Source organism: Secundilactobacillus silagincola (assembly GCF_002583405.1).
In the GTDB taxonomy this organism is placed as follows: Bacteria; Bacillota; Bacilli; order Lactobacillales; family Lactobacillaceae; genus Secundilactobacillus; species Secundilactobacillus silagincola.
Genome location: NZ_BCMJ01000002.1, coordinates 1 through 57,671 on the forward strand (window position 1 = coordinate 1; position 57,671 = coordinate 57,671).

General features: G+C 42.0%; 45 protein-coding genes and 1 pseudogene (1 of these 46 running past the window's edge). 31 read left to right on the top strand and 15 right to left on the bottom strand.

Going from position 1 to position 57,671, the window contains the following annotated elements; genetic code table 11:
* The 3 genes from CES82_RS01855 to CES82_RS01865 form a co-directional block, all read left to right on the top strand.
* Positions 1–4,991, top strand: a 4,991-nt coding sequence (locus CES82_RS01855) for an MBG domain-containing protein (protein ID WP_143466279.1), incomplete at its 5' end; no start/stop codon positions are given.
* Between the two features lie 180 nt (positions 4,992–5,171).
* A complete protein-coding gene (locus CES82_RS01860) occupies positions 5,172–5,996 on the top strand; it encodes a sugar phosphate isomerase/epimerase family protein (protein ID WP_098823636.1) in 825 nt (274 codons plus the stop codon).
* A 9-nt stretch (positions 5,997–6,005) separates the two neighbouring features.
* On the top strand, positions 6,006–6,569 hold the full coding sequence (locus CES82_RS01865; RefSeq protein ID WP_098823637.1) for a DNA-3-methyladenine glycosylase I: 564 nt from the start codon (positions 6,006–6,008) through the stop codon (positions 6,567–6,569).
* Between the two features lie 199 nt (positions 6,570–6,768).
* Here CES82_RS01865 and CES82_RS01870 read toward each other — a convergent pair whose 3' ends face one another.
* Positions 6,769–8,124: a sensor histidine kinase gene (locus CES82_RS01870; protein ID WP_098823638.1), complete on the bottom strand. Its 1,356-nt coding sequence runs from the start codon at positions 8,122–8,124 to the stop codon at positions 6,769–6,771.
* Position 8,125: 1 nt separating this feature from the next.
* Positions 8,126–8,815 (bottom strand): response regulator transcription factor, encoded by a 690-nt coding sequence (locus CES82_RS01875; RefSeq protein WP_098823639.1) that lies wholly within the window; start codon positions 8,813–8,815, stop codon positions 8,126–8,128.
* Between the two features lie 247 nt (positions 8,816–9,062).
* Here CES82_RS01875 and CES82_RS01880 point away from each other — a divergent pair, with 247 nt between their 5' ends.
* Positions 9,063–9,749: a M57 family metalloprotease gene (locus CES82_RS01880; protein ID WP_225364815.1), complete on the top strand. Its 687-nt coding sequence runs from the start codon at positions 9,063–9,065 to the stop codon at positions 9,747–9,749.
* 2 nt (positions 9,750–9,751) lie between these two features.
* The gene (locus CES82_RS01885) at positions 9,752–10,498 is read left to right on the top strand and encodes an ion channel (RefSeq protein WP_098823640.1); all 747 of its coding nucleotides are present in this window, start codon (positions 9,752–9,754) and stop codon (positions 10,496–10,498) included.
* A gap of 80 nt (positions 10,499–10,578) precedes the next feature.
* On the opposite strand, the gene CES82_RS01890 is transcribed toward CES82_RS01885, so the two are convergent.
* From CES82_RS01890 to CES82_RS01900, 3 genes are all read right to left on the bottom strand, one after another.
* Positions 10,579–10,923: an aggregation-promoting factor C-terminal-like domain-containing protein gene (locus tag CES82_RS01890; RefSeq protein ID WP_439959038.1), complete on the bottom strand. Its 345-nt coding sequence runs from the start codon at positions 10,921–10,923 to the stop codon at positions 10,579–10,581.
* Between the two features lie 287 nt (positions 10,924–11,210).
* The gene (locus CES82_RS01895) at positions 11,211–12,677 is read right to left on the bottom strand and encodes a sugar porter family MFS transporter (RefSeq protein WP_098823642.1); all 1,467 of its coding nucleotides are present in this window, start codon (positions 12,675–12,677) and stop codon (positions 11,211–11,213) included.
* 391 nt (positions 12,678–13,068) lie between these two features.
* Complete coding sequence (locus tag CES82_RS01900) at positions 13,069–13,476, bottom strand: Ohr family peroxiredoxin (protein ID WP_098823643.1); 408 nt, start codon at positions 13,474–13,476, stop codon at positions 13,069–13,071.
* A 243-nt stretch (positions 13,477–13,719) separates the two neighbouring features.
* Between CES82_RS01900 and CES82_RS01905 the strand changes: the two genes are divergently transcribed.
* Genes CES82_RS01905 through CES82_RS01920 form a run of 4 tightly spaced genes read left to right on the top strand, consistent with a single transcriptional unit; the run spans position 13,720 to position 17,133 of the window.
* Entirely contained in the window at positions 13,720–14,913 is a 1,194-nt protein-coding gene (locus CES82_RS01905) for a betaine/proline/choline family ABC transporter ATP-binding protein (protein ID WP_098823644.1), read from the top strand.
* Positions 14,910–15,539 (top strand): ABC transporter permease, encoded by a 630-nt coding sequence (locus CES82_RS01910; RefSeq protein WP_098823645.1) that lies wholly within the window; start codon positions 14,910–14,912, stop codon positions 15,537–15,539. The genes CES82_RS01905 and CES82_RS01910 overlap by 4 nt, the downstream gene beginning before the upstream one ends.
* Positions 15,540–15,577: 38 nt before the next feature.
* On the top strand, positions 15,578–16,483 hold the full coding sequence (locus CES82_RS01915) for an osmoprotectant ABC transporter substrate-binding protein (RefSeq protein ID WP_098823999.1): 906 nt from the start codon (positions 15,578–15,580) through the stop codon (positions 16,481–16,483).
* Complete coding sequence (locus tag CES82_RS01920) at positions 16,483–17,133, top strand: ABC transporter permease (RefSeq protein WP_098823646.1); 651 nt, start codon at positions 16,483–16,485, stop codon at positions 17,131–17,133. Before CES82_RS01915 ends, CES82_RS01920 begins: the two co-directional genes overlap by 1 nt.
* Positions 17,134–17,522: 389 nt before the next feature.
* Here the strand turns inward: CES82_RS01920 and greA are convergent, their stop codons facing one another.
* Genes greA through CES82_RS01935 form a run of 3 tightly spaced genes read right to left on the bottom strand, consistent with a single transcriptional unit; the run spans position 17,523 to position 19,698 of the window.
* Positions 17,523–17,993, bottom strand: a complete 471-nt coding sequence (gene greA / locus CES82_RS01925) for a transcription elongation factor GreA (protein WP_098823647.1) — start codon at positions 17,991–17,993, stop codon at positions 17,523–17,525.
* A gap of 14 nt (positions 17,994–18,007) precedes the next feature.
* On the bottom strand, positions 18,008–18,562 hold the full coding sequence (locus CES82_RS01930; protein ID WP_098823648.1) for a cysteine hydrolase family protein: 555 nt from the start codon (positions 18,560–18,562) through the stop codon (positions 18,008–18,010).
* 17 nt (positions 18,563–18,579) lie between these two features.
* The gene (locus CES82_RS01935) at positions 18,580–19,698 is read right to left on the bottom strand and encodes an aminotransferase (RefSeq protein WP_098823649.1); all 1,119 of its coding nucleotides are present in this window, start codon (positions 19,696–19,698) and stop codon (positions 18,580–18,582) included.
* Positions 19,699–19,847: 149 nt separating this feature from the next.
* Here CES82_RS01935 and CES82_RS01940 point away from each other — a divergent pair, with 149 nt between their 5' ends.
* The 3 genes from CES82_RS01940 to xylB all read left to right on the top strand — a co-directional run bounded on the left by CES82_RS01940 (position 19,848) and on the right by xylB (position 24,179).
* Complete coding sequence (locus CES82_RS01940; RefSeq protein WP_225364816.1) at positions 19,848–21,032, top strand: ROK family transcriptional regulator; 1,185 nt, start codon at positions 19,848–19,850, stop codon at positions 21,030–21,032.
* A gap of 209 nt (positions 21,033–21,241) precedes the next feature.
* Positions 21,242–22,588, top strand: a complete 1,347-nt coding sequence (gene xylA / locus CES82_RS01945; RefSeq protein ID WP_098823650.1) for a xylose isomerase — start codon at positions 21,242–21,244, stop codon at positions 22,586–22,588.
* Positions 22,589–22,670: 82 nt separating this feature from the next.
* A complete protein-coding gene (gene xylB / locus CES82_RS01950; RefSeq protein WP_098823651.1) occupies positions 22,671–24,179 on the top strand; it encodes a xylulokinase in 1,509 nt (502 codons plus the stop codon).
* Positions 24,180–24,600: 421 nt separating this feature from the next.
* Here xylB and yicI read toward each other — a convergent pair whose 3' ends face one another.
* A complete protein-coding gene (yicI, locus tag CES82_RS01955; protein WP_098823652.1) occupies positions 24,601–26,880 on the bottom strand; it encodes an alpha-xylosidase in 2,280 nt (759 codons plus the stop codon).
* A gap of 270 nt (positions 26,881–27,150) precedes the next feature.
* Here yicI and CES82_RS01960 point away from each other — a divergent pair, with 270 nt between their 5' ends.
* From CES82_RS01960 to CES82_RS01985, 6 genes are all read left to right on the top strand, one after another.
* A complete protein-coding gene (locus CES82_RS01960; protein WP_098823653.1) occupies positions 27,151–28,545 on the top strand; it encodes an MFS transporter in 1,395 nt (464 codons plus the stop codon).
* 25 nt (positions 28,546–28,570) lie between these two features.
* A complete protein-coding gene (locus CES82_RS01965) occupies positions 28,571–29,731 on the top strand; it encodes an ROK family transcriptional regulator (protein ID WP_098823654.1) in 1,161 nt (386 codons plus the stop codon).
* A 99-nt stretch (positions 29,732–29,830) separates the two neighbouring features.
* Positions 29,831–31,288: a 6-phospho-beta-glucosidase gene (locus CES82_RS01970; protein WP_098823655.1), complete on the top strand. Its 1,458-nt coding sequence runs from the start codon at positions 29,831–29,833 to the stop codon at positions 31,286–31,288.
* On the top strand, positions 31,272–32,171 hold the full coding sequence (locus tag CES82_RS01975; protein WP_098823656.1) for an ROK family protein: 900 nt from the start codon (positions 31,272–31,274) through the stop codon (positions 32,169–32,171). Before CES82_RS01970 ends, CES82_RS01975 begins: the two co-directional genes overlap by 17 nt.
* Before the next feature lie 333 nt (positions 32,172–32,504).
* Positions 32,505–32,807, top strand: a complete 303-nt coding sequence (locus CES82_RS01980; RefSeq protein ID WP_098823657.1) for a hypothetical protein — start codon at positions 32,505–32,507, stop codon at positions 32,805–32,807.
* 71 nt (positions 32,808–32,878) lie between these two features.
* Positions 32,879–33,259, top strand: coding sequence for a hypothetical protein (locus CES82_RS01985; RefSeq protein WP_098823658.1), 381 nt, complete (start codon positions 32,879–32,881; stop codon positions 33,257–33,259).
* A 54-nt stretch (positions 33,260–33,313) separates the two neighbouring features.
* Here CES82_RS01985 and CES82_RS01990 read toward each other — a convergent pair whose 3' ends face one another.
* Positions 33,314–33,799, bottom strand: a complete 486-nt coding sequence (locus CES82_RS01990; protein WP_098823659.1) for a C39 family peptidase — start codon at positions 33,797–33,799, stop codon at positions 33,314–33,316.
* Between the two features lie 214 nt (positions 33,800–34,013).
* Here CES82_RS01990 and CES82_RS01995 point away from each other — a divergent pair, with 214 nt between their 5' ends.
* Positions 34,014–35,639 carry a peptide ABC transporter substrate-binding protein gene (locus CES82_RS01995; protein ID WP_098823660.1) on the top strand — a complete coding sequence of 542 codons (1,626 nt, stop codon included), beginning with the start codon at positions 34,014–34,016 and terminating at the stop codon, positions 35,637–35,639.
* Positions 35,640–35,990: 351 nt separating this feature from the next.
* Entirely contained in the window at positions 35,991–37,616 is a 1,626-nt protein-coding gene (locus CES82_RS02000) for a peptide ABC transporter substrate-binding protein (RefSeq protein ID WP_098823661.1), read from the top strand.
* An 81-nt stretch (positions 37,617–37,697) separates the two neighbouring features.
* On the opposite strand, the gene scrK is transcribed toward CES82_RS02000, so the two are convergent.
* Together scrK and CES82_RS02010 are read right to left on the bottom strand one after the other, a co-directional pair.
* Positions 37,698–38,582 carry a fructokinase ScrK gene (gene scrK / locus CES82_RS02005; protein WP_098823662.1) on the bottom strand — a complete coding sequence of 295 codons (885 nt, stop codon included), beginning with the start codon at positions 38,580–38,582 and terminating at the stop codon, positions 37,698–37,700.
* Between the two features lie 103 nt (positions 38,583–38,685).
* Positions 38,686–39,567 carry an AraC family transcriptional regulator gene (locus CES82_RS02010; protein WP_225364817.1) on the bottom strand — a complete coding sequence of 294 codons (882 nt, stop codon included), beginning with the start codon at positions 39,565–39,567 and terminating at the stop codon, positions 38,686–38,688.
* 288 nt (positions 39,568–39,855) lie between these two features.
* On the opposite strand from CES82_RS02010, the gene CES82_RS02015 reads away from it, so the two are divergent.
* From CES82_RS02015 to CES82_RS02025, 3 genes are all read left to right on the top strand, one after another.
* A complete protein-coding gene (locus tag CES82_RS02015) occupies positions 39,856–40,056 on the top strand; it encodes a hypothetical protein (RefSeq protein WP_098823664.1) in 201 nt (66 codons plus the stop codon).
* A 67-nt stretch (positions 40,057–40,123) separates the two neighbouring features.
* Positions 40,124–41,536: an MFS transporter gene (locus CES82_RS02020; RefSeq protein ID WP_225364818.1), complete on the top strand. Its 1,413-nt coding sequence runs from the start codon at positions 40,124–40,126 to the stop codon at positions 41,534–41,536.
* Positions 41,537–41,573: 37 nt separating this feature from the next.
* Positions 41,574–43,550, top strand: coding sequence for a glycoside hydrolase family 127 protein (locus CES82_RS02025; protein ID WP_098823665.1), 1,977 nt, complete (start codon positions 41,574–41,576; stop codon positions 43,548–43,550).
* 217 nt (positions 43,551–43,767) lie between these two features.
* On the opposite strand, the gene CES82_RS02030 is transcribed toward CES82_RS02025, so the two are convergent.
* The gene (locus CES82_RS02030; RefSeq protein ID WP_098823666.1) at positions 43,768–44,649 is read right to left on the bottom strand and encodes an AraC family transcriptional regulator; all 882 of its coding nucleotides are present in this window, start codon (positions 44,647–44,649) and stop codon (positions 43,768–43,770) included.
* Between the two features lie 160 nt (positions 44,650–44,809).
* Here CES82_RS02030 and CES82_RS02035 point away from each other — a divergent pair.
* The 3 genes and pseudogenes from CES82_RS02035 (at position 44,810) to CES82_RS02045 (ending at position 48,643) form a co-directional block, all read left to right on the top strand.
* Positions 44,810–46,848: pseudogene (locus CES82_RS02035) on the top strand (glycoside hydrolase family 31 protein).
* A 245-nt stretch (positions 46,849–47,093) separates the two neighbouring features.
* Positions 47,094–47,303 carry a hypothetical protein gene (locus CES82_RS02040; protein WP_098823667.1) on the top strand — a complete coding sequence of 70 codons (210 nt, stop codon included), beginning with the start codon at positions 47,094–47,096 and terminating at the stop codon, positions 47,301–47,303.
* Positions 47,304–47,557: 254 nt separating this feature from the next.
* Positions 47,558–48,643, top strand: a complete 1,086-nt coding sequence (locus tag CES82_RS02045; RefSeq protein ID WP_098823668.1) for a GntR family transcriptional regulator — start codon at positions 47,558–47,560, stop codon at positions 48,641–48,643.
* A 199-nt stretch (positions 48,644–48,842) separates the two neighbouring features.
* Here CES82_RS02045 and CES82_RS02050 read toward each other — a convergent pair whose 3' ends face one another.
* Positions 48,843–49,874: an aldose epimerase family protein gene (locus tag CES82_RS02050; protein ID WP_225364819.1), complete on the bottom strand. Its 1,032-nt coding sequence runs from the start codon at positions 49,872–49,874 to the stop codon at positions 48,843–48,845.
* 402 nt (positions 49,875–50,276) lie between these two features.
* Here CES82_RS02050 and CES82_RS02055 point away from each other — a divergent pair, with 402 nt between their 5' ends.
* From CES82_RS02055 to CES82_RS02070, 4 genes are all read left to right on the top strand, one after another.
* The gene (locus tag CES82_RS02055; protein ID WP_098823669.1) at positions 50,277–51,890 is read left to right on the top strand and encodes a xylulokinase; all 1,614 of its coding nucleotides are present in this window, start codon (positions 50,277–50,279) and stop codon (positions 51,888–51,890) included.
* A gap of 16 nt (positions 51,891–51,906) precedes the next feature.
* Entirely contained in the window at positions 51,907–52,635 is a 729-nt protein-coding gene (locus tag CES82_RS02060; protein WP_098823670.1) for an L-ribulose-5-phosphate 4-epimerase, read from the top strand.
* Positions 52,636–52,672: 37 nt separating this feature from the next.
* Positions 52,673–54,094 carry an L-arabinose isomerase gene (araA, locus tag CES82_RS02065; protein ID WP_098823671.1) on the top strand — a complete coding sequence of 474 codons (1,422 nt, stop codon included), beginning with the start codon at positions 52,673–52,675 and terminating at the stop codon, positions 54,092–54,094.
* 127 nt (positions 54,095–54,221) lie between these two features.
* The gene (locus CES82_RS02070) at positions 54,222–55,190 is read left to right on the top strand and encodes an aldo/keto reductase family protein (protein ID WP_098823672.1); all 969 of its coding nucleotides are present in this window, start codon (positions 54,222–54,224) and stop codon (positions 55,188–55,190) included.
* 91 nt (positions 55,191–55,281) lie between these two features.
* Here the strand turns inward: CES82_RS02070 and CES82_RS02075 are convergent, their stop codons facing one another.
* Positions 55,282–56,172 (bottom strand): ArsR/SmtB family transcription factor, encoded by an 891-nt coding sequence (locus tag CES82_RS02075; protein ID WP_098823673.1) that lies wholly within the window; start codon positions 56,170–56,172, stop codon positions 55,282–55,284.
* 559 nt (positions 56,173–56,731) lie between these two features.
* Here CES82_RS02075 and CES82_RS02080 point away from each other — a divergent pair.
* On the top strand, positions 56,732–57,671 hold the 5' portion of the coding sequence (locus tag CES82_RS02080) for a glycoside hydrolase family 43 protein (RefSeq protein WP_098823674.1). The gene runs 35 nt beyond the window's last position; only the first 940 of its 975 coding nucleotides appear in the window; its start codon is at positions 56,732–56,734; its stop codon lies off the right edge, out of view.

Sequence of the window (57,671 nt, forward strand, 5' to 3'; positions counted from 1 at the left end):
AGAAGCTACAGCAAGCTAACCCGAATTACACGCTTGAAAGTGCCAACGTGACCGGTGGTCAGTTCCACATTACAGCGGCACCAGTAACGATCATCGCGCCAACTTTGACGAAGAGCTATGACGGCCAGAGTTATACTGGTAGCGATAATGAAGCAAAAATTGTCGGTCTGCCAGCCAATCCGCAAGCAACTAAATTGAATTACAGTCTGACTGATCTGAGTCAGGATACGAATGTGCAAGCTAATGGCTATGGCATCGAAATACAGCTTGGTGAGAATCCAAACTATGATGTTAAAACTGTTTCTGGACATTTAACGATCAACTCTAAGCAATTGGCTGCCAACGCAATTGTGATTAGCCAAGCATCTAAAGTTTACGATAATAACGCCAACACTGTGCCAGTATTTACGTTAAGCGCACCAGATACTGCAACTTATCCCAACTTCGTAATGCCTACAAATTTGACGGCAACTGATTTTGATACTTCAAAGGCTGCTAGTCAAAAGGTTGGTCATTATCCGGTTACTTTGACCGCTGATGGCGTTCAGAAACTGCAAGATGTTAACCCGAACTATGTTGTTTCAGCCAATAGTATTAGTAGTGGTTTACTCAATATCACAACAAAGACGATTACCATTATTGGTCCGCAATTAACTAAGACCTATGATGGCAAAGCCTACGCAGGTCAGTATCAGGTTTCAGTTGATGGTTTACCGGTAAATGGCGTTAAACCTAGCTTTGACTTAACGGATATTAGCGGTGACATCAATGCTGGTACTTACACACTGACTGCTTCTGGTGAAGACATTGGAAATTATGCCGTCACTTATAAGGCTGGTTCGCTGATAATCAACAAGGCTGACTTAACAGCCACAATCAACGATCAGACAAAAGTTTATGATAATAATGCTGCCAATGATCCAGAAAATTACACGGTACAATTATCAACTGGCGACCAGTTAACGTTACCTAGTTCAGACTTTAATCTCGCTGCTAATAATGGTGGTAGTTTTAGTCAAAACGTTGGTAATTACACTGTTAGTTTGAACAGTGATGGCATCAATGCGGTTAACCAGCAAATGCAAAACTACATCTTAGCAGCTTCAAACGTACCAACAGGTCATTTCAACATCACTCCTGAACAGGTCGCTACTGGAGCCATTTCAATTGACTCAGCCAGCAAAGTTTACGATGGCGATGCCAATACGGATCCTAAGACTTATGGATTGACTGTTTCAAATCAATATCCAGAAGTCGTTATTCCCGACAATTTGACAGCTGCGGACTTTGATACTACTGGTATCGATAGTCAAAATGTTGGTAACTATAACGTAAAATTAACTCAATCTGGTATTGATAAGCTTAATCAAGCCAACACCAATTACCGAATCGATGCTGATAGTATCAGTAGCGGTCAACTTCACATTACCAAACGGCCTGTAACCATTACCGCAGATGATGTGCAAAAGGTTTATGATGGCAGTTCTTATGATGAACCAGGTACAGCTAAAGTTGCCAGTAACATACAATCCGGTACGCCGTTAATTTATACTGTAAATGTGCCTAAGAATGTCAATACAGTTACTAGTGCACCAATTACGATTACTGCCGATACGACTGTTAACTCGAACTACGCGCTGACAACGGTTGATGGGAAATTAACTATTTCACCTAAGGTATTAGCAGATAACGCAATCACCATCAGTCATGCTACTAAGACTTATGATGATGATGCCAATAACGTTCCAACATTTACTTTAAGTGCACCAGATGCAACGGACGATCCAAACTTCGTGATGCCAACGAACCTTACTACCGCTGATTTTAATACGACTTTAGCGGCTAGTCAGAACGTTGGCGACTATGATGTCAGCTTGACAGATAGCGGTATCCAGAAGCTCAAGGACGTTAATCCGAACTACGTCATTTCCACGAAGAGTGTTGGCAATGGTTCGTTGAACATTACACGAAAGACCATTTCAATCAGCGCACCAACACTATCAAAGATTTACGATGGTTATGCTTATTCTGGTAATGATTTGTCGGGAACAGTGACTGATCAGATTGGCAATCAACAACCCGTTTATCGTCTGACTGATTTAAGTCAAGATGTGAATGCTGATGGTTACGAGATTGATGTCATCGTTGATCCTACTGCTGCAGTAAATCAAAACTATGACATTCAAACTGCTACGGGTAAATTAACTATCAATAAGGCTCCCGTTACCATTACAGCGCCACAAGGTTTAACCAAAGTCTATGACGGTAGTGGTTATGTTTTGAATGACGACAGTGCTACAGTGACAGGCAAGCCTGATAACGGTGCGACTGTTAACTATCATTTGTCATCACTTGAGACAGCTGTTAATGCAGGTACGTACTCAGTGAATGTTACTGATACGACTGACAATCCAAACTACGACATTACAGTGGTTCCAAGTACGTTTAGCGTAACTAAGAATACTGAGGCGTCTGTTCAAATCGGATCGGCAAGCAAGACTTACGATAACGATGAGAATACGAATCCTAAACAATATGTAGTGACGTTACCAGCTGGTGTCAACGCACCTTCAAACTGGTCGGCTGATGATTTTGAAGTTTCTGGTAACAGTCAAAACGTTGGTTCGTATGCTGTTACATTAAGTGATAGTGGGATTCAAAAATTAAATGCTGCTAACACTAACTACAGCTTTGCGATTGACAACGTGAAGGCTGGACGGTTGACGATTACATCGGCACCAATCACCGTGACAGCACCTACCATGAGTAAGACCTATGATGGTTCAACTTATGCAGGTGAGTATCAAGCTGCAGTGGCTGGTACACCAGTAAAAGCAACTGCGCCAAGCTTTGTTTTGACTGATATTAGCCAAGATATCAATGCTGGTACGTACGGTATCCAAGCAACCGCTAAGGATAATACTGCCAATTACGCCATTACCTATGTTGGTGGTACATTGACGATTACACCGCAAGCATTGGGTCAGGCAACTGGTAATTCAGTCGATTCACCAGCCAATACCAACGCTCCGGCTGATAACTCCCAGAGTGACAAGTTTGTAGTCGTTAAGGGTGCTACTAAGGTCTATGATGGCGATGCCAGCACGGATCCCATTACGTACCAGGTGTTTGCACCAAGTGATTATGCCGACTTTAATGTGCCGACGTTCACTGCTGATGACTTTACAACGGTCAATGATGGTCAAAATGTTGGTAATCACGCAGTTTCCTTGAATGCTGCTGGTCTTGCAAAATTGCAGGCAGCCAACAAGAACTACACCTTTAACGCACAGTCGATTCAAAATGGGTTATTAGTGATCACACCAGCACCAATTTCGATTGCTGCACCCAACCTGACTAAACAATATGATGGTTATCCTTATGCGGGGGCATTGACGCCAGTGATCACCGGCGTACCTGCACAGGGTGTTGCTCCGGTTTATACGCTGCCATCATTGAATGATGATGTTGATGCAGGAAATTATCCAATTTTGGTTGATATTTCGGCTAATGATAATCCAAACTACACGATTTCAACGACTCCAGGACAGTTAACCATCAACCCGATGACGCCACAATTCCGCTTCATGATTGACGCAACATATCAACTGTATACTGGCGCGTCAGCGGATGATCAGCACGTTTATAAAGTCACAATAACGGGCGCTGATTTGGTTCAACCACAGTGGACCCCAGAGGACTTTGTGGTTTCAGGCACTCCCGATGCGGTTGGAGCCTATCCAGTGACATTGAGCAGTACCGGCTGGAAGAAGCTACAGCAAGCTAATCCAAATGATGTCATCAATGTAGATCCAGCAAAGGTAACACCAGGTGAGCTAGTCATTGAGCCAATCGATGTGGAAAAAGCTGATTTAGGTCAAATTCAAGTCGGCAGCCAGACGAAGGTTTACGATGGCGAAACGGATGATCCAACTAACTACACGGTGACGTTACCAGATAAGCTGATAGCGCCAGTTTGGACAGCCAGTGATTTTGAACGTCAAGATGCCAGTGAAACTGCCGGTAACTACGCTGTAACGTTGAGTGATTCTGGTTTGACGGCGCTTCAAGCTGCTAATCCAAACTATGTCATTAGCGCGGAAGATATTACTCCTGGTCAATTGACGATTACTAAGGCACCGGTCACGATTACTGCACCTAGTGGTATTTCAAAGACTGACGATGGTCAGCCATATTCAGGTTCGGCTACTGGTAAAGTAACCGGACAACCAGCAAATGGCACGTCGGTTGTTTATCAGCTGGATTATGGCAATAACGGCAGCGTTGGTACGCATTTGATCAACGTTATCGCGAGTCCCAAGCTGAATCCTAATTATGACATTACAGCTGTTTCGAACAGCTATCAGATTTTGCCGCAACCGGTCGTTGTGACGCCATCTGTTCCAGTTGAGACGAAACAGCCACAATCAGTTGTAGTGACACCGTTTGTACCAGCTAAGATGAGGCAACCACAAACTGTGGTTGAGAAATCAACATTGCCAGTGAAGCAGTTAATCGTCAACTATTTAGTTGATAAAAATGACCCAAGTACGCATCAGGCGGCTGAAATCGTTCCACCTGCTCACGAACTTGATGAGGCAAAGCACATTGTTGAATCTGCTCCTGAACAGGGAGAGTTAGTTGTATCAAACCAGACTGGTTCGAATTCTAACCGACGTACCAATAAACACAATAAGCGCACCGTTAGTCCGGCATCCGAACAGACTACGCAGAACGACACGCAGCAAGTCAATTACGCAGGTAATTCGCCTTACAGAATGTCGGCGATTACTGCTGGTAAACAGAGTGCTCAGTCCTTGACACAACTGTCGTCTAGCCAATCGCCAAAGACTGGTACGGACAAGGCGGCTGTGGCGAACCAATTACCGCAAACTAATGAAACACAGTCATCATGGTTTGCTATATTGGGTGCGATGTTGATGAGTTTATTGGGATTATTAGGCTTTAAGAAACGCAGATCAGATCGATAATTCATTGAGAAGACTGTAAAATTAAAAAGCACGTTTGCCGATTTTTCTGGCAAATGTGCTTTTTGAATTGACCAATTATTTTAACGGTTAACATTTGTTTACGATTAGCGAAGTGAAGTGCGAAATAGTCGTTATCTTCAGTTAATGGTGCTATAAATAAGAACGAGATGGGGTGATTAAATGATGCCAAGTTTAGGCTTAAAAGCAAGTACATCGCTGGAACAAATCGATGAGCGGTTACAATATCAACCGTCAGTGTTTGAATTTTACACGGATGCTCACGACATGACTAAGAACGGACTGGCACATTTGGAAGAAATGGTCAAGTACGTTCAGTCGGCAGGTGTGCGCCAGATTGTGATCCATCACCCGATGGCGTATGATCACCATCATAATGAAGTTGCTGTTTCGGCACTTAAAGATCCGGCTGGCTATCAGTTTATGATGAGTAGCGCGGATGCCTTGATCGAATTGGCTATTAAATTAAACGTTCAGGTGCTTATTCACGGCGGTTACTCAGACAAAGAAGCAGTAGTTAATTCCTTCGGTGATTTTAAAACCGCGCGAAAAGTGATTTTTGCCCGATTGGATTATTTCCAGAAGATGGGTGGCGACCACGTGATGTTTGAAAATTCAATTTCGCCAGCTTTTGATTATGGTGATGAGGAGATTGAAGAAACTGTCATGGCGCACCATTACCGGTTGTGCTACGATATTAGTCACGGTTTTATTGTGCTGCACGGCGATAACGATAAATTAGTTAACAGTATTGCTCGGTTGGCGCCGCAAACGGTTCACTATCATCTGGTGGACTCTATGGGACAACATCACGACAGTCTACAATTGGGCAAAGGTAAGATTGACTGGCAGCGGGTCATGAAAGTGGTTAATCCTAAAGCGACTAATATTTACGAAATTGACTTAGCTGATCAAAACGATAGTCGAGAGATGCGCGCTAGCCATGAGTACTTGACTAACCTGCTGTCAACTCAGCAGATTCACTAGGAGGAAACTATGACACGATGCGATTGGGCAGAGAATGCCGATGACCTCATGACGCATTACCACGACTACGAATGGGGCGTACCCACTAAAGATGAGCGCGAAACCTTTGAGCTGATGACGTTGGAAATGATGCAGGCGGGGTTGAGCTGGCAAACCGTTTTAAGCAAGCGGGAGAACTTTCGAGCGGCGTTCGCTAATTTTGACGTGGACAGGGTTGCCCAATTTAACGATGATGATATGGTTAGACTCGTCAACGATGCTGGAATTATTCGTAATAAGTTGAAGATCAAGGATACTATTCATAACGCAAGACAGTTGGTTGAATGGCATCACGCAGGTAGGACCATGAACGCTTATTTATGGTCGTTTGTTGGTGATCAGCCAGTTATAAACCGATATCCAACAATGGCGGACGTGCCAGCACAAACGCCATTGTCACAGCAAGTCAGTAAAGCGCTGAAACAAGCTGGGTTCAAGTTTGTGGGGCCGACGATCGTTCAATCTTGGCTGGAAGCACTGGGCATTTTAGATGATCATTTGGCTAAGTGTACGGTGAATCATTTAGGTGAATAGCGAAAAGCGGCATTAGGGCTACATTGGGCGGTATTTCATCCGATTTCTTAACTGAAATACACTTAAGAGTTTACTTTTTATTCAATACTTCAATGTAGCCAAAAATGGCTCAAACAAGCAAAGAGTTGCAAATAAGGGCTCAAAACAGAAATCCCCAAAGTTCAGAGGATTTCCGTTTTGAGCCCTTATTCTCCACTCTTTAAACGCTTGTTTTCGCACTCTTCAGTGGAATCGTCACATTAAAAACCGACCCACAAGGTTCATTATCCTTAACGTTAATCTTACCGTGATGCCGGGTGACAATCCACTTAGCGATTGCTAAGCCAAGACCGTTACCCCCGGTTTTAGAATTACGGGATTTATCAGTGCGGTAAAAACGTTCAAAAATCTTCGTTTTCTCCGAATCCGCGATACCGGGGCCAGTATCTGCAACTTGTAGGTGCAGGGCTTCATGCTGAAGCGGATCGTGAATCCGTTTGGCGTTCACGGTGACAGTGCCATTGGTTGGGGTGTATTTAATAGCATTGTCTAGCAGGATGGTGAGTACCTGACGGATGAGATCAGGATCAAACGAACCGTGACCAGAGACTTTAATATTGGCTTTAAGCTCTTTTTGCTGACTGGTGGCAATGTCACTGTATAGCTTGACGGATTTTTCCAACCATGGCTGGAGATCGACATCGGTTTGGTTAAGTTGAATCACGTTAGAATCTGATCTTGCCAGCATTAGTAGCTGGTTGGTTAATGTCTGCATGTGTCGCACTTCATCCAGAGCAGTTGAAACTTCCTCAGCTTCATCCATGATTCGTGATTTAGGCTTAGTCAGCAAATATTCCAGCTGATTTTGAATCACTGTTAGTGGCGTCCGCAGTTCGTGGGCAGCGTTACCAGAGAAGTCACGCTGTTTGCGCCAGGCGAGAATGATGGGTTTCATACTTGAACGAGATAGGAAGTAGGCAATCGCAATTGCTAATATCCAGAAAATAATCAGGGTAGTTACCAAGGCAGTTCTGAAGTTGGTTAATGCTTGCAGATCAGCGTCAATGTTTTTCATGATTAACACGTAGCGCCCTGCGTAAACGGGATTAGGATTTGATTTGGGCACCTTGATCAATAACGTTTTAAAGTGGCCGGTGATGCCATCGGCCGTTAGCGACAAGTTACTAATGCGATTTAAATGCCGTTTAATTAACTGCGTGTTTTTCAGCAGATCATAGTCACGTTCACCCAGCATAGGATCATTGATAACCCTGCCGTTCTTATTGAAAACCACTAGGTTAGCACGAAAAGAGCCATCTTTAGGTGGCACTTGATTCTTGGCTTTCTGAGCTTTTTGCGCTTCGCTACCCATTAGATGGTTGACTCTAGGAACAGGGGAATTTTGCATGATTTGATTTTTTTGCCATTGCAGGCCATGGTTCATTTCGTGATAAATTGATTGATAGAAGAGAAAATAAACGACTAGGCCTAAAGCAGCAAAAAGGAGGGCGAAGGTGACCAGTTCTTTAATGAAGAGCTGCCATTGCTGGTGCTTCTCGGCAGTTTTACCTTTCATTTTAAGCCTCCGTTTCCAGCATGTAACCTACGTTCCTCAGTGTCCGGATCGGTTGACTATTAGTCACATTTTTAATTTTTTTGCGCAGGTTACTCATGTAGACTTCCACGACTGACAGCGCGGTTTCTGAGTCAAAGCCCCAAAGCCGGTCGAAGATTTGCTCCTTCGTAATAATGGTATCGGGATTCTGCAGAAAGTAGATTAGTAAATCATATTCTTTACCATTCAGTGACAGGTTCTCACCCTTTAGAGAAACTGTGCGACTATTTAGATTGGCGTTGAAGTCCGCCACGGTGAGCTGGTTATCAGTACCCATACTACCGGTTCGCCGTAACAGGGCTCTCACTCGCATGATGAGTTCCTCACGGTGGAAAGGTTTTGTGAGATAGTCGTCGGCGCCTAGTTGGAAACCACGAACTTTGTCATCTAGGGTATCCTTTGCGGTTAAGATGAGGACTGGCATTTCGAGCTGGCATTCATGACGCCAATACTTCAAGATGTCGTAACCACTGACTTGGGGCAGCATGAGGTCCAACACTGCAAGGTCGTAGATACCGTCTTGTCCCAGCATTTGCCCCTCAAGGCCATCATTGCTCACCGTAATTTCAGCGATATCTGATAAAAAACGTTCTAAATTTTTGGCTAATGCGTCATCGTCTTCAACGATTAAGATTTTCAAACTTTTAGTCATAGTGACCCTCCCTGTCCGCTTAAACTATAATAGTTCATACTATGTATTCTAAAGGGCCTAGGTCAATCGTTTTGGCTAAATTGTAATGATATTGTGAGAAAGGCATCTCGTTGCCACGTTAAATACAGGCTGAAAAGGGGATTTCGTACGAAACGTTTAAAATTTAGTGTCATTCAGTGAGATTAATTGACCTTTTCATCCAGAATCAGTAATCTATGTTTAACTAATAAAGTAAGGAGTGGCTGCTGTGCGCTATCAAGGTTGGTTAACATGGGTCACACTGGGACTTGCCGTGGCGTTCGTGCCAATGGCAGTGGATTCCAAACCGGCACCCATTAATTTTGGCAGTCAGATGACAAGACTGATTGAACGGGTTGACCCCAATTTTAAAACAACGACTCAGCAGACACAAAAGCAGGAAGTGTCGGCGGGAGATACGCCAATTGAATCGATTGTTCAGAATCGTAAGTTATCTCGGACTTACTACTATCATTTTGACGCTAACGTTTCTGCCAGTGCTAAAACGGTTTTCGAGAATGCAGTTGCCGTTTATAATCAAACGGGTATCGTGAAACTCGTACCAGGTGACGGTACCGATCGGCAAAACTCAGTGACTTTTTTCGAGTACTCTAAGCAAATGCCAGATAGTGGCAACACGACTATGATTGAATCGGGACATGGTGGTCCGCAGATTATTCAGCAGACCGGTTGGAATGCCTATACCGCCAACCACGCCCGTGCTGGTCTGAACGCTTATTATCCAGCGGCTTCGCTGAGAAAATCGGTGGCAATTCACGAACTAGGACACGCGTTAGGGCTAGATCATAGTCGTTATCGTAATTCAGTGATGTATCCAGTGGATCAAGGCAATACTAGTCTTTCAACCGGTGATATTAGTGCGCTAAAGACGATTTACGGTACGGAGGGTAATTAGTCATGCGTTACACAACAAAGCAACAACAAGCAAGATGGCTTGTCATTTATCATATTTTTGTTGCTATTTTGGCGGTTATATCTAGTATCTTAGCCGTTTCGATGATGTTGAATGTTAAGGTCGGCTTGGCTGGGCGTGTCGTATATCAAGGATTGTTGGCCTTCTTCGTTGTTGATTACGTGGTCAGGTTAATTTTTACCAAAAACCGCAAGTGGTTCTTGATCAATAACGCCTTTGATTTGTTAGGTATTCTGCCCATGCATCCTGCGTTTTCACTTTTTCGGCTAGCAAGAATCTTTCGGATGATTCGCACCCACCACGTCTTTTGGCGATTAGGTATTTCCGGTAAATGGACTCGCGAGTTTCATAGGTTTACATATGATACCGGGTTTATTTACCTCTTTACGATTAGTGTGGTAATTATTTGCCTGAGTGCGCTGCTTTTTTCCATCGTCGAACACCAGACACTTTCGGAGTCACTATGGTGGGCGATTACCACAGCGACGACTGTTGGCTATGGAGATGATTCGCCGCATACGGCCTGGGGAAAATTAATTGCCACAGTCTTAATGCTTGGCGGGGTTGGGTTTATTGGTTTGCTGACCAGTACGATTACCGATTTCTTCACGGATCGAACGGGGCAGGCTGATGCGCAACAGCAGCAAAACGAAGAATTGACGAAACAAATCCAGCAGCTGACTCGAGAAGTATCACGGTTGTCTAAGAAAGTTGATCAGTTAAAAAAATAAGTTTGCGTAAAAAAAGACTCAGAGCACCTCTCGCGTGAGAATGAAGTGCCTGAGTCTTTTATATGTAATCTGGTAGTGAATTAGTACCAGTGATGCGCTTGCCAGAATTTCTTGGCTTTTGTCCATGAACCGTAACGGCTGCTAGCATACTGGTTAGCAACTTTTTCTTGGTTGACTGGGCTATAGTTACCATGAAGGTAAGATTTCAGTAATTGATAACGACCATAACAGTTTCCGTTGCGAGCAGAGTAGTTATAACGAGATTCGCGATAGGCAATCCAGTTCTTGGCCTTTTTTTGAGTTTTAGATAAGTTAGCGTTGATTTTAGCAATTTGCTTTGCTTGGCTAGCAGTAACCTTAGTTGAGGCTTGTGCTGTCGTGGTTTGTGGTTGTGCAGTGATACTTGATGTAACGTCGGTGCCCATTCCAAAGGCGAATCCGAAAATCAAGAAGAATGCTGCTAATTTTATTTTTATATTCGCTTTTGACATATATTTAAAAATCCCCTTATTTGTTGATTACTAATGAACAGCATACACGGGGAATGTTTCATTTATGTTAACTAACAATTACCAGTAGATTAAGTTATATGACAAGATTTGACCATTGGCTGCTTTTGAAGCCGGCGTTTGCCCTTCTTTTATCATAAAAAAGGTTCCAGACTGATCAATGATAACAGTCTGGAACCTCTTATATTAGAATTTAAAATTAATTATTTGGGCTGGCCAGTTTCTGGATCAAACCCCTTTTCTGCAGCACGTTCACGAAGACTTGTTTCAATATCTTCAAGTGAACGGTTACGAGTTTCAATGGCCTTCTTGTGTACGAACCAGATGGCGAATACACAGAAGAGGGCGTAAATCAGGAACAGACGAGCGATACCTTGACCTTCTGGGTTTGCAACACCCTTGGGTTCGAAGGCAACCAGCAAAACAGTAAAGGTTTCGGAAACACAGAAGTTAGCGAACCAGTTTACCGCGGCACCGAATGAGTTACCTAACCCACGGATGTTCAATGGGAAGGCTTCACCAATCATTAACCACATTACAGGGCCCCAAGTTGCTGAGAAGAAGGCGATGTAAAGAGTTAAGGCAATAACACAGATCCATGAACCTAAGTTACCATCGCCGGCATGTAAGGCTAACATGGCGATTGACATTGCGAACAGTGAAGCCGCCATACCAATGGCCCCACCGGTCAGCATCTTTTTACGGTCGATCTTATCCATGATACTTACGGCAACGGCAGTCACGATCACGTTAAAGATACCGATAACAATATGTGATTGAAGGGCAAAGTGGGTACTGAACCCGGCTGAAATGAAGATGGTTGGTGCATAGTAGAGAACAGTGTTACAACCCATGACTTGTTGTAAAATAGCTAACCCAACGGCCATAACTAGAACTGGACGAGCAACTGGTCCGAAGAGTTCTTTCCACCCACCAGAAGGAATAGCAGCTTGCACTTTAATAGCGCTAAGTTCTTTTTGAGCCACTTTTTCGTCTGGGTTAAATTGACGGAGAACTGAAAGGGCTTGTGTTTCATCATTTTTCCGAACAAGGAAACGTGGTGATTCTGGTAGGAAGATAGCACCAATCCAGAGAATGGCAGCAGGGATCGCGGCTAACCCTAACATCCAACGCCAACTGATGCTTTCAGAAAGGTTTAAACCACCCTGTGGTGAGAACCATTCGTTAAAGACGTAGGCGAAGAAGATACCGGTCATAACCATTAATTGGAACAGCGACCCGACAGTCCCACGTTGTTCTGCGGGAGCCAGTTCAGCTAAGTACGTTGGAATTAATGATGAAGCGGCACCAACGGCGATACCTAAACAGAATCGGAAGGAAACCAAAGCGATGTATTCTGGTGAAAAGGCTGAACCTAAGGCTGCAAAGAAGAAGATGATTGCGGCGGTGATCAGCAAGTGACGACGACCAAATCTATCGGACAACGGCCCGATAAAGGCGGCACCAAACACGGCACCGATTGAAGTAGATGCGGTTAAGAAACCGTATTGGAATGAACCATTAGCAATGTTTAACTCGTGACCAATAAATAACATGGCACCGGAAATAACACCGGTATCATACCCGAACAGCAAGCCACCTAGGGCACCAAAGAAATAAATGACCCAGACAGGCATGTGGTGAAGGGTTTTAGTACCTCCATTTGACATAGACAGATCCTCCTATCAAATCAATGATGGTTACGTTGTGTAACTAATAATTGCAGTAACCGCTTACAAAACGACAATGATAAAAATAATATAGCACCAATGTGAGTTGGTATTTGATAAGTTGGTTTACAGAAGCAACTAACCAAAAGATAGTATAACTACCTTAACTATAAAATGCAAGCCCTTTCATTATGTGATAGTCATACTTACTCGTCATGTGAAAACCAGTTATCTTTGTTAAGTAGCTAAAAACGTGATACTTTCAAGTATTAAATAACTTAATTAATTTTATCAATGTAATTTTGCACAATCAAAAAAATTTGATGCAGTAAAAAAAGCCAACCAGCAGTCAAATAACGACTACCAGGTGGCTCTTCGGTAAATTTCAAAACTATTCAGCGTTAACCGTCACTTCAATATTGCCGCGAGTTGCTTTTGCGTACGGGCAGATGGTTTCTGCAATTTCCATATACTTCTTAGTGTCAGCTTCATCTAAGCCTTCGATGTGACCGAATAATTCGACACCAATATGGAAGTCGGGTTCATCGCCTTCTTGATATAGGGAGACTTTTGCGCGAACGGTGGGTTCACCGGTAACACCAGCCTGCTGTAAGGCGATGTCTAAGGCACCGTTAAAACAGGAGGCAAACCCCGCCGCAAAAAGCTGTTCAGGGTTGGTCGTGTCTTTATCTACGCCAGGAGTACCAATTTTAAAATCCCATTTACGATCGTTTGACCATACTTCACCGGAACGGCCGCCTTTGTTCGTCATCGTTGTGGTATAGAGTTTTTTTGTCATTAAAATTACCTCATTTCGGGGAATTGAGTTGTGTACAATTTAATTATAACTGATTCATTCAAAAAGGCAATAAAAGCGCTTACTTTAATTTAACAATTGGCCCCAAATCGGCTATTTACCGCGATAATGATTAAGTAGAGGGGGTACTGGAAAATGTATGTCAGAATACGTAAGTGTTACAATTGACCTAGATGTTTTAAGACAGTTGTTCAAAATTGCGACAGAGAGGATGGGATAAAACCGATGTATTTATCAATGGAACATCTCAACAAGACATACAGTGGCGGTAAAGTTGCCGTGGAGGATTTTAACTTAGAAGTTGAAAAGGGCGAATTCGTATGCTTCATTGGGACGTCAGGATCTGGTAAAACGACAACGATGCGGATGATCAACCGGATGTTGCAGCAGACATCTGGTACGATCAAAATCGATGGTCAAGATATTAGTCAAATGGATCCGGTGAAATTACGCCGAAAGATTGGCTACGTGATTCAAAATATTGGCTTAATGCCGCACATGACCATTCGTCAAAATATTACCTTAGTACCACGTTTATTGAAGTGGCCACAAGCTAAGATGGATGAACGCGCTAAGGAAATGATTAAGCTGGTTGATTTGCCAGAGGAGTTTTTGGATCGTTATCCCTCTGAACTTTCTGGTGGTCAGCAGCAACGGATCGGCGTTGTCCGGGCGTTAGCGGCTGATCAAGATATTATTTTAATGGATGAACCTTACGGGGCTTTGGATCCGATTACCCGTGAATCACTACAAGACTTGATTAAAGATCTGCAGACTCGGCTGGGCAAGACGGTTATTTTTGTGACCCATGATATGGATGAAGCTTTAACGTTAGCCACCAAGATTGTGGTGATGGATAGCGGTAAAATTATGCAGGTGGCCTCACCAGACGAGATTTTACGTCATCCTGCAAACGAATTTGTTGAAAACCTGATTGGGAAGGACCGTCTGATTCAGGCACGTCCAAGCATTACCACTGTTGGTCAAGTCATGCTGACTAACGTGGCATCGATTACACCCGATCGCCTGCTAAAAGAAGCTTTAAAGTTAATGCATGACCGGCGAGTTGATTCGCTGCTGGTGACGGACGATGGCGGTACCCTAAAAGGTTATCTCGATATTGAAGATATTGACTATAATTTTAAAACGGCCACTAGCGTTGGTGACGTTATGCACAGCGATGTGTTCTACGTTAAATCAGATTCCCTAGTTCGAGATACGGTTGAACGGATTTTGAAACGTGGTTTTAAGAACGTGCCCGTTGTTGATAATCATAATCATTTAGTCGGCATCGTTACCCGTGCGGCGTTGGTTGATATTGTTTACGACGCGCTTTGGGGTGATGAAGATAAAAAGGACGATAGCGAGGACGCCAAGACTGATGCAGCAGCTGCAGATCAAGGTGGTGACGCCAAATGATGCACTTTTTAGCCGTCTATGGCTTGTCTTTGCTGGGTAAAACCTGGCAGCATATTTACATTTCGGGTATTTCGTTAGGTTTAGGTATCATTGTAGCGGTGCCAGTTGGGATTGCTTTGACTCGAACCAAACGTACGGCAAACATCGTGGTTTCCATTGCTAGTATGCTTCAAACCATACCTGCACTGGCACTATTAGCCTTTATGATTCCCATTTTTGGGATTGGGGCTAAACCGGCGATCGTTGCGCTGTTCATTTACTCGTTACTACCAATCTTACGGAACACCTATATTGGTATGAATGATGTGGACCCAACTTTGAAGGATGCCGCGAAGGGTATGGGAATGACCAGTTGGCAATCCATCATCAAGGTGGAAGTGCCATTAGCCGCGCCGGTGATTATGTCGGGTATTAGATTATCAGCCACTTACGTCATTGCCTGGGCAGCGCTAGCTTCCTATATTGGTGCTGGCGGACTTGGTGATTTTATCTTTAACGGCTTGAACCTGTACCGTAGTGATTTGATTCTTGGTGGTTCAATTCCGGTAATTATTTTGGCGCTGGTGGTTGACTGGCTGTTAGGCAAAGTCGAAACAGCGTTAACACCAAGAACATCAGAAGGATAGGAGGGGAAAACGTGAAAAACATCAAAAGATGGCTGATCATGTTGGGCTTCTCCTTACTTTGCGCTATTGGATTAGCCGGCTGCGGGTTTCCTGGATTAGCTGGGAGCGGTAACGACACGGTTCGGATTGCTTCGCAAAATACAACTGAACAGCAAATCATGTCCTATATGTTACAAGACATGATTCAGCATGATACCAAATTACACACGACAATTATTAATAATCTTGGTTCAGGAAGTGTTTCCTTTAATGCTTTAAAAAATAATCAGGCTGATATTTCGGCCATTCGATATGTCGGTACTGATTTAACCACCATTATGAAAAGAAAAGTTGATCGTAACCCAGAACGGGCTACGAAAACGGTTGAAACCTACTTTAACAATAAATACCATATGACTTACTTCAAATCATACGGCTTTGCGGATACCTACGTTTGGATGGTGACCCAAAAGACCGCCAAGCGTTATCACTTAAATAACGTTAGCGACCTTAAACCAGTTGCCGGTAAGATGAACGTTGGTATTGACCAAATCTGGCTTAACCGAAAAGGCGATGGCTATGATGGTTTCCAGAAGACGTACGGCTATAAGTTTGGTGCAGTTCACCCGATGCAAATTGGGTTGGTTTATGATGCGGTTGCCAACGATAAAATGGATGCGATTTTAGGATATTCAACTGATGGTCGTGTTGGTAGCTATAACTTGAAGATGCTCAAAGATGATAAGCACTTCTTCCCACCGTATACGGCTAGTGCCGTGGCAACCAACAAAGTCCTGAAAGAACACCCAGAACTGAAGCCAGTCATTAATAAACTTAGCGGTAAAATTGATTTGAAGACCATGCAACAGCTCAACTATAAAGTTGATAATGACTTGATGGAGCCTGAAGTGGTTGCTAAGCAATATCTTGAACAACATCATTACTTTGAAGGGAGTGGCAACTAATGGCGAAGATGAATTTGTGGGAACAGCTAGTCTACTATTACAGTCATAATGGCGCTTACGTACTTTCCCAGTTTAGCCGTCACTTCTTGATTTCGATTTATGGTGTACTGCTGGCGGCTATTGTTGGCATACCCATTGGGATTTTCATCGCTCATCATACAAAACTGAATGGGATTGTAATTGGAATTGCTAACGTGATTCAAACGATTCCATCACTGGCGATGCTGTCAATCATCATGATTGGTTTAGGCTTAGGGGTTAATACCGTTATTGTGACGGTGTTCCTGTATTCACTGCTGCCAATCATCAAGAATACGGATGCGGGTATGAGAAACGTTGATCCGGCGCTACTAGACGCAGGGACTGGTATGGGGATGACCCGGATGCAGTTGCTGCGGTTGGTGGAAATTCCGCTGTCCATGTCGGTGATCATGGCTGGTTTGAGAAACGCACTGGTGCTAGCTATTGGAATTACCGCTATCGGGACCTTCGTGGGCGCCGGTGGTTTAGGGGACATCATCATTCGGGGAACAAATGCCACGAATGGGACGGCCATTATCCTAGCGGGGGCGCTACCAACGGCCTTAATGGCGATTATTCTTGACCTAGTTTTAGGCTGGGTGGAGAAAAAAGTGGATCCAACGGCATAAAAGCAAGGTGCGGAAGCGGGCGCTTAGAGAGCGGAGTGTAAGGGACTTCAGCCAAAAATCCCGAACTTGGATTTATGGCTGAAGTCCCTTACATGCAGCTCTCTGCCCGCTGGAGCCCGATTAGGCTATGATGCAAAAAAGCTGAACTTGGAAGCTGATTTACAAGCGGTTCTCTGCTCGGAGAAGCCCGATTAAAGCAAGGTGCGGAGCCGAGCGTTAAGAGAGCGAAGTGTAAGGCGGGTCTGGCAAAAATTCCGGGTTTGAATTTGTGCCAGAGCTGACTTACATGTAGCTCTCTGCTCGGAGTAGCCCAGTTAAACAATATAAAATAAATAAGGTATTTGAACTAACAATTTCTGGTTAGTCCAAATACCTTATTTTTATCGCCATTAACTTTTCTTAACATTCAAAATCTTCACCTGATAACTTCCATTAGGCGAGCTAATCGTCACAATGTCATTAACAGTATGATTCAGCAGCGCCTGCCCAATCGGTGATGATAGTGAGATCTTGTTGTGCTCAATGTCGGCTTCAGGATTGCCCACTAATTCAAAGGTTTCCTCTGATTGGTCATCTTCGAACTGCAGCGTGACGCTTTTGCCAATTTCAATCACGGCGTTATCAGCAGGTTCGTACACCTGCGCGTAACGTAGTTGTTTCTCCAAATAGCGTAGCCGACTTTCCAAGTGTCGTAAATCACGTTTAGCTGCACTATATTCAGCGTTTTCAGATAAATCACCCAGCGCGCGGGCAGCCGAAAGTGCTTTGATTCGGCCAGGACGTTCTTTCTTTACTGCCTCGATTTCAGCGGCAATTTTGTCATACCCAGCTTGAGTGACTTTGTTAAAGTACGGTTGCATACCCAAACTCTTTTCTACTCAATTTTTGCGCCAAGGACGTGTTCGAAGTGGCCTAATGCCCAGTCTTGACCGGCTGGTGTTAAGGCTGCTACGCCGTCCTTATGAACAATGATGTTATAGCCTAGATTATAGGCGTCTACTGCAGTGTGAAGCACGCAGATATCGGTGCAGACACCCACTAGATGAACCGTATCAACGTGGCGCTCACGCAAACGGATATCTAAGTCAGTTCCCGCAAAGGCACTATAACGGGTCTTGTCATACATATAGACTTTTTCATCGTTTTGATGTTCTTCAAACCACGGCTTGAGTTGACCATAAAATTCACGGCCCCAAGTGCCACGAACATTGTGTGGTGGAAATAACTTGGTTTCAGGATGATACGGGTCGTTGGGTTTGTGAACGTCCGTAGGTAGGATCACCCAGCTGCCGTTCGCTTCAAACTGATCGGCTAATTTGATAATTGCTGGTTCCAAGACCTGTCCTGGTTTACCACAGGTCAGGGCGCCATCGTCATGTACAAAATCGTTCGTATAATCAATAATGAGTAACGCTTCGTTTGCTGCCATATTACGCCTCCGAATGTTTAGTCAAATTGACGCAGAAATTCTGATAACTTGCTAAGCCCTTTTTTCAAAGTAGCTTCATCAGTACAATACCCTAATCGGACGTGCCCTGGCAAGTCAAAACGCTCTCCTGGCACTAATAAAACACCGGTTTCTTTCAATAATCGTAAACAGAAGCTCTCGGTAGATTCCGGAATGTCAATTTTGATGCAGGAAGTAGAAACGGCTTGAGGCAACACAGCGCTGACATGGGGCTCAGACGCCACCCAGTTTTTTAAAACTTCCAGGTTGTGTAGAACCAACTTGCGGTTACGTGCCAGTATCTGGTCTCGATGCTGCAAAATATAAACGGCTAAAATATCGTTCCAGACGCCACCACAGATCATGGTGTAGTCACGGTATTTTCTAAATAAATCAGTGACTTCATCGCTAGCGACAGTCCAGCCAATGCGGACACCGGGGAATGAGTAAGTTTTTGATAGGGAGTTAGTGGCGATACCGCGATCGTAAAGGTCTACGATAGAAGTAAAGTTTTCGAGATCGTTCAATGGCTGATAAACTTCATCAATTAAGATATATGCGCCAACCGTCTTTGCTAATTCGACAACTTGCTGTAAGAAGGCCTTATTCAGTAAGGTACCCGTTGGATTATTAGCGTTGTTCAAACAAATCATTTTAGTGTTGGGCCGAATGAGCTTTTTTAGTTCATTGATATCTGGATACCAGTCATCGGCTTCATGAATATGCCAAAAGTCCACCTCAGCTCCCAGCGAGCGGGGAATATCGTATAGCTGTTGATAGGAAGAGTATTCACTGATAACGTGATCACCTGGTTCAATCAGGGAATAGAGCGCTAAGTAGTTCGCACCGGTTGCACCGTTAGTTTGGAGCACCTGACTTGGCTGGACGTGATCGTAAAGACTGCTAATTAAGGTTTTAAACTCTGGAGAGCCTTCAATCCAACCATAGTTCATTTTGGTATGCGATAATTGGTCGTAAAGAACACTTTCATCATCACCGGTCATTTTAAGTAGTTCTGCGATAGTCATTGAATCGATGGTGCTTTGAGAGATATCGTACTTGGCGCTTTTTTCCCACTGGTTAAGCCAGTTTTCAACGCCGAATTCTGCAATTTTCATGGTGAACTTCCTTTTCCTGTATTAAAATTATTTTGATTGTTGAAGTACTCATTTTCAGGTATTTTGGAAAAATGTAATAACGAATGTTGTTGACCTATTTAACAATAGTGTACAATAGAATGGACTTATAGCCAAAGGAGGGGAACACATTGTCGGGTGCAATCCGTAACAGAATGCAGTTACATCAACAAAATATTCAGTCGGTGCTTGCCGAAGTTTTCAATCATCAGCCAATCTCGAGAATTGAAATTTCCCGGAATTTAGCACTCAACAAGTCCACAGTTTCCTCTCTTTACAGGGATTTAAAAGAGCAGGGCTACGTTGAAGAACTTGGTGAAGGTGACGCGTCAAACGTTGGTGGCCGTAAACCCGTTTTACTTGCAATTAACAGGCGGTATGGGTATACCATGAACTTTGATTTTGGTTACCGTCACTTACATGTGATGCAGAACAATTTATCTGGGGATGTTCTGTCATATAAGCAAGTTAATGTTAAAGGACTGACATTAAAACAAATTTTACCGTTGATTAACCATGAATTAGAAAGTGTGGCAAGTCAGGATAATACTAGTCACGGCTTGCTGGGAATCAGTTTCGCGATTCACGGGACCGTTGATCAAAATGCGGTGACTTACTCGCCATTCTTGGATATGGAACACATTGATTTAGCTGATTATTATACGAAGAAGTTTCAGGTGCCGGTTTTACTGGAAAACGAAGCGAACGTATCAGCGGTGTATGAACGTGATTTTAATAAGGCTAATGAACAGTTGCAAAACATGGTAACCATCAGTATTCACCGTGGGATTGGTGCTGGGTTGATCATCGATCAAAAGCTGCATCGTGGTACGCACGGTGAAGCAGGTGAAATTGGGCGTTCAGTCCTAATTAATGGCAACTGGTCTGACGAGCCCGGAAAAGTGGAAGATTTTTGTTCCGAAGATGCCATTATTACGCAGATTCAGGCTGCGAAGAATGCTGAGAATATGTCCCGTGAGGATGTTGTACAGCTATTTAAGCAGGGTGATGAGGCAACTAAGGTGGCTTTAAGGGGCTTCGTGACAAGCGTTGCTCAGATTATTTACAACACTGCCAATAGTTTTGATCCAGACGTTGTTTTCTTGAACTCGCCATTATTAGAAGCGTTACCGGAACTGGAACCGCAAATTGAGTCGGTATATGCGAAAATGGCGCCAACCATATTAATACCAGTAAAACTAACGCACAATTCCCATTACGCGACATTACTAGGTGGCTGTGCCTTAGTCACACGTGAAGCGTTGGGAATGGAAGATGCAAATTTGAATTTTGAAGCGCAAACAACCGTTTTATAATGGATAATTCAGGACCTCTTAAAGAGTTCCTGAATTTTTTTTATTGCTTTAAGCCCGACACTATCGCTTTTTGATGAATTTAAGCACATTTAAAAAATGAAAGGGCTTGTATTTTTGTATGTAAGCGCTATACTATATCTTGTGAGTTGGTTGTTTGAACAAACTAATTAATTGATGATTTGATTTTAAAAAATTTAGGAGGCTTCTTCATGGCTGAACAACTATGGGACATGGATAAGATTAAGTATGTTGGTAACTCAAATTTAAGTTCTGGTGCTGAATTTCACTATTACAACCCAGACGAAGTTATCGGCGGTAAGAAAATGCGCGACTGGTTACGGTTCGCCGTTGCATACTGGCACACATTTGATCAACGTTTGGTAGACCCATTCGGTGATGGAACTGCAATGCGTCCATACGACAAGTACACTGATCCAATGGACAACGCATTGGCAAAAGTTGATTACGCATTTGAATTTTACGACAAATTAGGTAACGACTTCCTTTGCTTCCATGATCGTGACTTAGCTCCTGAAGGCGACACTTTACGTGAAACCAACAAGAACTTGGACAAAGTTGTTGACCGTATCGTTGAATACCAAAAGACCACTGGTATGAAGGTATTATGGAACACTTCAAACCTGTTCACTAACCCTCGTTTCGTTGCTGGTGCTGGTACTTCACCATACGCTGACATCTTTGCTTACTCTGCTGCTCAATTGAAGCACAGTTTGGAAATTGGTAAGCGTGTCGGTTCTGAAAACTATGTCTTCTGGGGCGGCCGTGAAGGTTACGAATCACTCTGGAACACTAACATGAAGCTTGAACAAGAACATGCTGCTAAGATGTTCCACATGGCTAAGGATTACGCTAACGAAATTGGCTTCGATGCACAAATGCTGCTCGAACCAAAGCCAAAGGAACCAACGACTCACCAATACGACTTTGATGCCGCAACCACTATCGCATTCATGAAGGAATACGACTTGGATAAAGACTTCAAGCTGAACTTGGAAGGTAACCATGCTAACTTGGCTGGCCATACTTACCAACACGAAATCCGTGTTGCCCGTGAAGCTGGCTTACTTGGTTCATTGGATGCCAACCAAGGTGATAAGTTGATTGGCTGGGATATTGATGAATATCCTTCAAACCTTTACGAGACTACTGCTGCAATGTACGAAGTTGTTGAAAACGGCGGTATCGGCCCTCGCGGTGGTTTGAACTTCGATGCTAAGCCTCGTCGTTCATCATTCGAAGCAAATGACTTATTTTATGGTCACATTGTAGGTATGGATAGCTTTGCTGCCGGCTTACGTGTTGCTATGAAGATGAAGGAAGACGGCGTTCTTGACAACATCGTTAAGGAACGTTACAGCTCATACGATTCAGGTATTGGTGCCGACATCGAAAGTGGCAAAGCAACCTTCAAGACCCTTGAAGATTACTCACTTGACAAGACCCAAGCTGAATTACGTGCCGCAACTTCTTCAGATCACTTGGAACAAATCAAAGATACCATCAACCATTACATTGTTAACGTTTTAGGCAAATAATGTGATTTAAAAGAAGCAGCCAGTGGACCGATTGTCTGCTGACTGCTTTTTTGTTGGTATAACAGCTATAAAGGAGAAAATTATGAACGAATACGTATTAGGGGTCGATTTGGGCACTAGTGCCGTTAAGGTTTCAGCAATGAACCGTGACGGTGAAATTGTTGCTCAGCAAAGTTTCGACTATCCATTAATTCAATCACGGCCAGGATACAGTGAACAGAACCCAGAAGACTGGGTATCAGGGACCACGGTAGCCATTGTGAGATTGATCTTAGACGATCACATTAAGCCCGAAGAAATCTCAGGAATCAGTTTTTCAGGACAAATGCACGGCTTAGTTTTACTGGATGCAAATAACCAAGTTTTGCGGCCTGCTATTCTCTGGAACGATACCCGGACAACTAAACAGTGTCGCGAAATTGAGGCCAAACTGGGCTCAGAATTCACTGATATTACTAAGAATAAACCACTTGAAGGCTTTACTTTACCTAAGATGCTGTGGGTTAAGGAAAATGAACCAGATATCTGGTCACAAGCTAAGACCTTCTTATTGCCAAAGGATTACGTTCGGTATCGGATGACCGGTAAGCTTGGTATGGACTACTCAGACGCTACAGGGACTGTTCTCTTAGACGTTAAGGACGGCAAGTGGAGCCAAACAATCTGTGACGCCTTCGATATTCCAATGTCCATGTGCCCACCTTTGATGAAGTCGATTGATTCAGCAGGTACGATTTCAAGCAGTTATGCCATCTTCTCTGGACTAGATACCCACACGCAAGTCTTCGGTGGTGCTGCTGACAACGCTGCTGGCGCTGTTGGTGCCGGTATCCTGTCTCCTAACATGGTACTTTCAAGCATTGGGACTTCTGGCGTTGTGCTGAAGTATGAGGAAGATCCAACTGTTGATTATCACGGTGTGCTTCAATTTGAAGATCATGCCATTCCGGATTCTTATTACTCAATGGGTGTTACCTTGGCTGCCGGCTATTCATTGAACTGGTTCAAGCGGACCTTTGCTAGTGATGAATCCTTCGACGACATGGTGGCTAGTGCTGCTGATTCAACTGTTGGGGCCAACGGACTCCTGTATACACCTTACATTGTCGGTGAACGGGCACCACACGCGGATGCTGACATTCGTGGTAGCTTTACCGGTGTTGATGGTACCCACAAGAAGAATGACTTCGTTCGGGCTGTTCTGGAAGGTATCATCTTCTCGTTCAAGGACATCATGGATATCTACGATGAGAACGATAAGCAATTTGATACGGTTGTTGCTATCGGCGGTGGTGCCAAGAGTCCACTGTGGCTGCAAATTCAAGCTGATATCTTCAACAAGAAAGTTGTCAGCTTAACCAACGAGCAGGGACCTGGTATGGGTGCCGCAATGATTGCCGCTGTTGGTCTTGGCTGGTTCAAGGACTTCCACGAATGTGCTGAGAAGTTCGTTCACTTTGGTAAGACTTACCTGCCAAATCCTGATAATGCTAAGAAGTATGATCAGCTGCACAAGATTTACGCACAGGTTTATGAGCAGACTAAGGGCATTAGCCAACAGTTGCTTGCATACCGGCGTGAGAATAACTAAAGGATCCATTTAATTCAAAACTAATGGCACCAGCATAGTCGTCTGTGAGCGACTGTGCTGGTGCTTTGTTGTTTTACGGTTAATGGGGGGTGGAGGTTATTCTTTATCAGAGTGGCATCAGCAGGCTCAGATACAGATTAAAAATCAGTTCTAAAACAGATATATGGTCCACAAAAGGCGATGTTGTACTATAAAGTCTATATTGGTAAGTATTTCAATCCATACTTTTGCTATGATTAGTCATAGTGAATATGTTAATATAGCCGAATCGCGCGTCCAAACTCAGATTCCGGCCATTTAACGCAAATAAAGCCTATTCCGAAAAGTGCATCGGAATAGGCTTTATTCACGTTAAATTCTGGAATCTACCGAGTTTTGCCTCAGCTTGATTTTGTGTGAGTTGAATTGCTAGGGTTTCAAATTAAAGGGTGAAGTTACCTGAACCACCGTTTAACTTGAAGCTCTTAACTTCGCCATCAGCATGGAAGTTTACCGTTGAGGTACCCTTCAAACCATCTGAGGTGACCGTTAAGGTGTTGCCTTGGCGCTGTGCCTTAACGCTACCGACAGCCTTACCCTTTTGATCAACAACGCGAGTAGTAGCGGTCTTACCGTCAGCTAATTCGTAGATGTTGATGTCAGGAGCATCTGTGTAGTCGTATTGCGCATGCTTTGCACCAGGGTGACGAAGGATAATGCTGTTATCTCTAGCTAATAATGGGAGATTGAGCATATCGTAGTTTTCTGAGAACCACTTACCACTTTCAACGTGATAGCTCTTTTCGGTCAAGATGTTAGTCCAGTTACCAGCTGGCAAGTAGTACTTAACATCGCCTTCAGCGTTGAAGATAGGTGCAACGATTAATTTGCTACCTAACATGTATTGTTGTTCAAGATGGTAGGTGTTGCGATCGTTTGTGTATTCGAGGAAGAGTGGTCGCATCAATGGTGTACCAGTTTCATGAGTGTTAACAGATTCGTCGTAAATGTAAGGCATGAGTGAAAGCTTCAAGTTAACGAATTTACGAGTGTTTTCCACAGCTTCGTCATCGAAGATCCACGGAACCTTGTACTGACCTGAACCATGATAACGTGAATGAGAACTCAAGAGGCCAAATTGCGTCCAACGCTTGTAAAGGTCTGGAGTAGCTTGTTCTTCAAATCCACTAATATCATGAGCCCAGAAGCCAAATCCTGAAAGTAAGAAGGAAAGTCCGCCACGCAGAGAGTCAGACATTGACTTGTAACGGCTTAAGCAATCGCCGCCCCAGTGAACTGGGTACTTTTGAGAACCCACTGTTGCTGAACGTGCAAAGACAACGGCTTCGTCTTTACCCTTTTCTTGTGCAACGATGTTGTAAACAGTTTGGTTATACTGATAAGTGTAGTAGTTATGTTCGCGCTTAGGATCTGAACCATCGAAGAAGACAGCATCTTCAACTGGGATTCGTTCACCAAAGTCGGTCTTGAAGCAATCAACACCCATATCCAATAGGTCTTTTAGCTTGCTTTGGTACCACTTAACAGCATCTGGGTTAGTGAAGTCAACGAAGCCGTTACCAGCTTGCCAGAGATCCCATTGCCAGACATTGCCATCTTGACGTTTGATCAAGTAGCCATGATCTCTGCCTTCTTTAAACAGAGGGGACTTTTGAGCAATGTAAGGGTTAAGCCATACACAGACTTTGACGCCACGATCGTGAACTTTCTTGATCAAACCTTCTGGATCTGGGAATTGATCGCGGTCCCACAGAAGTGTTGACCATTCAAAGCCTTTTTGCCAGAAGCAATCAAAGTGAAAGACATCCAACGGAATCTTCCGTTCAGCCATGCCATCGATAAACTTAAGGACAGTCTTTTCACTGTAATCGGTCGTAAATGAAGTTGATAACCAAAGACCGAATGTCCATGCTGGTGGGAGTGAAATCTTACCAGTTAGGCGAGTGTACTTGTCCAAAACGCCCTTTGGAGTAGGACCGTCAATGACGTAGTACTGCATTGATTGGCCTTCAATACTGAATTGAGTCCGGTCAACGTTTTCTGAAGCAATTTCAAAGGAAACGGTTTCAGGTTGGTCGACAAAGACCCCATAGCCTTCACTAGTTAAGTAGAAAGGAATGTTCTTGTAAGCTTGTTCAGAACCGGTACCACCATCTTTGTTAACGATGTCAACAGATTGACCGTTCTTAACAAGAGAGCCGAAACGTTCGCCAAGTCCGTAAACCAGTTCGTCAACACCCATGGAAAGTTGTTCTCTCATGTAGTGTTTGCCAGTTGACTTATCTAAGATAACGCCTTCAGCCTTTTCCATCGATTTGGTAATCGTCTTACCATTACGTTGGAAGTCAAGTTCGAAGTGACCCTTAAATGGTGCTTTAACAGCCAAATCACCAGATTGATAGCTAATTTCTTTATCATTAGTTGTGATCTTGACATTTGGATGTTCATTTGCCAATTCAAATGAAGGGGTCTTATCAGGTTGATCAAAGTGAATTAATTTAACACCGATAACGCCTTCCATTGGGGAAGTGAGTTCAATAGTCGACATCCCTAGGTTTAATTCATCACCACGTTCATTTATGTACTTGAACGGAGCGTAAAGCGTTAATTTATCGCCGTCTTGTTTGACGTCGAAAACTTCTTTTGGCGACTGAATCTCATATTGAGGTCGGTCTAGCCAATAACCATTCGTAAACTTCATGGAAAAAGCACCTCTATTGAGTTAGTTTAGAAATTGAACTTATTAATAATCAAGTTCAGTGTAATGGCATTTTGAAGTTTTGTCAACGCTTTCATGAACTGAAACTGAATAATTTTTATGAGGCAGAGGCTTATATATAGGTAATGAAAAAACACCATGGCAAAGTTGACCCTTAAAAAACTATTGACATTTGAAACCGGTTACAGTAACATTTGGTTTGAAAGTTGAACTTATTAATAATCAATAATAAAATTCAACGAGGTGTTAATTATGAGTCAAAATGTTACTGACGTAGCACCCGAGCAAAAAAATCAGGTGCCATGGAAAGAGCGTTTCTCATACAGTTTGAGTGACTTTGCCTGCAACTTGTCATTCCAAATGGTGGGAACTTATTTAATGATTTTCTACACTGATACATTCGGTATTAGTGCTGCTGCAGTTGGGACACTGTTTTTAGTTGCCCGGATCGTGGATGCCTTTGATGGTCCATTCTGGGGGATTATGATTGATCATACCCATACTAAATATGGGAAGAGTCGGCCGTACTGGTTATGGTTCTCAATACCATTTGCCGTCTTCTGTGTCTTGGTCTTTACCACACCAAATTTGAGCCTGACCGGTAAACTTATTTGGGCATACGTTACTTATATTGGTGTTGATATTCTCTATTCATCAGTTAACATTCCTATTACTTCGATTTTGCCATCATTAACAAGTAATCCTCAAGAACGTGTCACTTTGTCAACCATCCGTCAATTCATGGGTACTGCCGGTGCAACTATCATCACTGGTATCACCTTAGGAATGGTTGCATGGCTCGGTGGTGGTTCTACTACCAGCAAACGTGGCTGGTTCATTTGGGCATTGATCGTTGGTATCATTGTTGTTATCTTGTTCGCAATTGTCTTCAAAAACACTCACGAACGTGTTCAAACTAAGAGTTCACGTCAGTCAATTCCAATTAAGGAATCTTTGAAAGCGCTTAAGAAGAACTGGCCATGGGCAATCATCATCTTCATTAACTTCATTTACTGGTTAGGGATGCAAACCCGTTCACAAGTTACTGTTTACTTCTTTAAGTACAACATGCACAATGCAGGTTTAGCTTCATTGGTACTGAGTTTACAATTAGTTGCGTTAGTTGCCGTTGTTTTGACACCATTGACCTCTAAACTAATCGGTAAGCGTAACACCATGCTTGGTGGGATGCTGTTAGCTTGTGTTGGTCAACTTCTGTTGGACTTGGGTGCATCACATCTGAGTGTTGGCATGATTGTCTTTGCTACCATCGTTGGTTACTTAGGTACTGGTTATGTTTCAGGCTTGATCGCCGTTATGTTGGCCGATGCCGTTGATTATGGTGAATGGAAGAACGGTATTCGTGCAGAAGGTATCGTGACTTCATTCTCAAGTTTCTCAGCTAAGTTAGGTATGGGTATCGGTGGTGCCATCACTGGTGCTATCCTTTCATCAACTGGTTACGTTGCTAACCACGCCCAAAGCGCATCAGCTTTACACGGTATTGAAATGAACTACATCTGGGTACCACTTCTCGGATTTGCACTATCCGCCATTGCATTATTGTTCTATCATGTAGATGGAATTGAAAAGAAGATGCAAAGTGATTTAGCTGCAAAGCATGCTAAGGAAAATGCTGAAGCATAATAATGATGAGAAATGAGCGATTCGGATGATTATTAACAAAGACATTATGCGCGACCATAACGAGCATTCAGTATTGGCCGAAATTATCAATAATGGGCCAATGTCACGCAATGAGATTTCTAAAAAAGTTGGGCTGAACAAGGTTACGGTTTCCGATATTGTGGGTCAATTATTGGAACAGCGACTGGCTAAGAGCCTGGGTGAGGGAAAATCAATGAGTGGCAGTAGTGGTCGAAAACCAGAGCTAGTGGAGTATAACGCTGAATTTGGCTATACCGTTAACTTTAGTATTTCAGGGTCTCAGATTGAGATGCTGGCGACTAGGTTTGATGGGCGAGTTCTGGAGTATAATGTTGAACAAATTAATCATCAGCCGATTTCGGTTATTTTGAAAAAGATGGATGAACTCATCGAACAACTGCCAGACTTTCACTTTGTTAACGGTTTGCAGGCAATATCGATTGCGGTCTTTGGCGTCGTCTATAAAAACCAAATCGTTAACTCGGATTTTGTCGATTACGATGATGTCGACCTGGTTGATTATTTTCAGGACAATTATCACGTACCTGTGATCGTTGAAAATGAAGCCAATTTATCGGCCATTTTTGAAGAAGATTTTAGTAAGCAGGAACTGCAAAACCTAGTCTCCTTTAATATTCACGAAGGCGTTGGCGCTGGCGTGATTATTAATGCCCATCTGTATACGGGTAACTACGGGCAGGCCGGTGAGATTGGCAGAATGCTGATTTCAGATACGTCAGGAACACATCAGCAACTGACTAAATTACCGACTTTTGATTCAGAATGGTCCCTAAATGCGATTATCCACAAAGCTCGGGTGATTAAGAAAGACAAGACTTATAGTCTGTCGATGTTAATTGAGGATTACAAGGACCATGATGACCAAATTACAAGGTTGATTGATGACTTTTGTTATTATTTAGCGATTGTGACTAGCCATTTGATTTCCGCTTATGATCCTCAAATGATTTTCTATAACTCACCGTTGATCGATAGTCTGCCAGAAATCTTGAAGAACATTCAAATGAAGTTAACCTTTTTACCACTTGTTCCGCCACTAGTCATGTCTAAGGATGTGCATTATGCGACGCTGTTAGGTGGTGCTTCAATGGCCATTCATACAGTGCTTCACATGAATGGTATGAGATTGATCTTCCATCATTAGTATGATTCATCAGGTAGTTTATAACGTTTTTCTAAGAAGTTCAGATACCCACAAGAGATAGGTATTTGGGCTTCTTTTTTGATAGATAGGAGAAAAAATATGCAAGTACCAAAAAACTTTTTATGGGGTGGCGCGATTGCTGCTCACCAAGCCGAGGGCGCTTATAACGTTGACGGCAAAGGATTAAGTGTTGCGGACGTGATGACTGCAGCCGGTAATTTCGATGAACGGCGCATCACGGACGGTGTTAAGACGGGTGAGTTTTACCCGAATCATGAAGGTGTTGATTTTTATCATCAATATCCTGGCGACGTTAAGTTATTCGCGGAAATGGGCTTTAAGTGCTTCCGAACTTCCATCGCGTGGTCCAGAATTTTCCCTCAAGGTGACGAGGATGAACCTAACGAAGCTGGTTTGAAATTTTATGACCGGTTATTTGACGAATGCCATAAATACAATATTGAACCCGTTGTGACACTGTCACACTTTGAGATGCCTTATCACTTGGTGACGGAATATGGTGGTTTTCGTAGCCGAAAAGTCTTAGACGCTTTTGTTAAATTTGCGAAGGTAGTGATCGACCGGTATCAGCATAAGGTTAAGTACTGGCTAACCTTTAACGAAATCAATAACCAGACGAATTATGACCGGGCGTTTACACTGTTCACTAATTCTGGTGTTCAGGTTCATGAAGGTGAGAACGCGGAAGCCGTGATGTATCAAGCTGCACACTATGAAGTTGTGGCCAGTGCCCAAGTGGTTGCCTTCGCACACCAATTAAACCCTGATTTATTAGTGGGGGCCATGGTCGCCTTTTCACCAGTCTACCCGGCAACGGATAAACCGGATGATGTCTTGAAGGCGCAACGTGCGATGCAGGCTAGATTCTGGTTCTCTGATGTACAGGTCGAGGGTCGTTATCCAAGCTGGTTGCGCAAATACCAAGCTGCGAAAAAATTTGACTTAGATATTACGGATGAGGACCTCGCTAGTTTGAAGAAAGGGCGAGTTGACTACCTTGGTTTTAGTTATTACATGTCCTTTGCGACGGCAGCGAAGCCTGATGAAGACGACTATTATTCTTATAACGAAGCCAAAGATTTAGTGACAAACAAGTTTGTACCACAATCTGATTGGGGCTGGCAGGTCGATCCAAAAGGCTTGCGTTACGCTTTAAACTGGATGAATGACCGGTATCATTTACCACTGTTCATCGTTGAAAACGGGATTGGTGCCATTGATCAGATGGAAGCTAATCATCAAGTTCACGATAACTATCGCATCAAGTATTTGCGGGATCACATTAAACAAATGGAACTGGCTATTAATGATGACGGTGTCGACGTGATGGGTTACACGCCATGGAGTGCCATCGATATTGTTTCAGCAAGTACCGGTCAGTTATCTAAGCGCTACGGGTTCATCTACGTTGACAGGAATGATGACGGCAGCGGTTCTTTGAAACGTTACCGCAAAGATTCGTTCTACTGGTATCAAAAGGTCATTTCAACTCATGGTGAAGATTTAGGTGATGATAGTGATGACACAACGAGATGATAGTCGCTTATTGGCCATCGATATTGGCGGTACATCAGTTAAATATGGCTATTGGTACCAGAAACTAACTGATTCCGGTAGCTTTAAAACGCCAGAAACTTGGCCGGAAATGTTAGCAGCGCTGTTAAGTTTGCCAGCAAAAGTTAATCAGCCAATTCAGGGTGTAGCCGTTAGTTTACCCGGAGGCGTGGATACTAAAATTGGTGAGATATCCGGGCTCAGCGCGGTTTCCTATCTGAACGGCTTTCCCATTCGTCAAGAATTAAGCAAGCAGTTTAAACTACCGGTAACCATTCAAAACGATGCGAACTGTGCCGGCTTAGCGGAGGCCTGGCTTGGTAACGCAAAGGATGTTTCCTCAGTTGCATTGCTCATTATCGGGACCGGCATCGGCGGTAGTATAGTTCAGGATGGTCATCTGCTAACCGGGCGCGATTATTTCATGGGCGAATTCGGCTACAGCATCATGAACGAGCAAAACGAAACATTAAGTGAATTAGGGGCACCGGTTAAAATGGCGAGAAAATATACGCGACTGAGTCAGTCCCCAGAACCGGTGGACGCACGTGAAATTTTTGAGCGCGCAAAAACGGGTGATGAATTAGCCCAAAGGTGCATTGAAGAAATGGTGCATTGGTTGAGTATTGAAGCCTATAATTTAATCACTGGTTTCAATCCGGATCGGTTATTAATTGGTGGCGGCATATCCGTCCGGGACGACTTCTTGGCAATGATTCGTGATCAGACGAACAAATTGTTGAAACAAAAGGGTGCTACGGTGACCACTGAGATTGACCGTTGCAAGTTCTGTAATGCATCCAACTTGATTGGTGCCGTTGCCCAGTTTATGAGTGAGTATCCTGGGGTGTCAGATGCTGAGTAGCGTCATTAACGTAAAAGAGTGCCATCTTGGTAAATGCCAAATAAGCGTTGTCTCGATTTTGTCGGGATAACGCTTATTTGAGTTGAATAGCAAAAATCTCGTTCATGTTCTGTACGGAGGTAATTTTTGTTAACTTAAGATTCAGAGTTTTAATTTAAATTAAAGATGGCGAATTTCTTATAGCTATTTTAGGTTCAGGTAGTATACTTTGTGCATTAATGAGTTTACGGAAGGTAGGGGTGGCATATCAATACAACATTTGTTTTTCATCTACCCGTTTATATTGACTGGCTGGATCGTTATAATCAACGGCACCCCACCAGTGGTCAGCAGTTGGAGTTAGCCATCCACGAGCTATTACTGTCACAGAGTCCGTGGACGGATGAGTGGCATACGGATGTGCCTTACGCTGCTGGAAGCCAGCAAGGAACGGCTAAGTTGGCGGCAGTGCGTGCCGATCACCAGCATCACCAGGCGATTTTAACGATTCGATATCACCAGCCGGCTATTAGCGGTCATGATTCCCACCAGTTAGCTGAAGTCGTGGCGGTTTTTCTTAAAACAGTGATGAATCGCTTTTGTCAGCGTACCGTGTTTGGTGTTCAAAACACCCGCCTTGCCATTCGCATTGCGTAACCTTGGCTTTCTGACAACTCATTATGAAGTACCCGATGAATTTAATTAAAAAAGCTGGAAGTGATTAATAGATGCCTCAACCTAACATGGAACCCGAGGAAATTGTCGAGAAATTCGGCTTGCCTTCATCTGAAAAGATGATTGAAGTAATGGGGTTATCCAGGGACATTTTGGATAAAGAAATTGCAAGTACCAAAGATTTTTATAAAAAAGGGAATAACCCGCCAAGTTACTCAAGCGTTCGCAGTATCAGCGAATTCATTGAAGATGAATACGATAGCTTTGTGCAGAAGTTATATCAGCAAGGTGAAACTGAGATTTCAGTTGATGAGCTGCTGAGCGCGTTTAAACAACGGCTCAATCAGCACTTGCCAAATTACGTTGTCGTTAAGAACACCGGCCGGGCTTATTTGGCTGATGAAAATGATCAGACACCTTTAAAAATCAAATAAAGAACCATTGATAACCGTTTAGAAATAAAACGGTTGATCAATGGCTCTTTTTTGTTAGATGGTGATTGCACGATTACCCAAATGCGTTCGAATTTCAGCGAACTGCTGGTTGGATAATTTTTCAACCTGATTAGTCCAGCAGTCATTCACGATGACGACATCATCGTCGTAGCCAGTCATGACTAACGCGTGGGTGTGAAAGCCGTCAAATTCACCGACCCAGACAACAACGGGGTGGTTCTGGTCAATTTGATCTTTCAAAGTGGCTAAATCAGCTCCGGTTAAGTCCGTTGCGTGACCAGCGTACTTAGAGATTAGATCAATCAACGCCGGGGGATAAATACTATTGCCGTTTTCTGTAAAGGGATCACCCACAAACCCCTTATCGCAATCGACATCATCATAGGGCATTTCTTTAGCTAACTGTACTTTGTTGACTTGTGCGCCAGTGTATTGAAGCAGCATGGTTACAGCGGTGATTTCACAGCCAGTAGGTAACTCAGGCCGTTGGGCGATGAGTGGGACATTTAATTTTCTCATTTTCTTGCAACCTTTCTTTTTTAAAGAGCATACCAGAATTCTTCCATTATGGAAAACTGACCTACGTAGGTGGATTCCTAGGCACTCAATTAAGCGGATAATAATCAGTAATATTAAATAAGTCTTAAATAAATATGTGTATTTACTCATAAATGTGATAAAATATGAGTAATCGTTGTTGTATTTTAGATGAGTTGTCTAGGAGGAAAAGAATATGAAGTTCAATCCAAAATGGGCAGTTAGCGCTAGCCTAGCAGGTTTAGCGTTAATACTCAGTGCTTGTGGTTCTGGCAGCAGTTCCAGCCAGAAGCAGACGTTTACAATGCCAACTGATAGTGAGTTAACAACAGTTGATCTGTCAAAATCCACTGCCTTAGGTACTTTTGATATGTTGAATAACACGAATGAAGGGTTATACCGTTTGGGTAAAAATAGTAAACCCGAAACGGCTTTAGCTACAAAGATGACCCAAACCAATAATGGGCGGCATTACGTGATCGATATTCGCCACGATACTAAGTGGAGCAATGGTGATACGGTGACTGCTAAAGACTTTGTTTATTCCTGGCAACGAACTCTGAATCCAAAAACAGCGTCACAATATGCCTATCTGTTTAGCGGCATGAAGAATGCTGATGCCATTGCCAATGGTAAGAAGTCGCCAAGTACGCTTGGTGCTACAGCCACGGGTAAGTATCAGCTGACCATCGATCTTGATCATCAAATTCCTTACTTCAAATTACTGTTAGGTTTCCCAGTCTTTTATCCGCAAAATGAAAAAGTTGTCGATAAATATGGCAATGGTTACGGGACTAGAAGTGACCGAATGGTTTACAACGGCCCATATAAGCTATCTAAGTGGAATGGGACTGGTACAACCTGGACGCTTACTAAGAACAATAGTTATTGGGACAAGAAAGCCGTTAAGATGAGTTCTATCAAGTATCAGGTTGTCAAGGATAACCAGACGGCGTTGAACCAATATAATTCAAAGAAACTAATTGGTGCACCATTAACGGGTAACCAAGCAAAGAACCTCCAGAATAACAAAGACTTAATTTCACGGCCACAGTCAAGCAGCTACTACCTAGCTTTGAACCAGCACATGAAGTTATTTAAGAACTTGAAGATTCGTGAAGCTATTTCCATGGCCGTCGACCGTCAGCAATTGACTAAGAAAGTCTTGGGCGATGGTTCAATCGTTAATAATAGCTTTGTTTCTAAAGGTTTAGCTACTAATCCAAAGACTGGTAAAGACTTTACAGCGGACACCACTGCGCCTGCTTCGATGAAGTATGATCCAGCTAAGGCTAAACAGTTATGGCAACAAGGGCTTAAAGAAACGGGTATCAGTAACCCTAAATTTACGATTTTAGGTGCCGATAGCGATTCCGGTAAGAAGGTTACCGAATACCTGCAAAACTCACTGGAAAAGAACTTGCCAGGATTGAAAGTTTCCGTTTCTAACATTCCATTCCGGACCGTCTTAGCACGTCAAGCTTCACGGAATTACCAAGTGACCTTTGCTAACTGGTTCGCGGACTTCTCAGACCCAATTACGTTCCTGAACATTTATACTTCAGGCAACTCAAGCAACATTTCCGACTGGTCAAACAGTACCTATGATAAGTTAATCAAGGCTTCTTCAACCACGGATGCTAATAAGCCAGAGCAGCGTTGGCAAGATATGGTTCAAGCCCAGAATATCCTGTTGAAGGATCAAGGGATTACACCACTGTATCAATCGTCAGCCCCATGGCTCTTTAACCAAAACGTGAAGAACGTTGTTTATAACTCAGCGGGTGCTAACTATAACTACAAGACGACTTATATTAAGTAGTTTAAGTCAGTCAAAATAGCAATCAAAGTGCTTCCTAACAGTTAGATTTCTAACTGTTAGGAAGCACTTTTTTGATCGTATTTTAAAATGAATAAGCATTAACCAGATTTGTGCTCATTAGAATCTCTCATTTATTTTTAATTCTCACAAATTGATGTAAGATACGTCATAAATCTTATACTAAAGGTAAGTTATTGCGCTTTATAGGGGCTCCGCTGAAGGATTACTAACTAAATTGGAAAAGACAACATTAAAAGAATATTAAAATAATATGTGTATTTACTCATAATTGTGATAGAATATGAGTAATCGTTGTTGTGCTTTAGTTGAGTTGTGTAGGAGGAAAAGCATATGAAAATCAATCCAAAAAGGGCGGTTACCGCTGGCTTAGCAAGTTTAGCGTTACTGCTCAGTGCTTGTGGTTCAAGTAGCAGTTCGAGTAAAAAGCAAACGTTCACGATGCCTGCCGACAGTGAATTATCAACCATGGATCTTTCGAAATCCACTGCTTTGGGTACTTTTGATACGTTGAATAACACCAATGAAGGGTTATACCGCTTGGGCAAGAACAGTAAACCGGAAGTGGGGTTAGCCACCAAGTTAACTGAATCAAATCAAGGCCGCCACTATGTTATTGATGTTCGTCACAATACGAAATGGAGTAATGGTGATACATTGACTGCCAAAGACTTTGTTTATTCTTGGCAGCGGACGGTCAATCCTAAAACGGCTTCTCAGTATTCATATCTGTTTAGTGGCATTAAGAATGCGGATGCGATCACCAAGGGTAAGAAAGCACCAGATACGTTGGGAATCAAAGCCACTGGTAAGTATCAGTTGACCATTGATTTGGATCACCAAATTCCGTACTTCAAACTATTGCTCGGCTTCCCAGTCTTTTATCCACAAGATCAGAAAGTGGTTGAGAAGTATGGCAGCAACTACGGTACTCGAAGCGATCGGATGGTATACAACGGGCCATACAAGTTAACCAAGTGGAACGGGACTGGTACGACCTGGACGCTGGCTAAGAACAACAATTATTGGGATAAGAAAGCCGTTAAGATGAGTTCAATCAAGTACCAAGTTGTTAAAGATAGTCAGACGGCTTTGAATCAGTATAATTCAAAGAAATTAGTTGGTGCGCCGTTAACGGGTAACCAAGCGAAGAACCTAAAGAACAATAAAGATTTGATTGCACGGCCACAGTCAAGTGCGTATTATCTGGCGCTGAACCAACACATGAAATTATTCCAGAACCTGAAGATTCGTGAAGCAATCTCTATGGCAGTGGATCGGCAGCAAATCACTAAGAAAGTCCTTGGTGATGGTTCAATCGTGACCAATAATTTCGTTTCTAAAGGTCTAGCGACTAACCCTAAGACTGGCAAGGACTTTACTGCAGACACCACTGCACCATCCTCTATGAACTATGATCCAGCTAAGGCCAAAACTTTATGGCAACAAGGACTCAAAGAAACTGGCATTTCTAACCCTAAGTTCACCATCATGTGTGGTGACAGTGAGTCGACTAAGCAAGTTAGCGAATATCTCCAAAGTGCTTTAGAGAAGAATTTACCAGGACTAAAGGTTTCAATTTCCAGTATTCCAGCTCGGACGGTATTGGCACGTCAGGCTACGCGGAAGTATCAAGTCACAATGGCTAACTGGTTCGCAGACTTCTCTGATCCAATCACCTTCTTGAATATTTACACCACGCATAACCCAAGTAACATTTCTGATTGGTCGAACACTACTTACGATCAGTTGGTTAAGGCCTCCTCAACAACGGATGCTAACAAGCCTGAGCAACGTTGGGATGACATGGTGAAAGCCCAAAATATCCTGTTGAAGGATCAAGGCATTACACCACTGTATCAATCTTCAGCTCCATGGGTCTTTAGTCGGGACGTGAAGAACGCGATTTACAACTCGGCTGGTGCAAACTACAACTTTAAGACGACTTATGTTAAGTAGTTGAAGATAGTTAATTTAAAAACAGCACGTTAATTTTTCCAGAAAAGAAAAATCAACGTGCTGTTTTTATGGTGTGATGGATTAATTATCTGCTGATTTAACTTCACGATAGGCTAAAGCAAAGTTACCAATGGTTGCAGACCCGTTATTTTCAGCGATGGGCATTGTAATATAATCTTCTAAGTCACCAACGTCTTGGTAATCGTTCATTAGTGTCGCAAATTCGTGACGAACTTTCTTGAGGAAGGTTTCACTGACGACGCCACCACCAAAAACGATTTTCTGTGGACGAATGTGCAGCGTTGTTTGCAGAGCGGCCTGTGCCACATAATAGGCCATAATATCCCAAACGTGATCAGATAGAGGAATATCCTGGCCTTTTTTACCAGTCCTAGCTTCAAACGTTGGGCCAGCTACCAAGCCCTCTAAGCAATCACCATGATAAGGACAGATGCCTTTAAAATCTAAGTCGTCGGGATGGCGCTTTAACCGGACGTGACCAACTTCTGGATGACCCAAAGTGCCGATGAACTGCCCATTTAGGATTGTTCCAGCACCGACACCCGTGCCAATGGTGTAATAAGTTAATGCATCAATCTGGTTACCTGATGCCAGTGCCAGCGTGTACTCACCATATGCTGAACCATTAACATCAGTCGTCCAATAGATTGGCAGATCAAAGGCCTTTTGTAGCATGCCCAAGAAATTAGTCTGTGACCAGCCTACTTTCGGTGTGTCAGTGATGTAGCCGTATTTTTCGGTGTTTTTACGAATTTCAATGGGACCAAACGAAGCCACCGAAATGGCGCGTAAATCCGGGTACTTCTTAAAGAAATCAATTGATCTTTGAATGGTTTCTTCTGGTGTAGTTGTTGGATACTGAATCTGTTCTTTAACTTGGTAATCTTCATTACCTACTGCGCAGACAAATTTGGTACCGCCTGCTTCGATACTTCCTAATAGCATCTTATTCCTCGCTTTACAAAATTATTTAAATCATCTAAAAAAGTTGCCAGTAACTAATTTATCATGTTGACATCATTAAGGGAATGGGTTTCTAATTTTCAGTTTATTCATTGCCATTAACGGGAATTTTATCGATTGAGTCAGATAATTGTTTTGGTAAGGGAATCTGCGGGTCAATGTGCGGATTATTGTGATGAATGATGTTAAACGTATTTCGATACTGAGTAGGTGATAGCCCCATTTCGGTTTTAAAGTGTCTCATGAAAAGTTTAGGATCACTGAAGTATGAATTTTCGGCGACTTCATTAATTGGCATTTCAGTCCGAATAAGTAAGAGCGTTGCAACTTCAATTTTTAGATGATTAATATATTGCAGAGTGGTGATGCCTTCGTATTTTTTAAATAAACGCGTTAAGTAGTCTACATTGAGGTGAACTTGTCTAGCAATCTCTGCTACAGTCAATTCACTAGACATATTAGCTCGGATCCACTCTTTCAAATAGTTGATACGACTGTTGGCGTCTGATGGATTATGTTGTGCGATGTATGATTTGAATAGTTCAATTAGTAACGCAGACGTTAAAAAATCCCGTTCTTCAACGTACGAAAGCTCTGTGTGAAGGGATAAAATTTGGTGCATGAGGACGGTGATATGTTCATAGTCATGTAAATGAAATAGACTGGGCAGGATCACTTTTTTCTCGTTATCGGAATTTGTAATGATAGAGCTAACAGTCGCATTTTCATCAGCTGTAAAACTAGATAGTGAGTCCTGAGGAAAAAAGTGAAGCCAGTAAAAGTCGACCTGGTTACTTGGTTTAGAACCTTGAAAATGCGTATATGGTGGAATTAATAAGACATCATTAGGGCCAACAGTGACGGGTTCATCTTCAATTTGAAGATGAATTTTGCCCTTTAATCCCAGAATGATTTCGTAGTCTCCCTTATGATACATGGGTTTATGAATCCATTTTGGCTTGCTCATAAATTCACCACCTTTATAATATAAGACAGTTTTGTTTAATTTAAAGCAATAAAAATTCATCGTGTAAACCTCCAATCTTAAACAAGAATCGTAGTATTTAATAAGAAAATACCGAAGCTAAAAGTCGGAAATAGTCACCTAATATATAAAAATTGCGATATGTCGCTAAATTAAATTTTAAAAAGTCGGAAATAGTTACCTTTTTTGTAATTATAGACCTTACTAGGGTATATGGAAACAGTTATTATGAAAGCGTATTCAAAATAAAACTGTAAAGGAGGCCTTATCATGCGATTGCTTGGGAAACTCTTCGCAAGCCAGTCGATTTTTTCTTGGCTACTACAGATTGCTTTTATCACGCTGGCTTGGAAGGTCGCAGATCATAGCATACCGAATAATTTGTGGACGATTATTGGTGGTACGGTTTTGATGCTGGTCACGTATGTCAGTCTTGCTTTTGACAGTAAGAAACGAATTTCCAACAAGTAACAGAAAAGGTTTTGTTTATTTTGGCTTTTAGCAATTATTTTTAAATCTATGGATGGAGGGTTACACAATGAGTTCAAATACAGATCATAATGTTGCAGCTGCGCAAGCCATGCTCGCAAATGATAAGTTACCGTTTCATAGAAAGGTCACTTATGGTTTTACTGATATGGCTGGGAACCTGTTATATACTTTAATCGGGTCCTACATGCTTTATTTTTTCACCAATGTCTTTGGTTTGGATGTAGGTACTGCCGGTGCATTACTTCTTTTAGGCCGTTTCATTGATGCAATAGGTGCGCCAGTAATGGGGGTTTTAGTTGACCATACCCACAGTAAGTACGGTAAAAACCGACCATGGTTCCTTTGGATGGCATTGCCATTTACCATTTCAGTTTGGCTGTTGTTCACGACACCATCACTGAGCGGAACCGCGAAGATTATTTATGCTGGGGCTATGTATATCGTTGCTGAATTAACTTATACTGCCCTATCAACCCCAATCACCTCCGTTTTACCTAACTTATCGGCTAATTCAGATGAACGAACTTCAGCTAACTCAATTCGGATGGTTTTAGGGAACGTAGGTAACTTCTTTGCTGTTACGTTCGTTATGCCATTAGCATCAGCTCTTGGTCATGGCAATGATCGTCGAGGCTGGTCACTGGCTGTTGGGCTATACGCAATCATTGCCTTTATTATTTTGATGATTGCTTTCTTAGATATGCGTGAAAAGAATATTGGGAAAGAAAAGATCATTACGATTCGTGAGAGTCTTAAAGCAACTAAGAGTAACTGGCCATGGGTATTGATTGTTTTGGCTAACTTAGCACTGTGGACCGCTTATTCCGCGCGGAATGCAGCCTTGCCATATTATTTCCAGTATAATTTGAATGATAAGGGTCTGATCTCAGTCTTTAACGGTTTTTCAATCATTCAGATTTTAGGGATGGCTTCAGTTCCATTTGTTGTTAAGTATTTGCACAAATGGGGGACAACGATTCTCATGTTGGCGCTAACCATGATTGGTCAAGTTTGGATCGGTATGGCTGGTAGCAATGTTACTTCTGGTTTAATCGGCTGGTGCTTGGCCTGCATTGGTTCAGGTTCAGCTATGACCATGTTTTTCTCTATGGTTGGTGACACCGTTGATTTTGGTGAATGGAAGAACGGTATTCGGGCTAACGGTTTCTTGACAGCCATGGGTGCTTCGTTCTGTATCCAAATGGGTTCTGGCTTTGGTTCTTTCATTGCTTCCAGAATCTTAGCTACCTTCGGATTTACTGCAGCTAAAGCAACTCAAACAGCTGGTAGTTTGTCAGCTATTAGTTTTACTTTCATCTGGGTACCAGTCATCATTTACGCTTTGAGTATCGTATGCATGATCTTCTATCGTAAGTGGGAGAACCATGAACCAGTTGTTACTGAAGAATTAGCAGAACGTCGTGCAGCAAATGGAGCAGATGTTGTTGCCGATAAGTAAGCAACGTTATTCTATTTATTGAAAGGGGAACAATTAAATGTCTGAAACGAAATTAACAAGTAACAGTTTACAACACGTGACCGTTACCTCTCCGTTTTGGAAGAGGTACCAGGAATTAGTTGTTTCTGAAGTTTTACCGTATCAATGGGCTGTCATGAATGATGAGGCCAACATTAATATGTCTAAAGATCCTCAAAAAATTCAAGGAGCCGATAAAAATAGCCATGCAGTTGCTAACTTAAAAATTGCGGCTGGCAAAATGAAGGGGCATCACTATGGATTCCCATTCCAAGATACAGATGTCTATAAGTGGCTTGAAGCTGCGGCCTATTCATTTTCATATCACCCTAATCCAGCATTAAAAACGATTACTGATGATTTGATTGATTTAATTGCCGATGCTCAAGAAGATGACGGCTACTTGTCCACATACTTCCAAATTGATGCGCCAGAAAGAAAATTTAAGCGACTGCAACAATCGCATGAACTTTATACGATGGGGCATTATATCGAAGCTGGTGTGGCTTATTATCAGGCAACTGGCAGTGAAAAAGCGCTGGAAATAGCAAAGCGAATGGCGGATTGTATTGTCAGAAGTTTTGGTACCGGAGACGGCCAAATTAATGGTTATGATGGTCACCCTGAGATTGAGTTGGCTTTATCTCGTTTATATGAAGTGACACATAACGAGGATTACTTGAATAAAGCACTTTACTTTTTGAGGGTTCGGGGAACTGAACCAGATTTCTTCGAAAAGCAAAATAAAGCCGATGGGCTAGAAAACGATATTATTCCAGGTATGCGTGACGCGGGAGAGCGTTACTATCTTGATGCAGAACCAATTGCTGATCAGAAGACCGCTGATGGTCATGCGGTTCGTGTCGTTTATCTATGTACTGGGATGGCCTATGTTGCGCGTTTGACAAATGATAAAACGCTGCTAGAAGCATGTCATCGATTTTGGAAAGATATTGTTAAACGGCGGATGTACGTCACTGGTAACGTGGGTTCAACCACTACTGGTGAAGCGTTCACGTATGATTACGATCTGCCTAACGACACAATGTATGGTGAAACCTGCGCTTCAGTAGGATTAACCTTCTTCGCTCGGCAGATGTCCTTGTTAGATACTAATAGTGAATATGCCGATGTCATTGAAAAGGAATTGTTTAACGGCGCACTTTCTGGCATGGCATTAGACGGAAAACACTTCTTCTATGTTAATCCGCTTGAAGCCGATCCACAGGCGTCAGCACTGAATCCTGGGAAGTCACATGTCCTGACTCATCGTGCTGACTGGTTTGGCTGTGCATGTTGTCCTGCTAATTTAGCCCGGTTGATTACATCACTTGATCAATATGTCTATGATGTTAAACCGGACAGAATTTTAAGCAATCAGTTTATTGCTAATCAATCTGAGTTTAAAAATGGTCTAAAGGTTGAGCAAACTAGCAACTTCCCATGGAGCGGAGAAATCCATTTTGAAATTTCTAACCCTAATCAAGTTGAGACTTTGTTCGGCATTCGCTTACCAAATTGGTCAAAGGCAAATTATGAACTGAAAGTGAACGGTGACGTACAAGACATTAAAGCAACTGACGGTTACCTTTACATTTCAATCAACCAAGAGCAACTTTCTGTTGATTTGTCACTCGATATGGCTACTAAGTTTATGCGAGCAAGTAATCGAGTAAGTGTCGATTTTGGTAAATTAGCAGTTCAACGCGGCCCAATCGTCTTTTGTGCTGAAAGTGCTGATAACGAAGCACCGTTGTGGCAGTACGAAGTTTCTACAAAGAGTGAGACCAGCTACGAATTTGAACCTGATTTACTTGAAGGTGTGGGTACTATTACTGTAGATGCCAAATTACCTACGATGGATGAAGATGGTGCTGACCTCTATACTGAAGCAACGGATGAAAAGCTTGAAGATACCAAAATCAAGTTAGTTCCTTACTATGCTTGGGCAAACCGTGAAGATGGTGCAATGAGAGTTTGGTTGAGTAAAGAATAAAAACTCGATGGATTCCAGAATTTAACTCAAAGAAACGCCATTCCGATGCTTTTGTCGGGATGGCATTTTCTTTGGGTTAAATGGCCGGAATCTGAGTTGTGGAGCATATCTAGGCTAGATTAAAGTAGTGCACATGAGCAAATTCTTAGTTACCTTTCAATTAAGAAACCAGATAAAAATTTCATCAATATAGACTTATGTCACAGTCCCTGACTGATCAAGGCTTAGGTATGGTTGGATCAACTTCAATATTATTCAGATAGGTTTTAGAATAGGAATTTCTAAAGTTTGAAGGTGTTAAAGATGTAATTTGTTTAAAGATACGTAAAAAGTATTTTTCATTGCTGAAACTCAGTTCATAGGCGATTTCTTTGATTGATTTATCCGTTGTGAGTAATAGTTCTTCAGCCTGTTTGATTTTTACGGAATTAATGAAATGGATGGTGGTTGTATTCTCGTAAGTTTTAAAAAGCCGAGTTAAGTATATTGGTGTCATCTGGAACTCAGCTGCAACTTTTGTGACACTCAGTTTTTCGTGACTATGGATTCGAATCCAATTTTTGATTAGTTCAAAGCGTGTAGGGGATTTCTGAGAATTCCGAATGGCTGAAATATACTGATGAGAGAGTTCAATTAGAATGTTTGAAATAAAATAATTGGTGGCTATTTTTGGTGTATTCGAGTCATTAGCGCTGTCTAAAAGCTGTCTGATTAAAATGACTAATCTTTCAAAATCAGTAATTGTAAACAATTGTGGAATTTCAATATCTGCTTGTGTCGTAGACAGGTTTGAATCAAAAGAGGTTGTCACAGTTTCATCTGGAAAAAAGTGCATCCAATAGTAGACAGTGTCGTCTGGTGAATCTTGATACCCGACATGGCGAATATGAGGTGGAATTAGCAGACAATCGTGTTTTGAAAGTGCAAATTTTTTGTTACCAACCTGAACATATGCAGCACCAGATAGCATGATAAATAGTTCATAGTCGCCGTCATTAACGATATCTTTGTGTCGCCAGCCTTGATTAGCAAAATACTGACCAGCTTTATAAAATTGTACTGGTTGATACAACGAAAATTTGTATACTTTTTTATCCAAAATAGATACCTCCACTTTTGATATGTATACCTTTGTGCTAATTTTATTAGTTTTTAAATGCGCTGTAAAGCCTTAATATTAGCGATGTAAGCGTTTACCAGTATTCCCTGTGTTAGATGCTATGAGTCCAATCAGTCAATCAAGTTAAGAGGCTAGAAAAATGATTTATGAATCTGATAATTGTTTGTATTTAAGAAACGGAAATGAGTTGCTAGAGGTTAAACCTTGGGGAGAGAATAGTTTTCGTGTTCGAAGTACTAAGTACGCAACATATACTGGGGTAAACAATGCCCTCAGCGAAGCAGTTCCTGATAACATTGCAACAGTAACCGTCAATGAGAATCAGAAACAAGGAGAAATCACTAATGGTCAGTTGACGGCAAGAATTGATATGTATAAGAATCTAAGTTTTTATAATCAAAAAGGTGAAGTTCTCCTGAAGGGGTTTCAACGTAATCGAATCGATGATATGTCAGCTGGTGTGGATGCTGAGAAAGTGAATCATTTTAATAGCGCATTAAATATTGATTCACGTGAATTTAAACCGATTTTGGGTGGTGATTTTGAACTTAAAGTCCGTTTTGAATCTGATCCGGATGAGAAATTATTTGGCATGGGGCAATATCAGCAAGATTTTCTGAACCTTAAAAATGCCAAGTTGGAACTTGCTCATCGTAATTCTCAAGCAAGTGTGCCATTTTTAATTTCAAGTAAAGGGTACGGCTTTTTGTGGAATAATCCGGCAATCGGTGACGTTAGTTTTGCTAAAAACGTGACGGAATGGCATTCATTATCGACTAAAGAAATGGACTACTGGATTACTTGCGGCGATACACCCAGCACTATTGAAGAGCAGTATGCTGATGTGACTGGTAAAGTGCCTATGATGCCAGATTTCGCTATGGGTTATTGGCAGTGTAAGTTAAGGTATCGGACTCAAGAAGAACTGCTGAATGCTGCTCGTGAATTCAAAAAACGTAAATTACCTATTAGTGTTATTGTTATTGATTACTTTCATTGGCCAAAGTCAGGTGAGTATACTTTTGATAAAAAATACTGGCCAAATCCAGAAGAAATGATTCAAGAATTGCACGAAATGGGCATCAAGCTCATGGTTTCTGTTTGGCCTACGGTAGATGAAACCAGCTCCCATTACAAAGAAATGGTAGAAAAGGGGTATCTGGTGCAAACGGAACGTGGTGTTCCAATTACGATGAATTTCTTGGGGAATAACGGTTTCGTTGATTTTACTAATCCTGATGCTGGCAGCTTTTGAAAAAGAATTATCAAGATAAAGGTGTTGATCTGTTTTGGCTGGATGAAGCTGAACCGGAATATACAGTTTATGATTTCGATAATTATCGTTATCAAAATGGTACTAACTTACAAGTTGGCAATACTTATCCTGTTGGGTATTCAAAGGCAATTTACGATGGTCAAAAAGCGAGTGGTAAGACGGATATTATCAATTTAGTTCGGTGTGCCTGGGCAGGGAGTCAAAAATATGGTGCCTTAGTTTGGTCTGGCGATATTGACTCCAGTTTTCAGTCGTTACGAAACCAATTGGCTATTGGATTAAATATGGGAATCGCGGGGATTCCGTGGTGGACTACTGATATTGGTGGTTTCCATGGCGGTGTGGACGATAATGACGATTTTCGTGAATTGGTCACTCGTTGGTTTGAATTCGCGACATTTTGTCCAGTCATGCGGATGCATGGTGATCGTGAACCTCATACTGAGCCGCTTAGCAATGAAGGAGGCGGTAAAATGCCATCGGGTGGCGCCACTGAACCGTGGGCTTACGGTGAGACAGTCTATTCGATTATGCAAAAGTATATGCGATTAAGGGACAATCTGAAGGACTATATCCGAGTACAGATGAAAAATGCCCATGAAAAAGGGACACCGGTTATTCGACCACTGTTCTATAATTTCAGTCAAGATGATGATGCTTGGAACGTGGAAGATGAATTTCTATTTGGTGATTCAATTTTGGTTGCACCTGTCTTATATGAAAAGTCTGAGCAACGGCTGGTTTATTTACCAGAAGGTGACGATTGGGTAAACGTATTTACTGGTGATCTTGTTTCTGGTGGTCAAACGATACCGGTTAAAACACCGATTGAACAGATACCTGTCTTTGTTCGTCAGGTAGACTGGTCACACCTTGAAAAAGCGTTTGAGAGCTTAAATTAAATTGATTAAAGATCGCTTTTGTTAAATATGCCATTTCAATTGTTACTTGATATGTATTGAGAACACTTAATATGTTGTTTTTTAAAAATTTATTTGATAAATTTTAACGATATAAATCCTTGTATATTAGGCTTTATAGAATCAGTTAGTGATAATCAAATAGATAAATTACTTGCGTCCGTATAAAAAATGAAGCACAATAGTGGTAACGCATTCAATGAGCTTAAATAAGGGGTTACTACACCATGAATAATAGACAACTAAAGTTTAATACGACTTTTTATAAGGATTTTCAATTCTGGATCGCACTTGTTGTGATGGTATTTGCTGCATCAACACTCATTCATGAAACGATGACGAACATTTATTTCTGGTTAGACATTGCGATGATCATACTAGGAATTGTGACGTTAGTGGATTCTTTGATTCTGCACCGTAGAAAGATCAGTAACTAACAGTGGATAGTATCGTAAAGAAACTTGGACAGAAATTTTGTCTGGGTTTCTTTACTTATTATCATTTGTTTAGTTTAGGCATGACCTTTATTTTCGGTAAAGAGCCTGATGAATCAAGTGTTTTTACGAAAAATTGTTATACTACATCATGTGTGCAGGTAGTTCATACCAAAGTTTCATTGTTTTTAGTAATTAATAATTAAAGACTTGTTAATGTAAGTGATGATTAGCGAGATAAAATGGGAGTTTTTAGTATGTCGGCAAAGTATGAGATTGTGGAAAATGGGGTTAAGGAAAAAATCCTGTCAGGTGTCTATCCAATTGGCGAAAAATTACCGACCGAAACTGAATTAATGAAAGAATTTAACGTGAGTCGATATACGATTCGTCGAGCGATTGGTGATCTGGAAAACGAAGACTTCGTTTACCGGATTCAAGGTGGCGGTATGTACGTGAACGACTGGCAAACCGCACACGCTAAAGGGAAAAATTCCAATCGGATGATTGGTGTGATTGCCACACATATTGCCAATTATATTTTCCCTAGCATCGTCAGTGGTGCTGATCAGATTATTTCTGATAATGGCTACTCCATACTATTGGCTAATACGCACAATGATCCCAAATTAGAACGTCGGTCACTCACCACGATGTTACAAAGCGATGTGGCTGGACTGATTATTGAGCCGACTCAAAGTACGTTACCCACAACTAATCGTGATTTATACGAAAAGATTGGTGAAATGGGCTTACCAGTGGTCTTTATTAATGCAACGTATGATATGCCAGATCTTCATGCGCCATCGGTAACTACCGATGATAAGGGTGCGTTGGAACGGCTAACTAATTATCTGATTGAACAAGGACACGAGCGCATCTTGGGTGTTTTCCAAGTTGATGATATGCAAGGTGTTAACCGGATGAATGGCTATATTAAAGCTTATCAAGAGCATGCCAGCATTGCGCTTAAAAGTAATATTATTATGTATCAGTCGATGGATTCCACTAAGCAAGTGTTAACCAAAGTTGAGCATGAGATTCAATCGAAAAATCGGCCAACGGCAATTGTATGTTATAACGATCAATTAGCTATCCGGGTGATTGATATGGTAAAGTCCATGAACCTGTCAATTCCAGACGATATCTCAATTACCGGGTTCGATGACTATAATGTGGTGCGTTATATTAATCCGGCAATTACCACGATGGTTCATGAAAAGGAACGAATGGGGCATGATGCCGCACAGTTACTGGTTAATTTAATTGCCAAGAAACCAGTTAAATCGATTTTATATGAGCCGGAAATGGTCGTGCGTGACTCAGTTAAAAAGATTAATTAAACGAGAGTGCGACACAGCTCGGTAGATTCTGGAATCTGAGTTGTGTCGCAGGTTTAGTCTATATTAAAAAGCGATAAATCAAAAATAAAATATTTATCCATATAGATTGTGAATTACAGTCCCAAAGAAAAAAAGTTTTGATACTAATTGGCAATAGCCATTAATATCAAAACTTTTTTATTTGGTTAAAATCGTTGTTTTAGAAGCTTAACTGATACGTAATTTCGTAAGACTTTGGCACACCAGGTTGTAACGTGACGTCACCTAAGTTTTCAAAGCGTGTTGCATCAGAAAGGTTTTGGGCTTCCAATGCGACACCCATATATGGTGCACCCTTGCCAAGAGTTAAGTTCATGTCAGGTGTAAATGAGTTAGCGGTAAAGACGACTAATCCATTACGGCTTGAATGTAATGTAACGGCACGTTTTGAAGCGTCATCGGATAACTTAGTAATGGTTTGATCCGTTGAAGAAGGTTCAACTTCAAAGATATCGTCAAAGCCTTTTTCGGTAGTATCCTGCATTTTATCAATCGCGGTACCCAGTTTCTGTGGTGTCGTAAAATCAAACGCAGTATTAGTGTTATCAAGCATTTTACCAGTTGGAATCTTTTCGGTATCAACGTCCATGTGACGATGGCTATTGAGTTGCAATGTTTGGTTTTTGATGGTTGTTTCATCACTAACGTTGAAGTACGTATGATAAGTTGGGTTGAAAATAGTGTTTTCATCTGATTCACCAGTAAATTGAACGCCGAGTGTATTATCGTTCTTCAAAGTATAGGTAACGGTTACAGAAATGGCAGGAAAATCACCAGGATTTGAATCAAAGTGGTGATTCAGAGTAAGTCTGGCATCACTAGTGTTTGATTCAAGCTCGCCATCCCAGTTAACTGAGTGGAAGCCATTAGGACCACCGTGAAGGGTATTTTGACCTTCGTTTGGTGTGACCTTAGTAGTTTTGCCGTCGATGGTAAATTCACCTTTTTTGATACGGCCTGCTGCGGTCCCAATCATCATGTTTACGTAGAATGGGTTCGCATAATAATCAGCAGTGTGTGGGTATTCCAGTAGCATGTTTTTATGCTGACCATCTTTTGTAGGGACGCTCATTTCAGCAATGATGCCGCCTTGGCTGAGCACTGTAACCCGTACACCATTATCGTTTTCAAGGTGAAAAGCGGTTACTTTTTGGTCCTTGTAGCTGTCAAAATCCGTTTTATAAGCTTTCAAAATTAAACACTCCTTTTTAGGCATGAAAAGCAATTGGCATAGATATGCACTACTAAAACAATAGTAATCATCCGTATAAATGTCAATTGCCATTATGATATGAACATCATGAAAAACGAAGCCTGGTCAAGCAAACGCTTGGGTTTACTGTGCATTCTGAGGTTCAACGCAGAAAATATATTTTCTGACTCAAAAGTGGTTTGAAACTAAAAAGTAACAAAAATAAGTGAACGGCTGAAACGCTGATTTAAAGCCGTTAAAGCCGTTTCTTTATCATTTTATATCCGTATAAATAATAAACATATTGATTTATTAGCATAAATATAATAAAATTCAATTTGTAAGCGATTTAGTCTATTAATGAATTTAAAACAAATTAGTAACTATCTGGAGGAATCAGATATGGAAACGAGCCAGATCAAAGAAAAGATTTCTAATGGGCAGGTTTCATTGGGAATTGAACTAGGATCGACACGAATTAAAGCTGTACTTGTTACAGACGATTTTACAACGATTGCTAGCGGCGATTTTACCTGGGAAAACGAACTGGTCAACAACATTTGGACTTATTCAGTTTCAAACATCTGGAAGGGTATTCAGTCCAGTTATCAAAAAATGGTTCAAAAAGTCAAAGCCGATTACGGCGTTGAACTGACTAAGATCGGTGTGATTGGCGTTAGTGCCATGATGCACGGTTACATGGCGTTTGATAAGGATGGTAAATTGTTGGTGCCTTTCAGAACTTGGCGCAACAACATTACCGAACAAGCTGCGGACGAATTGACCAAGCTATTTGATTTTAATATTCCACAACGTTGGAGTATTGCTCACTTATATCAAGCTATTTTGAATCAGGAAACCCACGTTAAAAACGTTGATTTCATGACCACTTTGGCTGGCTACGTTCACTGGAAGCTGTCAGGCGAAAAGGTAGTGGGTATTGGTGATGCATCAGGCATTTTCCCAATTGATGCCACTACTAAGACTTATTCAGCAGAAATGATTGATAAATTTGAAGCACAAAGTAATGTTCAACAATATTTCTGGAACTTAAAGGACATTCTACCTGAGATTAAAGTAGCGGGTGAAGCAGCCGGAAACTTAACTGCTGAGGGTGCTAACTTGCTTGATCCAAATGGTACGCTTCAAGCTGGTTCATTGATGGCACCGCCAGAAGGAGACGCCGGGACAGGAATGGTATCCACTAACGCGGTTCGTGAACGTACTGGGAACATTTCAGCCGGAACTTCAGCCTTTTCAATGATTGTGCTGGATCAACCAATGGATAGTGTTCATAAAGATATCGATATGGTTACCACGCCAGATGGTGCACCAGTTGCCATGGTTCACACCAATAACTGCTCGTCAGATATTAATGCTTGGGTGGGACTATTTGGTGAATTCGCCAAGGAAATCGGGATTGATTTAAAACCCGATGACTTATACGGTGCCTTGTTTAACAGTACTGAACGTGCTGACGATAACGCTGGTGACTTATTAAGTTACGCTTATCTGTCAGGTGAAAATATCACTAAGATGCCAGAAGGACGCCCAATGTTTGTTCGGACGCCAAATAGTCACTTTAACTTAGCCAACTTTATGAAGGCACATCTTTATTCAGCCTTTGCACCACTGAAAATTGGTAATGATATTTTGACTAACGACGAACACATCAAAGCGGATGTCTTCATTGCTCAAGGTGGTTTGTTCAAAACACCAAAGATTGGGCAACAAGTCTTAGCAGACGCTTTGGATACACCGATCACTGTTATGAGTAATGCTGGTGAGGGTGGTCCATGGGGCATGGCTATTTTGGGCTTATACACTTTGGCTAAATCAACTGATTCAAACACAGAAAACTTAGCTGATTACTTAGACAATCACGTTTTCGCAAGTTCAGAAAGTGAAACAGTGACACCTAACGCTGATGGTGTTAAGGGCTACAACGAGTTCATCGATTCCTATAAGAAGGGCCTTGAAGTCGAAAAAGCAGCAGTTGACGCAATCGAGCTTTAAAAAAGGAGAAATTTAAATGTTAGAAGATCTTAAACAAGAAGTTTACGAAGCTAATATGCAGCTTCCTAAATTGGGATTAGTTACTTTTACCTGGGGTAATGTTTCAGGTATCGACCGGGAAAAGGGCCTGTTCGTGATTAAGCCATCCGGTGTTGAATACGACAAGTTAAAGCCAGAAGACTTAGTTGTTGTGAACTTGAAGGGTGAAGTTGTTGAAGGTGACATGAACCCATCTAGTGATACGCCAACCCATACGTATCTGTACAATCATTTTCCAAAGATTGGCGGAATCGTTCATACCCATTCACCTTGGGCTGTTTCCTTTGCTGCAGCTAAGATGGACATTCCAGCGATGAACACCACTCATGCCGATACGTTCTTCGGTGACGTGCCAGCCGCTGATGCACTAACCAAGGAAGAAATCGAAGAAGATTACGAAGGCAACACTGGTAAGACAATCGTTAAGACCTTCAAGGAACGCGGGTTAGATTACGAAGCCGTACCTGCTGCCTTAGTTAGTCAACATGGCCCATTTGCCTGGGGTCCAACACCAGACAAGGCGGTTTATAACTCTAAGGTTCTAGAAGTAGTTGCTGAAGAAGATTTCCACACCATGCAGCTGACTCACCAGAGTTCCGCGTTGCCACAATATCTTTTGGATAAGCACTATTACCGTAAGCATGGTTCCAACGCTTACTATGGTCAAAACAACGCGCATTCAAAAGACCATGCAGCTCGTTCATAAACTAAGGTTACTAAATTAAAAGAGGAGATTTTTTATTATGTTAAGTACCCCAGATTACAAGTTTTGGTTTGTTACTGGTAGTCAATTCTTATACGGTGACGAACAGTTAAAGTCCGTTGAAAAAGATGCCAAGGATATCGTTGATAAGTTAAACAAGTCCGGTAACTTACCTTACCCAATCGAATTTAAGTTAACTGCCACTACAGCTGATAACATCACCCAGTTAATGAAGGATGCCAACCATGATGACTCCGTTGCCGGTGTGATCACTTGGATGCATACTTTCAGTCCTGCTAAGATGTGGATCCGTGGAACACAATTATTGCAGAAGCCATTATTACACTTGGCTACCCAATACTTGAACCATATTCCATACGAGACCATCGACATGGACTACATGAACTTGAACCAAAGTGCCCATGGTGACCGTGAATACGGCTTCATCAATGCACGTCTCCGTTTAAACAATAAAGTTGTTTACGGCTGGTGGGGCGATGAAGATGTTCAAAAAGAAATCGCTGACTGGCAAGACGTTGCCGTTGCTTACAACGAAAGCTTTAAGCTTAAAGTTGTGCTCTTTGGTGACAAGATGCGTAACGTTGCCGTAACTGATGGTGATAAGATCGAAGCCCAAATCCAACTTGGCTGGACTGCTGACTACTATGCTGTTGGTGATTTAGTTGCTGAAATGGATAAGGTTACTGATGCTGACATTGACCAAAAGTACGATGAATTAGCTAAGACTTACACCATGAACCCTGGCGATAACGATGAAGCTTTCTTCGAAGACCACGTTAAGTACCAAATCCGTGAATACTTCGGCTTGAAGCGCTTTATGGATGCTCATGGTTACACGGCCTTCTCAGATAACTTTGAAGACTTATACGGCATGAAGGAATTACCTGGCTTGGCTACTCAATTGTTGATGGCTGAAGGTTATGGCTTCGCTGGTGAAGGTGACTGGAAGACTGCCGCTCTTGACCGTTTGATGAAGATCATTAGCCACAACAAGCGGACTGCCTTCATGGAAGACTACACCCTTGATTTACGTAAGGGTCACGAAGCAATCCTCGGTTCACATATGTTGGAAGTTGACCCAACCTTAGCTACTGATAAGCCTAAGATTGAAGTTCACCCATTGGACATCGGTGGTAAGGAAGATCCAGCTCGTTTGGTCTTTGCCGGTGGTGAAGGCGACGCTATTGACGTTACCTTGGCTGACTTTGGTGACGAATATCGGATGATCATGTACGAAGTAGATGGTCACAAGGCAGAGTCAATGCCTAAAATGCCAGTTGCTAAGCAGATGTGGACTCCTAAAGCTGGCCTGAAGAACGGTGCCACTCAATGGATCGAAAATGGTGGTGGTCACCACACTGTCTTCTCATTCGGTGTTACTGCTCAGCAAATGGAAGACTTTGCTAAGATGGTTAACTTGCATTTAATTAACATCAAGTAATCGTTTAAAGAAATCTATCATATTATTTGAAAACAAACAGTAGAAGCACAGCATTGTCCCGTTTTGGAGACTGTCTGTGCTTTTACTGTACAGTCATTCAAATTCAGGAATGGGAGAAATTAATCACATGAAATATCGACATTTAGGTAAGCAGGGATTACGAGTCAGCGAATTAGCATTGGGAAGTTGGATGACTGATGTCAGTGCACCTGATAAACAGGAGCTGGCTGCTCAAAGTATTCAATTAGCGTATGAGAGTGGCATCAATTATTTTGATTGCGCTGATGCTTATAGTGGCGGTGCGGCAGAGAAATTTCTTGGCAAGACGCTAAAGCAATTCCCACGTAAAGAACTCGTAATATCCAGCAAAGTCTTTTTCCCTACTGACAAGGGTGTAAATGATCGCGGTTTATCACGGAAACATATCATGGAATCAATTGAGACGTCCTTAACCAACATGCAAACTGACTACTTAGATCTCTACTTCTGCCACCGATTTGATCCAGAAACGCCATTAGCAGAAACGTTGCAGGCTTTAAGCGACTTAGTGGATCAAGGTAAAATACTGTACTACGGTGTCAGTGAATGGCGTCCAGTCCAAATTCTGGAAGCTCAGTTAATTATTCAGGAACGTGGCTTACACCCAATGGCAGTGGTTCAACCTCAATACAACATGTTTGATCGGTATATTGAACATGAATTATTGGACGTTTGCGGCAAACTTGGGTTAGGCGTAGTGCCGTTTTCACCGCTTTCTCAGGGCTTGCTTACAGGTAAGTATCGAAAGGGTCAGCCGATTCCTGCAGGCTCTCGTGCAACGTATCAAGACCAGATTAAGGCATTGCTGACGGATGATAACTTGGATAAGGTTGAAGGCTTAATTAAGATGGCCGATGAACTTGATACTGATCTATCCACCTTTGCTTTAGCTTGGGCGCTTCTGGATCCACGGATTTCCAGTTTGATTACCGGTGCTAGCAAACCCGAGCAGCTGAAAAATAATTTAAAAGCGATTGATTTAGAGATTCCTGCTGAGTTTTACCCACGGATTGATAAGTTGTTTGGTTTCAAGAAATTTTCACGACAAATTGGTTAATAAATGTTTAAAGTAAGTATCATAAAAGCGCTGATAAGCTTTCGAGTTGAGAAAGTTTATCAGCGCTTTTTGTTCATTGATACGTGAAGGATTAACTGTAAAACAGCTTCATTTCAATATCTTGATTATAGTTGCCAAACCCCTTACCAAAAATCGTGCAACCACCGTTATTTTTGGCGTTCTTTTTAATACCGTAACGAACTGCAAAGGTTTGTTTATGAGTATCAATATCCTCCAACGAAACATCGGTGAATGGCTGACCATCTAGAAAGCTGCCATCGTGAGTTAAACGCAGTGTCTTCATGATACCGTACTGGTTAACGTTGTCAGGCACCCATTCAGGGGTATATTTACCACGAGTATCGGAGAAGTCACCGGGAGCTGTCCAGGTGCCGATTTCGGTACCATTGATATAAAAGGTAATGTCGGAGGGCCAAACGTTATTAGAGAACGGGAATTCCGAGCCTAACTCCATGGAAAGGTCTAGCATCTCTAACTTATTGTCTTCAGTGAGGTAGTCAGGAAATTGGTACTCGACAAAGCCGTTACACCACCAAATCATACCAGCAGAAATTCTGTCTGGGTCCATAAAATACGCTGGGTTATCTACTTTACCAATGTAATCCGTTTTACCAGCTAGGCCACAGGAAGGCTCGACGGAAAAATTAGTGAAGTGACCTACTGGAACTTGAGTGTTGTAGGATTCAAATTCGGAATAAATGGTTTGGGGAAAATGAACGTTGATCTTATCAACCGTTAAGCGAGAGACCTTATTATGACCTACTCGCTCAAACTTAATAATGCCGGCATCTGCCAGCTTGTTCAGATGCTGCAACACGATGGTGCCGCTGAGATTAAGTGCGGATGCCAGCTCCCGTACACTCATCTTACGAATCGAGAGTTTTTGAATAATTTTTAGACGGACTGGGCTTGCCAAAGCTTTATAGACGGGTAGTGAACTTTCTGAGATATCAGATTCCATAAACGTAACCTCCAATGTTTTGAAAGATTGTGATTAAATTATCAAATTGTTCATCTTTAAGAATAAATTTGTATCCTCACTCATTATAGCAATGTTTTTATTGTTTTTAAATCATGCCAATAAATTGATTTGAAAAAATTCCAAATAATTGTGTGATTAATTAGGATGACTGGCTTTTTCCTGAGTTTAAATAAGAACGTATTATCCCTAAACAGCTGTTAGCTAGCTATTAGTTTAGGATGTTAATTTAATATATAAAAATATTAGGGTAATATAAATGGTTATTTTTAATAAAAATAACTGAAATAATCGGAAAAGTCATTCAATAAATATTTTTTAAAATTTTGAATTTATCAGTATAAAAATATCAAATTTACTTTTTGTAAGGATACAATTTCTTCACAAAAGCATTTTGAACAATATTTTTATTGGTTAAAATGCAAAAAGTTTGGAAAAACATTAAAAACCATGTTGTAATCGCTTTCGGTTCATCATATGATAATCACGTGCACAAGAGGTCAACAAACTACGTAGTAAAAAGTTTAAGGAGAGTATCTAAATGGCGAATACAAATCAATATATTAATCCGCTGATTATCCAACGTGCGGATCCCTATATTTACAAACACACTGATGGTTATTATTACTTCACTGCTTCAGTGCCTGCATACAATTTGATTGAAATCCGTCGGGCTAAAACATTAGCTGGTTTAGCACATGCAGCTCCACGGACGATTTGGCGCAAACATGAAAACGGTCCCATGAGTCAGTTAATTTGGGCACCTGAAATTCACTATATCGATGGTAAGTGGTTCATTTACTTTGCTGCTGCAGAGACAACGGCGTTAGATGAAAACGGGATGTTCCAGCATCGGATGTTCTGCATTGAATGTGATGAAGAAAATCCAATGACCAGTGAAGATAACTGGATTGAACGCGGTCAAGTGAAGACTAACATGGATACGTTTTCATTGGATGCCACTTGTTTCGAAGCAAATGGCAAGCTGTACTATGTCTGGGCACAAAAAGATAAAGCCATTCGCGGTAATTCTAATTTATATATCGCCGAAATGGAAAATCCTTGGACTCTGAAAACTGATCCAGTCATGTTATCAAAGCCTGAATTCGATTGGGAAATCAAAGGATTCTGGGTTAACGAAGGACCAGCTATTATCCACAGAAATGGTCGTTATTTCTTGACCTATTCTGCTAGTGCTACTGATGAAAACTATGCAATGGGTATGCTCACCGTTAAAGATGACGTTGATCTACTGGATGCTTCTAACTGGTCAAAATCGAAGGAACCAGTTTTCCAAAGCGACCTAGAGACTCATCAATATGGTCCTGGACATAACTCATTTACAGTTGCTGAAGATGGCGAAACCGACATCATGGTTTATCACTGTCGCGACTACACCGAAATCAAGGGTGATCCGCTTTACGATCCTAACCGTCATACTAAGGTACAACCATTTACATGGAATGACGATGGTACACCAA

Excerpts from the sequence above, each read along its gene's own strand:
- CES82_RS01860 (WP_098823636.1), top strand. The coding sequence starts at position 5,172 with ATGATGCCAAGTTTAGGCTTAAAAGCAAGTACATCGCTGGAACAAATC.
- CES82_RS01865 (WP_098823637.1), top strand. The coding sequence starts at position 6,006 with ATGACACGATGCGATTGGGCAGAGAATGCCGATGACCTCATGACGCAT.
- CES82_RS01870 (WP_098823638.1), bottom strand. The coding sequence starts at position 8,124 with ATGAAAGGTAAAACTGCCGAGAAGCACCAGCAATGGCAGCTCTTCATT.
- CES82_RS01875 (WP_098823639.1), bottom strand. The coding sequence starts at position 8,815 with ATGACTAAAAGTTTGAAAATCTTAATCGTTGAAGACGATGACGCATTA.
- CES82_RS01885 (WP_098823640.1), top strand. The coding sequence starts at position 9,752 with ATGCGTTACACAACAAAGCAACAACAAGCAAGATGGCTTGTCATTTAT.
- CES82_RS01890 (WP_439959038.1), bottom strand. The coding sequence starts at position 10,923 with ATGGGCACCGACGTTACATCAAGTATCACTGCACAACCACAAACCACG.
- CES82_RS01895 (WP_098823642.1), bottom strand. The coding sequence starts at position 12,677 with ATGTCAAATGGAGGTACTAAAACCCTTCACCACATGCCTGTCTGGGTC.
- CES82_RS01900 (WP_098823643.1), bottom strand. The coding sequence starts at position 13,476 with ATGACAAAAAAACTCTATACCACAACGATGACGAACAAAGGCGGCCGT.
- CES82_RS01905 (WP_098823644.1), top strand. The coding sequence starts at position 13,720 with ATGTATTTATCAATGGAACATCTCAACAAGACATACAGTGGCGGTAAA.
- CES82_RS01910 (WP_098823645.1), top strand. The coding sequence starts at position 14,910 with ATGATGCACTTTTTAGCCGTCTATGGCTTGTCTTTGCTGGGTAAAACC.
- CES82_RS01915 (WP_098823999.1), top strand. The coding sequence starts at position 15,578 with ATGTTGGGCTTCTCCTTACTTTGCGCTATTGGATTAGCCGGCTGCGGG.
- CES82_RS01920 (WP_098823646.1), top strand. The coding sequence starts at position 16,483 with ATGGCGAAGATGAATTTGTGGGAACAGCTAGTCTACTATTACAGTCAT.
- greA (WP_098823647.1), bottom strand. The coding sequence starts at position 17,993 with ATGCAACCGTACTTTAACAAAGTCACTCAAGCTGGGTATGACAAAATT.
- CES82_RS01930 (WP_098823648.1), bottom strand. The coding sequence starts at position 18,562 with ATGGCAGCAAACGAAGCGTTACTCATTATTGATTATACGAACGATTTT.
- CES82_RS01935 (WP_098823649.1), bottom strand. The coding sequence starts at position 19,698 with ATGAAAATTGCAGAATTCGGCGTTGAAAACTGGCTTAACCAGTGGGAA.
- xylA (WP_098823650.1), top strand. The coding sequence starts at position 21,242 with ATGGCTGAACAACTATGGGACATGGATAAGATTAAGTATGTTGGTAAC.
- xylB (WP_098823651.1), top strand. The coding sequence starts at position 22,671 with ATGAACGAATACGTATTAGGGGTCGATTTGGGCACTAGTGCCGTTAAG.
- yicI (WP_098823652.1), bottom strand. The coding sequence starts at position 26,880 with ATGAAGTTTACGAATGGTTATTGGCTAGACCGACCTCAATATGAGATT.
- CES82_RS01960 (WP_098823653.1), top strand. The coding sequence starts at position 27,151 with ATGAGTCAAAATGTTACTGACGTAGCACCCGAGCAAAAAAATCAGGTG.
- CES82_RS01965 (WP_098823654.1), top strand. The coding sequence starts at position 28,571 with ATGATTATTAACAAAGACATTATGCGCGACCATAACGAGCATTCAGTA.
- CES82_RS01970 (WP_098823655.1), top strand. The coding sequence starts at position 29,831 with ATGCAAGTACCAAAAAACTTTTTATGGGGTGGCGCGATTGCTGCTCAC.
- CES82_RS01975 (WP_098823656.1), top strand. The coding sequence starts at position 31,272 with ATGACACAACGAGATGATAGTCGCTTATTGGCCATCGATATTGGCGGT.
- CES82_RS01985 (WP_098823658.1), top strand. The coding sequence starts at position 32,879 with ATGCCTCAACCTAACATGGAACCCGAGGAAATTGTCGAGAAATTCGGC.
- CES82_RS01990 (WP_098823659.1), bottom strand. The coding sequence starts at position 33,799 with ATGAGAAAATTAAATGTCCCACTCATCGCCCAACGGCCTGAGTTACCT.
- CES82_RS01995 (WP_098823660.1), top strand. The coding sequence starts at position 34,014 with ATGAAGTTCAATCCAAAATGGGCAGTTAGCGCTAGCCTAGCAGGTTTA.
- CES82_RS02000 (WP_098823661.1), top strand. The coding sequence starts at position 35,991 with ATGAAAATCAATCCAAAAAGGGCGGTTACCGCTGGCTTAGCAAGTTTA.
- scrK (WP_098823662.1), bottom strand. The coding sequence starts at position 38,582 with ATGCTATTAGGAAGTATCGAAGCAGGCGGTACCAAATTTGTCTGCGCA.
- CES82_RS02010 (WP_225364817.1), bottom strand. The coding sequence starts at position 39,567 with ATGAGCAAGCCAAAATGGATTCATAAACCCATGTATCATAAGGGAGAC.
- CES82_RS02015 (WP_098823664.1), top strand. The coding sequence starts at position 39,856 with ATGCGATTGCTTGGGAAACTCTTCGCAAGCCAGTCGATTTTTTCTTGG.
- CES82_RS02020 (WP_225364818.1), top strand. The coding sequence starts at position 40,124 with ATGAGTTCAAATACAGATCATAATGTTGCAGCTGCGCAAGCCATGCTC.
- CES82_RS02025 (WP_098823665.1), top strand. The coding sequence starts at position 41,574 with ATGTCTGAAACGAAATTAACAAGTAACAGTTTACAACACGTGACCGTT.
- CES82_RS02040 (WP_098823667.1), top strand. The coding sequence starts at position 47,094 with ATGAATAATAGACAACTAAAGTTTAATACGACTTTTTATAAGGATTTT.
- CES82_RS02045 (WP_098823668.1), top strand. The coding sequence starts at position 47,558 with ATGTCGGCAAAGTATGAGATTGTGGAAAATGGGGTTAAGGAAAAAATC.
- CES82_RS02055 (WP_098823669.1), top strand. The coding sequence starts at position 50,277 with ATGGAAACGAGCCAGATCAAAGAAAAGATTTCTAATGGGCAGGTTTCA.
- CES82_RS02060 (WP_098823670.1), top strand. The coding sequence starts at position 51,907 with ATGTTAGAAGATCTTAAACAAGAAGTTTACGAAGCTAATATGCAGCTT.
- araA (WP_098823671.1), top strand. The coding sequence starts at position 52,673 with ATGTTAAGTACCCCAGATTACAAGTTTTGGTTTGTTACTGGTAGTCAA.
- CES82_RS02070 (WP_098823672.1), top strand. The coding sequence starts at position 54,222 with ATGAAATATCGACATTTAGGTAAGCAGGGATTACGAGTCAGCGAATTA.
- CES82_RS02075 (WP_098823673.1), bottom strand. The coding sequence starts at position 56,172 with ATGGAATCTGATATCTCAGAAAGTTCACTACCCGTCTATAAAGCTTTG.